Source organism: Terracoccus sp. 273MFTsu3.1 (genome assembly GCF_000383675.1).
GTDB lineage: Bacteria > Actinomycetota > Actinomycetes > Actinomycetales > Dermatophilaceae > Terrabacter.
Map to the genome: position 1 here is coordinate 626,754 of NZ_KB911820.1, position 56,292 is coordinate 683,045.

Below are 56,292 nucleotides of genomic sequence, written 5' to 3' on the forward strand. Positions count from 1 at the left end.
ACTCCCCGTTGCATCGCGTGGACCGGGGGCGCCGAGCGCGGATGCCACACTGGCGCCGAGTCTGGAGGTCACGCACCGAACGTTGCAGTCCCACCCCCAACGGCGGACCGGCCCAGGCGGAACGTCAGTCGAACAGAGAGAGAAGTTTGTGGTGAACACGCGGCAGCGAGTGCTGTCCGACCTCGACCGGGCTCGGAGTGCAGCAGTGCGGGCGGCCCGGGATCCCCAAGCGCGACAGGCCCTTCCGCGCAAGGTGCGCACGGAGATCGAGCGGCGACTACCCCGGGTGAGGTCGGCGCGGTTGCGCGTCGACCTGCCGCGGCCCGAGCTCCCTCGTGGTCCGGTGGCACGTCCTGAGGTCGTCGCAGCGGTCGTCCTCGACGACTTCTCCCAGCTCGCCCTGGGCTACGAGTGGACCCAGGTCTGCGTCACGCCGCAGGACTGGCGCGCCCAGCTCGCGGCACGGTCGGTCGACCTCCTGTTCGTCGAGTCGGCGTGGGCGGGCAACGGTGGCACGTGGCGCCTCGCCATGACGACCGAGGCCGGCCCGTCCGCCGAGCTGCGCGCGCTCGTCGAGCACTGCCGGGCGACAGGGATCCCGACGGTCTTCTGGAACAAGGAGGATCCGCCCAACTACGACCTCTTCGTCGAGACGGCCCGCCCCTTCGACCACGTCTTCACCGTCGACGCGGGGCGCATCCCGGACTACGAACGCGACCTCGGCCACACCCGGATCGGCCTGCTGCCCTTCGGTGCCCAGCCCCGCATCCACACGCCGGTGCGGCACGGCGCCGGCCGCACCCGCGAGGTCGCCTTCGCCGGGAGCTACTTCGCCGACAAGCACGACGAGCGCCGCGAGCAGATGGCCTACGTCCTCGAGCCCGCCCTGCCGCTCGGGCTCGAGGTCTTCTCCCGCCTCGCCGGGCGGGACCCGCGCTACCAGTTCCCGAGGGCGTATGCCGGAGCCCTCGTCGGGAGCCTGCCGTACCGTCGCATGCTCGGCGCCTACACGGCCTACAAGGTCTTCCTCAACGTCAACTCCGTCACCGAGTCGCCGACGATGTGCGCCCGCCGGCTCTTCGAGCTGTCCGCCGCGCAGACGCCGGTGCTCTCCGGGCCGGCCGCCTCGGTCGAGCCGTTCTTCGGTGACACGGTCCGCGTCTCCCGCAGCGCCGAGGAGACGACGCGCGAGCTGCGGGCGCTCCTCCAGCACGAGGACTACCGCGACCGGCTCGGACTGCGTGCCCACCGCCGGGTGCTCGACGCCCACACCTACGGGCACCGCGTCGACACCGTGCTGGCCGCCGTCGGCCTCGAGACGCCGGCCCGCGACCGCGGCATCTCGGCGGTCGTCCCGACGATGCGTTCCGGCCAGGTCGACCACGTGCTGGGTTTCGTCGCGGCCCAGGCCCATGCGGAGACCGAGCTCGTCCTCGTGACGCACGGTTTCGAGCTGGGTGGCGACGACGTGCGTCGTCGGGTCGAGGCCGCCGGGCTCGACCCGAGCCGTGTGGTCGTCGTCGCGCGGCCCTCCACCGACACCCTCGGGGCGTGCATGAACGCCGGCGTCGAGGCCGCGTCCGGGCGCTACGTCGCCAAGATGGACGACGACAACGTCTACGCCGAGCACTACCTCCGCGACCTCGTCCGCGCCTTCGACTACACCGACGCCGCCGTCGTCGGGAAGTGGGCGCACTACGCGCACCTCACCGCCACGGGGGCGACGCTGCTGCGCTTCCCCGACGCGGAGCACCGCTACGTCGACCTCGTCCAGGGCGGCACCCTGCTCCTCGAGCGCGACGTCGCCGCGCGGCTGCGGTTCGAGGACCTGCCGCGCCGGGTCGACACGACGTTCCTCGACAAGGTGCGCGCCGAGGGCGGCCGCGTCTACTCGACGGACCGCTTCAACTTCGTGTCGGTGCGCGCGTCGACACCGGACGGCCACACGTGGCCGATCTCGGACGTCGAGCTGCTCTCTCGCCGTGGGGTCCTCGCGTTCCACGGCGACCCCACCGTCCACGTCACCGTCTGAGGGACCCACCATGAACGCACCCGCCCGTCGCCTCGTCGCGTCGTACTGCTTCCCGCCCTACAGCGACACCGCGGCGGTCGTCGCGGCCAAGCGCGTCCACGACCGCGGCGAGCCCGTCGACGTCATCTGCAACGCCATGGACTCGATCCGTCACCGGGACCCGGACCTCGTCCAGCTGTGCGGCGGTCTCGTCCGCCGTTTCGCGGCCGTGCCCTCGCGCACGGCCTTCAGCTCGTGGGGCTCGATCGTCGACTACCAGGAGCTCGGTCTCGAGACCTTCCTCCGCTGGGAGTCGCTGCAGGGCGAGTACGAGTCCGTCTACAGCAGAGCGCAGTTCGCCGCGTCGCACTTCCTCGCGGTCGCGCTCAAGTCCGCGCGCCCGGGGCTCCGGTGGGACGCCGAGTTCTCGGACCCGCTGTCGCACGACGTCCTCGGGCAGGTGCGGGCGGCGCCGGCCCACGACGACCGCACCCTCGCGAGACTGCGGTCGGCCGTCGAGGCGGCCGGCTTCCGCCCGCCGGCCGGTCTCAACGCGTTCGAGTGGTGCGAGGTCGCAGCCTTCGCCCTCGCCGACTCGGTGATGTTCACGAACTCGCGCCAACGCGACTTCATGCTCGAGGGCTGCCACGACCGCGAGCTCGCGGCCCGGGTGGAGCAGGTCGCCGTCGTGTCACCGCACCCGACCCCACCAGCCGAGCTCTACGACGCGAAACCGTCCACGCACCAGCTGGACCCGGGCCGGAGGCATATCGGCTACTTCGGCAACTTCTACGCCAACCGCGGCGTCTCGGGGGTGCTCGACGCCCTGACGCTGCTCCCTCGCGAGGCGCGTGACCGCGTCGTGCTCCACGTCTTCACCTCGAAGCCCGAGGAGCTGCACGACGTCGTCGTCGGTCGCGGACTCGCCGACTGCGTCCGCGTCGGGCCCTTCGTCGGCTACCTCGAGTTCCTCGCCCTGTCGCGCCGGATGGACTGCCTCCTCGTCAACGACGCCGTGAGCCCGCCGGGGGCGCCGAACCCCTTCCTGCCGTCGAAGTGGAGCGACTACCGAGGCAGCGGCACCCAGGTGTGGGGTGTCGTCGAGGAGGGCAGCGCGTTGGACGAGCAGCCGCTGGACCACCGATCGCCCATCGAGCACGTCAGTGCGGCGGTGCAGGTGCTCCGTCGGATCAGCGCTCTCCCAGCACGATCCGGCGCAGCCGCTCTGCCGAGTCCGTCCCGCTGAAGCGGTCGCGCACCGTGTCGACGGTGCGCCCGCTCGCGTCGTCCCAGGTGCCGGAGCCGCTGACCCGCAGGATGCGCTCGGCGGCCTCGGCCGGAGTGGTCGAGACCCAGTCGGCGGGGAAGAGGCCCGTCGCACCGCCGATGCCGGCATACACCGGCCAGTCGCGCACGACGGGGACGGCGCCGCTCGCGGCCATCTCGACGAGGCCGATGTGGAAGCCCTCGCGGCGGCTCGAGCTGACGGCCCACCCGACCTCGCGAAGGTGCTCGGGCAGCCGCGTCGTGTAGCCGACGAAGTCGACGCCGTCGGCGACGAGCGGGTCGGAGAGCCTGGCGTGGAAGGCGCGCGCAGCCTCGCGCTCGACGGGGTTGGGGTCGTCGACGGCGAAGTCCTTGCCGATGAGCCGCAGCCGCCAGCGCGGATCCTGCCGCCGCAGCGCGGCGAGCACGTCGAGGGTCCACAGCGGGTCCTTGACCTGCTGCGCCCAGCCGACCATGCCGAGCGTCGTGCGGGCGGCCTCGGTCTTGGGCAGGACGTAACGCTCGACGTCGACGGGGTTGGCGACGACGTGCTGGCGTATGCCGTCCAGACGTCCTCCCAGCGCCGCCGCGGCCGCACGCCGCAGGTGGTCGCTCGGGAAGATCACGTCGTCGACCTTGTCCCACTCGGCCGTGTGCAGCCAGGCGCTCAGGGTGTCGACACCGTGGAGGCGCACGACGACGCGCGTCCCCTCCGGCACGACCTGCGTGAGCCACGTCAGCCCCTTGTCGGCCCAGTCGACGAAGACGACGTCGGCCGAGAGCGCCTCCGCGGTGGCGAGGTCGAGCGCCGGAGGGTGGCCTGTCGCGGCGAGCAGCCGCTCGCGCACCGTCACCGGGTCGACGCCGGTGTTGGCGAAGCGCTTCTGCCGGGCCGAGAGGTCGAGCACCTCGACGTCGGCCCGGTCGCCGAGGCCGGCGACGACGGCCCCCGCGAACTTCGGGTAGGCGCCGGGCAGCACGGTGACGCGTGGGCGGTCCACGTCGGTCGGGTGCTGTCGCGACAGCCGCTGCGTCGGGCTGGTCGTGCGCCGGCCGAGCAGACGGCCGACCTCGGTCTCGCGGAGGGGAGCGAGGAAGGTGTCGGGCTCGGACACGATGGCCGAGCGCGTCTCGGCGGTGTGGAGCCGGCGTGTGAAGAGCAGGTCGAGAGCGACGGTCGTGAGGAAGGCGGCGCGGTCGAGGTCGCCGTCGGCGAGCGCGTCGTCGGTGTGACGCAGCGTCACACGGGCGGCGTCGACGACGTCGACGGTCGACGGGTCGACTCCGGTGAGGACGGCGTGCAGCGCCCCGAGAGCCGGGTGGGGGAGCGAGCCGAAGAGGGCCTCCCGGTCATCGAGGAGGGCCGTGGCGGCCTCGAGACGTCCGGCCCGCAGCAGCCGGTAGATCACCATCGTCCACAGCTCGGGGTCGAGCTCGACCCGGGTGCGGACGGCCTCGCCGCGCAGGAGGCGCGATGCCGCGCGGGCAGCGTGCGCGTCGGCGAGAGACCCCCGCAGCTGGCTGGCCGCCGTGCTCAGCACGAGCCCGGCGAGCTCGTGCGCGCCGACGGCGGGGCTGTCGTCTCCCCACGCGCGCAGCAGGGTCGAGCCGGCGCGGTCGAGGACGACCCGCGTCCCCGGCTCGGCGAGCAGCGCGCCGGCGCGGGTGTCGACCCGGCCGAAGGCGGGTGCCGCGAGCCGTGCGGGCACGAGCTCGGGGATCGCACGCCGACCGAGGCGCAGGCCCTCCTGCGAGGCCCGGAGCGCAATCCGGCGGCGGCGTGGCGCGCCGGCGGTGACCCTGGCCTCGATCCAGCCGAGGGAGGCGGGCAGCACCTCGACGCGGTGCGTCTCGGGGAGCTTGCGCAGGCCGTGCTGGAGCCGCCCGCGGTAGTGCAGGACGCGGATGCCGTGGCCGCTCCGGGCGAGGAAGCCGAGCATCCGCGCGTGCTCGTTGACGGACCCGGCGCTGCCCGCGACGACGACGAGCGAGCGGGCGCCGGACGGGGGCGTGTGGAAGAGGCCGAAGCCGTCGGCGGTCCCGTCGACGTGAGTCGGCCCGAGCGAGGTGATGCCGGGGATGCCGGCCCCACGGAGCGCGGCCTCGACGTGGGCTGGTCCGCCGGGATGGAGCTCGCCGACCTGCCGGAGGTCGGCGAGCTCGGCGGTCGTGAGGGCGTTGGTGACCGCGGTGCGGTCGGCCGGGTCGGCCTGGGTGCCGGTCGTCAGGGCGGTGAGGACGGACAGGTGGGCCCGGACGGCGGTGTCGGGGTCGATGGCGAGAGCGGCAGCGGGCGGATCCGCCTGTGCGGCGGGGGGACCGGGCGTCAGGTCGAGCTCGGTGAACTGGCGGTCGAACCGGCTGAGCAGCTGTCCGTGGAGCACCGTGTCCTCACTGCCGCACAGGTCCTCGACGAACGGGGTGTCGACGAGCCACCGGGTCGGGTAGAGCCTCCCGCCCCGCCCGCGCAACGCCGCGGGCGCGAGGTGCGGCGCGACGTGCCGCGAGGCGTCGTCGCCCGCCGACGTCGTGCTGACGACGATGCGTTCGGGGTGGCGGACGGCATACAACCTCTCGAGGTGCGTCGGCGCGACGACGTCCGTCCCGTCGACGAAGGTCGTCCACGGTGCCCGCGCGAGCCCGACGCCGCCGTTGCGGGCGGCGCCGGGTGAGTGGGCCACGGCGTCGACGAGCTCCACCTCGTGACCTGCCAGTGGTCCCCGGGCCACCCGCTCGACGGCGTCCCGGGCGCTCGACCCCGGCCCGTGCAGCACGACGACGACCTCGAACGCCTCGGCCGGGAGGGTCTGGGCCGCCAGCGCACCGAGGCACGCGGCCACCCGGTCGCAGGAGGCGTGGGCGGACACGACGACGGAGAGGTCACGCACCCGGCGAAGGTAGTCGCGCGATGTGAATAGGCTGGACGGGCGCGCGACCGCGCAGGTGAACGACCGGTGATCAGGAGGTGGCGTGCCCGAGGGAGACACCGTGTGGCGCACCGCCACCCGCCTCGACCAGGCCCTCGCCGGCCGCGAGATCGTCGAGTCCGACCTGCGCTGGCCGGGTGAGATCGCCACGGCCGACCTCACGGGCCGCACGACGCTCGAGGTCGTCAGCCGCGGCAAGCACGTGCTGCACCGCATCGAGGGTGGCCTCACCCTCCATTCGCACCTGCGGATGGAGGGTCAGTGGCGCGTCGAGGCGACGCCCGGGCTGCCCGCCCGGTGGCGGCGCAACCCGCAGCTGCGCGCCCTCGTCGCGGCCCCGGACTGGACCGCGCTCGGGCTGCGACTCGGCATGCTCGACCTCGTGCCGACCGCGCGCGAGGGCGACCTCGTGGGCCACCTCGGGCCCGACGTGCTCGGTCCCGACTGGGACCTCGGGCGAGCGGTCGCCAACGTGGCCGGTGCCCCCGTCCCCGTCGGTCAGGCGCTCCTGGACCAGCGCAACCTCGCGGGCGTCGGCACGATGTGGTGCGCCGAGACGCTCTTCCTCGAGCGGGTGCCGCCGTGGAGCCGGGCCGACGAGCTCGGGCGCGAGACCGTCGAGCGGGTCGTGGCCCGGGCGCACCGCCTCATCGACAACGGCCGGCGCCACGCGGTGCAGTCGAGCACCGGCAGCCAGCGCCTCGACGAGGCCCACTACGTCCACGCGCGCAGCGGTCGGCCCTGCCGGCGCTGTGGTGCCACGGTGCGCGTCGCGATGATCGGCGAGCCCACCCGCGAGCGCACGATGTTCTACTGCCCGGGCTGCCAGGGCGGTCTGGGACCGACCGACGACGGCCGGCCCCAGGTGCCCCTCGGCTCGAACCGGGGAGCAGCCCGGTCGCGACGCTCGTACTGACCGTCACCAGCCCCGAGCCGCCCCGGGGTAGTCGGTGATGATGACGTTGGCGTGCAGGTCGTCGCGGAAGCGCGCGAAGGTCGACGCGCTGTTGACGGTCCAGACCGCGACCTGCATGCCCTTGCCGTGGATCGTCGCGTCGAGGCCGTCGCGCCAGTTCGCGTAGCTGTAGGACACGTCGTAGCAGCCCTTGGAGTCGGCGGTCGCGACCTCGGCGTCGGTGACCGAGGACTCGAGGCACGAGACCCGCATCGCCGACCGGGCGGCGTGGATCGTCGCGGCCGTGGTGCGCCAGTCGAAGTCCTGGATGATGCTGCGGCCGGCGATCCCGCGGTCGACGAGACGCGAGACGAGCAGTCGCGCGTCGGCCTGCGCCGCCGCGGCCGTCTGGGAGGCGGGGTGCTTGAGCTCGACGCGCAGGACCGCGTTCGTGTTGGGCGAGGCGCGGAAGGCTGCCGCGACGTCGGTGAGCCGGGCGAGGGGCTCGCCGCTGCAGCGCACCTGGTCGATCTGCGCCCATGACGAGCCGGTGATCGTCCGGTTCAGGCCGCAGGCCGACAGCGAGTTGTCGTGGCGGAAGACGCCGACGTCGTCGGTGGTGAAGTAGACGTCGCCCTCGATGTCGTCGATGTTGGCCGCGAGCGCGCCCTTGAACGCCTTGAGCGAGTTGTCGGGACCCCAGCCGCCTCCGCGGTGGGCCGAGATCTTGCCGTACGTCGCTGCTTGCGCCGGCGCGGCGGTCGTCGTCACGACGGTCGCCGCGGTGGCTGCAGCCACGGCGAGAGTGGCGCCGACGGCGAGGACGCGTCGCCGCGACCTCGGCGATCGGGTGCGGACGTGCTGCTGCTGGGTCATGAAGACCATCCCCTGACGGTGTGTGCGGGCGGACCCGCTCTTCGTGGTGGGCGTCGGTGCCCACCGAAACGCAACCTACGTGTCGGTGCGCGGTCCTAGGGTGTTTGGGACCGCAGCAATCGAGAGGAGCACGGCCATGGCATCCCGCCTCAACCCCTACATCGGTTTCAAGGACGACGCCCGAGCGGCGATGGAGTTCTACAGGTCCGTCTTCGGCGGCGAGCTGACGGTGTCGACGTTCGGCGAGTTCGGCGACAGCGGCCCCAACGCCGAGGGGGTCATGCACGCCCAGCTCGAGACCCCGAGCGGCTACACGATCATGGCGTCCGACACCCCCGAGGGGATGACCTACACGCCCGGCTCGGCCATCACGGTCAGCCTCAGCGGCGACGACACCGACGAGCTCAAGCGCTACTGGGCCGGCCTCGCCGAGGGCGGCACCGTCTCGATGCCGCTCGAGAAGCAGGCGTGGGGCGACGAGTTCGGCATGCTGACCGACCGGTTCGGCATCGCCTGGATGGTCAACATCGGCAGCGGCACGTCGAGCGACGCGCCCACGGGGTGAGCGCCGAGGCGGTCCGGTCGGGCCTCAGTCCCGACCGGCGCCGCCGTAGTGGCTCGCCAGCTGACGGGTGAGCTCGTCCGGGCCGATGAGGCTCGAGTGCGTGCCCGCGGTGCCGCACGCCCACGACCCCGCGACGGTCCCGGCCCGCGCTGCCGCGCGTGCGTCACCGCCGGCGAGCCACGCGTGCAGGAACGCCGAGACGTACGCGTCGCCGGCGCCGTTCGAGTCCACGGCCGGGCGGCCGTCGATGTCGACGGCGGCCACCGCGAACGACCCGCCTTCGCGCACCGTCACCCGGCTGCCGCGGGCGCCGTCCATGACGACGACGAGCCGGGCCCGCCCGCGGTCGAGCACGTCGGCAACGACGTCGTCCTCGACCCCGGTCAGCCGCGAGCCAGACACGAAGACGAGGTCGGCGGCATACGCGAACGGACGGTGGTGGGGGTTGCGCCCGTCCCAGTCGTGCAGGTCCGTCGACGTCGTGGCGCCGGCGGCCGCGGCGTCCTCGAGGGCGCCGACGGTCCACGGCATGATCGAGGCGTGCACGTGCCGCGCCTGCTCGAGCGGGCCGCGCCAGAGCGTCGGGTCGGGGGCGAGGTCGTAGGGGTGGCGGGGGTCGTAGAACGACATCCGACGGCCCGTCGCGTCGACGAGGTTGACGGCGCGACGGGTGCCGCTGGCGTCGACGACATGGTCGAAGACGAGACCCTCGGCCGCGAACCGGTCGAGGAGCATCCGGCCCTCGTGGTCGTCGCCGATGACGTCGACGAAACGCGTGGCGAGACCGAGGCGGTGGCAGCCGAGCGCGACGCCGCTGCCCGTGTGCCCGACGACCGTGTCGATGGGCGGGACGACGTGGGAGTCGGCGAAGGGGACGGGCAGGACCTCGACACGCACGATGGTGTCGACGCCGGCACCGCCGACGACGAGGACGTCAGTCTTCACGGCCTCATTGTGCACGGCCCCGCGCGGTCAGGGACGCGTGACGCTGAGCAGGCCGAGGCACATCTCGTCGGTCGTGCCCTCGCCCCAGACGACGTAGCGCTCGGGAAGCCCCTGGAGGTCGGGCAGCTTGTCGCGCCAGGCCTGGTCGTGGGTGCAGCTGACCCGGATCGAGTCGCCGGGGCGGATCGGCGTCGGCGGGATCGGGACCGAGCCCTGGTTGTCGAAGTCCCAGACCTTGATGTCGAGCAGCGTCCTGGCGCGCGCCGTGTCGGGGTTGAGGTCGATGCGCAGCGACGAACCGAGCAGGTGCATGTGGCCGGCCACGGCGCGGATCGTCGCGGCCTGCTCGACGCTGCGCGTGCAGGACTGGGTGGGGCCGGGGGTCGGGATGAGCGTCCCGTCGCAGACGAGGAGCAGGCCGTTGACGATGCGCGACGACATGGCGCCGAAGCGCTCGGTGACGTCGGCGACTGCCGCGTTGCGGTCGCACAGCGGTCCTGACTTACCTGCGCGACAAGGCAGCTCGACGGGCGCTGGGTAGAGCATCGTCTCGAGGGGCGTGAGCTTCGACGAGGACGAGAGGCGCAGCTTCACCGAGGTGCGGTCGGGCGTCACGCCGTGCCGGAGGTTGTAGTGCACCTGCATGACGAGCAGGGATCCGCGCTCCATGGGGATGCCGACGTCGGCCGGCAGGACGTTCTCGCGCCCGCCCGGTGCCCAGGCTCCGACCCACGGGGCGTCGTCGAGGCTCGCGCCGCGCGACCCGAGCCCGGTGCCGCCGAAGCAGGTCCAGCCGTTGCCGCCGGACTCGGCGTCGCGGGCGCGGGCCGCGGCGGCCGCCGACGGTGGCACGCGGAAGAGGATGACGTGGTGCACCTCCTGTGGCTGGCCCGGTGCGATGTCGAAGCCGGTGACGAACGCGTCGCGTGTCACCTGCGGGTCGAGGACGAAGCACCGGTAGTCGTCGGTGCCGGTCGTCGGCGCCTTCGGCGTGTAGGAGACCGGGGACGTCACCGTCCGCATCGACTCGCCGGCCCGCAGCGCAGCCGGCTTGGCGGGAGCGACGGGCTTCGCCGCGTGACCGGTGGCGGCCGCCGTGCCCGCCGGCTCGCTCGTACCGTGACCCGCGGTGTGCGCGGTCGCGTGGCCCTCGAGCCGGGCCTGGGCGGTCGGGTCGGGCGTGCCGCAGCCCGCGACGAGCAGGGCGACCGCGGCGACGGCCGCCGCGACGGCAGCCCGCATCGCGGTCCGGCCGCGTCGAGTCCTCATCCCGTCAGTCTAGGAACGAGGCCGTCCCGCGGAGCCGTTGTCGAGCGTTTGGTCGTCAGGACTGCTCGGGCGCGCGGCTCACCGGGATGCGGCGCACGTCCGGGGCGCTGAGGCGCTCGGCGTTGGCCTCGGAGTCGGCGAGCTCCTTCTGCGACTCGAGCTCGGCCTCGACCCGGGCGATGTAGCCGGAGACCTCGGCCTCGACCCGCTCGGGATCCCACCCGAGCACCGGCGCGACGATCTCGGCCACGGCGCGGGCGCTGTCGGCGCCACGGCTCGAGGTCTCGATGGAGATGCGGGTGCGTCGCGCCAGCACGTCGTCGAGGTGCAGCGCGCCCTCGTGCGTGGCGGCGTACAACGCCTCGACCCGGAGGTACTCCTCCGCCCCGGGGAGCGGCTCGTAGAGCGAGCGGTCGTCCTCGGCGAGGGCGAAGAGCTCGTGGACGAGCGAGCCGTAGCGCTCGAGCAGGTGCGTGATGCGCCAGACCGGGAGGTCCTGGTGGCGCGCGAGGCGGTCGATCTGGTTGACGAGAGCGACGTAGCCCTCGGCGCCCGACAGCGGGATGAACTCGGTGACGCTGTCGGAGACGTCGCCGCCGATGTCCTCGCGTGCGGCGTCGACGGCGTCTGCGGCCATGACGCGGTAGGTCGTGTACTTGCCCCCGGCGATGGAGATGAGCCCGGGCTGCGGACGGGCCACGGCGTGCTCGCGGGAGAGCTGGCTCGTGTCCTCGCTCTCGCCGGAGAGGAGCGGGCGCAGGCCGGCGTAGACACCCTGGATGTCCTCGTGGGTCAACGGCACCTTGAGCACGGTGTTGATGTGCTCGAGGATGTAGTCGATGTCGGCCCGCGTCGCTGCCGGGTGGGCGAGGTCGAGGTCCCAGTCGGTGTCGGTCGTGCCGATGATCCAGTGCGTGCCCCACGGGATGACGAAGAGGACCGACTTCTCCGTGCGCAGGATGAGGCCGGTCTCGGAGTTGATCCGGTCGCGGGCGACGACGATGTGCACCCCCTTGCTCGCGCGCACGTGGAAGCGCCCGCGGCCACCCGCCATCGTCTGGATGTCGTCGGTCCACACGCCGGTGCAGTTGATGACCACGGAGGCCCGGACCTCGGTGCGCTCGCCCGTCTCGACGTCCTCGACGACGGCGCCGACGACCCGCTCGCCCGCGCGGAGCAGCTCGACGACGCGGGCCGAGGCGACGACGGTGGCGCCGTAGGCGGCGGCCGTGCGGACCGTCGTCAGCGTGTGGCGGGCGTCGTCGGCCTGGGCGTCGTAGTAGAGCAGCCCACCGGTGAGGGCGTCGCGCTTGAGCGCCGGGGCCAGCTTGAGCGCTCCGGTGCGGGTCAGCTGCTTGTGGCGCGGGACCGAGCGTGCGCCGCCCATCGAGTCGTAGAGGGTCAGGCCCGCGGTGACGTAGGGACGCTCCCAGCCGCGGCTCGTGAGCGGGTAGAGGAAGGAGACCGGCTTGACGAGGTGGGGCGCGATGCGGCTCAGCATGAGCTCGCGCTCCTTGAGCGCCTCGCGGACGAGGTCGAAGTTCATCTGCTCGAGGTAGCGCAGGCCGCCGTGGAAGAGCTTGGACGACCGCGACGAGGTGCCGGAGGCGAAGTCGCGCTGCTCGACGAGGGCGGTGGACAGGCCGCGGGTGGCCGCGTCGAGGGCCACCCCACCGCCGGTCACGCCACCGCCGACGACGAGCACGTCGAACTGCTTGGTGGCGAGGCGCTTCCACGCCCGTGCCCGGTAGTCCGTGTCCAGCCGCACTGGGCTCGTCATCGGTTCCCCTTCACGTCGGTGCCGAGAACGACACTCTAACGAGCCCGATCCGTGTCGAATGCGGCTGTTCGCGGGGCGGTCAGCCCGTACCCTCGGCGGCATGGGCATGACGGTGGTGGCACGGGAACTGGACTCCGAGCAGCTCGCGAGTCTCCTCGCGGACCCTTCGGTCGCGAACGACCTGATCCTCGACGAGGACGAGGACGAGGACGAGGGCGAGGGCGAGGGCGAGGGCGAGGGCGAAGGCGTGGACGGAGGTGACGGCTGGCTCGATCTCGACAAGGCGTGGCACGGCGTCCATTTCCTGCTGACGGGTGCGGCGTGGGGCACGGACAACCCCCTCGGCGGAGCCGTCCTCGGCGGCCGTGAGGTCGGCGAGGACGACGGCTACGGGCCGCCGCGGCTCCTCGAGCCCGACCTCGTCCGTGAGGTGGCCGAGGCGCTGGGCGCCGTCACCGACGACGAGCTCCGCGCGCGTTTCGACCCCGAGGAGATGCAGCGCCTCGACATCTACCCTCAGGTCTGGGACGAGAGCGACATCCTCGACGAGTACCTCATGCCGAACGTCCGGGAGCTGCGCGACTTCTACGCCCGCGCCGCGGCTCATGACGCTGCGGTTCTCATCGGGGTGCAGTAGACGCCGGGCTGGGACGACACTGGGCTGGTGAGACTCATGTGGATCATCTGCCTGTTCGCCGGTCATGCGTGGCGCCGTGAGAGCCGCGGCGAGGAGACGATCATCGTGTGCGGACGGTGCGACGCGATCAGTGCCGTGGCCGAGGCGCGCGAGCGACACCGCCAGCTCGGACGAGACCGCGGCGAGATGTAGGCGCGCGACGGTACGGTCTGGACATGCCGACGGAGCAGCGCAGCCATGTCGTGTCGATCGACCAGGGGACGACGAGCACCCGGGCCATGGTCTTCGACCGGAGGGGCCGCGTCGTGGCCGTCGACCAGATGGAGCACCGCCAGATCTTCCCGCGCGCCGGGTGGGTCGAGCACGACCCGATGGAGATCTGGCAGAACACCCGCGTCGTCGTCGGCGGCGTGCTCGGCAAGGCCAACCTCAACGCCACCCACGTCGCCGCGGTCGGCATCACGAACCAGCGCGAGACGACCGTCGTCTGGGAGCGGGCCACCGGCCGGCCGATCCACAACGCCATCGTCTGGCAGGACACCCGCACCCAGGCGATCTGCGACGAGCTGGCCCGCGACGGCGGCATCGAGCGCTTCAAGGACGTCACGGGCCTGCCGCTCGCGACCTACTTCGCCGGACCCAAGGCGCGCTGGGTACTCGACCACGTCGACGGCGCCCGCGAGCGGGCCGAGGCGGGGGAGCTGCTCTTCGGCACCATCGACACGTGGCTGCTCTGGAACCTCACGGGCGGCGCCGACGACGGTGGGGTGCACCTCACCGACGTCACGAACGCCTCGCGCACCCTCCTGATGGACCTGCGCACCCTCGACTGGGACGCGTCGGCCGCCGAGGCGATCGGGGTCCCGCTCGCGATGCTCCCCGAGATCCGCTCGTCGTCCGAGGTCTACGGCTCGTGCAAGCCGGGCATCCTCATCGACGTGCCGGTCGCCGGCATCCTCGGCGACCAGCAGGCGGCGACGTTCGGCCAGGCGTGCCTCGACGTCGGCACGGCCAAGAACACCTACGGCACCGGCAACTTCATGCTCCTCAACACGGGCGAGGAGATCGTCGCGTCGAAGAACGGCCTGCTGACGACGGTCTGCTACCAGCTCGGTGACGACCAGCCCGTCTACGCCCTCGAGGGCTCCATCGCCGTCACGGGGTCGCTCGTGCAGTGGCTGCGCGACAATCTCGGCCTCATCAAGGACGCCAAGGAGGTCGAGACGCTGGCCGCGAGCGTCGACGACAACGGTGGTGCCTACTTCGTCCCGGCCTTCTCGGGCCTCTTCGCCCCGCACTGGCGCCCCGACGCCCGCGGTGCGCTCGTCGGTCTGACCCGCTTCGTCAACAAGGGGCACATCGCCCGAGCAGCTTTGGAGGCCACGGCTTTCCAGACGCGCGAGGTGCTCGAGGCGATGAACGCCGACTCCGGAGTGCCGCTCACCGAGCTGCGGGTCGACGGCGGCATGGTCGTCAACGAGACGCTCATGCAGTTCCAGGCCGACCTCCTCGGGGCCGACGTCGTGCGACCCGTCGTCGCCGAGACGACCGCTCTCGGCGCCGCGTATGCCGCCGGGCTCGCCGTCGGCTACTGGCAGAGCACCGACGAGATCCGTGAGAACTGGGGCGAGGACCGCCGGTGGACCCCCGCGATGGACGAGTCGGAGAGGGAGCGACTCTTCCGCACGTGGAAGAAGGCCGTCGAGCGCACCCTCGACTGGGTCGACGCCGACACGCCCTGACGGCTCAGTCCTCGCCCTCGAGGTGGAGGACGACCTTGCGCAGCAGGCCGTTGAGGGCGACGAGCTCCTTGGCGGTCAGCCCCGAGAAGGCCTCCTGCTCGCGAGCCATGCCGGCCTCGATCCCCTTCTCCCACAGCGCCCGTCCCGACGGCGTCGGTCGGATGAGGATGCGACGCCGGTCGATGGGGTCGACCTCCCGCGTCACGTGCCCGCGCTGGACGAGCCGGTCGACGCGCGACGTCATCGCGGCGCGGGTCACGCCGCACGCGTCGGCGAGCTGGGCGGGGGTCGCCTCCTCGGGGAACGGCTGGATCATCAGCGCGTGGAGCGTGTGGTAGTCCTCGATCGTGTCGTCCGTCCCGGCGTAGCTCGCGTGGTCGGCGGCCTTGAGCCGCTTGGTGATCGCCTGCATGCGCGTGACGGCGCCCTCGACCTCGGGGTCCATGTCCTCGAGGAGGCCGCTCCAGCGTGCGACGTGCCGGTCGACCGAGTCCTGCCGTGCTCTCGCCATGGCGCCAGTCTCGCAGAGGTGTCGGACCCAGAGCGCTGATCCTTGACTATTCGTTGACAGATAGTCAGACGTCTAACTAATCTCGATGCATGACCATGCGCGACCTGTTGCACCTCCGCGACGTCCGGCTCCTGCTCGCCGGTCAGGGACTCTCGTGGGTCGGTGACGCCTTCAACCCCATCGCCCTGTCCGTGGCCGTCGTCCTCGGTGGCGGCGGAGCGGGCGAGCTCGGTGTCGTCCTCGCGAGCGCCGTGGTGGCCCGCCTCCTGTGCAGCCTCGTCGGCGGCGTCTGGGCCGACCGCGTCACGCCGCACCGGATCATGGTCGGCGCCGACCTCACGCGGGCCGGTTCCGTCGCCGCCATGGCCCTCGCCTTCGCGCTCGGCGACCCACCGGTCGCCGTGCTCGCCGGTCTGGCCGCGGTCACAGCGGGTGCGGGCGCGTTCTTCTACCCGGCCTTCGTCTCGCTGAGGCCCCTCATCGTGCCGGTCTCGGCCCTGCAGACCGCCAACGGCGCGATCAGCTTCCTCCAGTCGAGCGCGCAGGTCGGCGGCCCGGTCCTCGCCGGCCTCGTCGTCGCCCGGTTCGGCCCGGTGGCCGGCTTCACGGTCAACGCGCTGACGTTCGCCTGGTCGGCGGTCTGCGTCGCACGGCTCCGGGCCCGCGCCGACCGCCTCGCCGAGCGCACCGGCATGCTGACCGAGATCCGCGAGGGCCTCGCCGAGATCCGCAGCCGGGACTGGCTCTGGTCCAGCCTCCTCGCGGCGGCGATGTTCCACGTCGCCAGCGGGGTCTTCATCGTCCTCGTCGAGGTGACGGCCGTGCGCGACCTCGGCGGCGCCCACGCCCTCGGCCTCATCACGGCGGCGCTCGGTGTGGGCGGCCTCGTCGGAGGGCTCGTCGGGATGCGGCTCCAGCCGCGCCGGATGCTGCTCTGGGCCTTCGCCGCCCTCGGGCTCTTCCCGCTCTTCCCGCTCGCGTTCGCCTGGCCCGGCGGCCTCGTGGCGATCATGGCGCTCGCCCTCGTCGGCCAGGCCGGCCTGCTCTACTTCGACGTCGGGTGGCAGACCGCCGTCCAGCAGGGCGTGCCCCACGACCGGCTGGCCCGTGTCGTCTCGTGGGACGTGCTCATCTCGTTCGTCGCACTGCCCCTCGGCAACGTCCTCGCCGGCCCGCTCAGCGCGCACGTCGAGACGCCCGACCTCATGGTCGGCATCGCCGTCTGGATGCTCGTCGCCGGCTGCTGGCCGCTGCTGGTGCGCAGCGTCCGCGGCTTCACCCGCGCGTCAGCCCAGGGCGGCGATGGCGGCGTCGTAGTCGGGCTCCTGGCCGATGGCCGGGACGAGCTCGGTGTGGGCGACGGTGCCGTCCGCATCGATGACGACCACCGCACGCGCGAGGAGGCCGGCGAAGCCGCCGTTCTCCATCCGCACGCCGTAGTCGTAGCCGAAGCCGGAGCGGAACGACGACGCCACGACGACGTTCTCGATGCCCTCGGCGCCGCAGAACCGGTTCAACGCGAACGGTAGGTCGGCCGACACGCAGACGACCGCCGCGTTGTCGAGGCCGGCGGCGATCTCGTTGAAGCGGCGCACGCTCGCCGCGCAGACGCCGGTGTCGACGCTCGGGAAGATGTTGAGGACGACGCGGCTGCCGTCGGGCAGCGTCACGTCGTCGCGAAGGTTCGTGCCGGTCAGCGTGTACGCCGGGGCGGGGGCGCCCACGGCCGGCAGGTCGCCGACGGTGTGGACGGTGGTGTCTCCGAGGGAGGTGGTGGCCATGGACGTATCTAACACGGGCAGCCTGGGGCTACCGTCGCGGCATGCCCGCTGACGGCGCGACGTGCCTCGCGACCCGCTGCTTCTGCGAGCTCGCCCGCCCCGACGGCATCGCCCAGCCGGCCGACGCGTGGTCGTCCCTGGCCTTCGTCGTGGCAGGGGTCGCCGCAGCCGCGGTCCTGCGTCCCGCCGCGCGTCCGGAGCGCGTCCTCGTCCCGCTCCTCGCGGTCGCGCTCGTCGCCGTCGGGATCGGCAGCTTCGCCTTCCACGCGACCCTGACGCTCTGGGGGCAGTTCGTCGACGTCCTCCCGATGTATGCCGTGGGGTGCGTCCTGCTCGCCGGTGCCCTGGTGCGCCTGCGCCGCGTCACGCCGCGCGTGGCCGTCCTCGGCGGGGTCGCCCTCCTCGCGGCCCTCGGCGTCCTGCTCTGGCTGTGGCCCGAGTCGCGACGGGTGCTCTTCGCCGCGGTCCTGCTCCCCGGCATCGTCCTCGAGCTGGTGGCCGCCCCGGGCCGTGACGGCGGAGCGCGCTGGCTGCGCGTCGGGCTGGGACTGCTCGTGACGGCATACGCGCTCTGGCTCCTCGACCAGGCGGGTCTGCTCTGCGACCCGACGAGTCCGCTGCAGGGGCACGCGGCGTGGCACGTCCTCGGCGCCGGCGCCGGGTGGTGCCTCGCGCGGCACTGGGCGACCCGTAGGTTGGTGGCATGACGGAGTCGCCGCTCATGCCGGAGCAGCAGGGGCAGATCGTGGCGGTCGCGATGGACATGGCACGCGACGGGCGCACGGCCGACCTCGTCGAGTTCCTCGACCACGGCTTCCCGCTCGACCAGCAGGACCCCGCCGGCAACACGCTCGTCATGCTCGCGGCCTACCACGGTCACCTCGACACGGTCACGACCCTCGTGGACCGCGGCGCCGACGTCGACCGCCGCAACGACCGGGACCAGTCCCCGGTGGCCGGTGCGATGTTCAAGGGCGAGGACGAGGTCGTCAAGGTCCTCGTCGCGGCGGGCGCCGACCTCGACGCCGGCTCGCCGACCGCGCGTGCCACGGCCCAGCTGTTCGGGCAGCAGCACCTCATCGACGGAGAGGACCGACCGTGACCGACCCGCAGGACACCGGGGCGCGCTCGCGCTTCGTCATCAACCTCGTCGGCGTCATCGGCATCGTCTTCGGCGTGCTCCCGATCGTGCGCTACCTGCTCGACCTGTCGCTCTTCGAGTTCACCGTCGCGCCGTACGAGTGGCTCCAGCTCGAGGGGGCGGCACGGTTCATCCCGCCCGGGATGGTCCTCGTCGCGTGCATCGTCCTGGCCTACGTCCTCGAGCAGCGGCTCTCCCGCGACTGACCCCGGCCAACCCTCGACGGTCGGTGACCGTTCAACGACCAGCCCGTGATGTGATGTGGTCATGTCGGTCCGGGCCTCCCTCCTCGCCGCGCTCGTCCTCGGGTCGAGCCTGGCGATCGCGCCCGCGCCGACCGCCCGCGCCGATCCGGTGGCTCCCGAGGTCACGACGGTGCCCGTCGGCGCCGAGCCCGACGGCACGGCCGTGCGCCTCGACGTCTCCGTGTGGCCGCAGTCGAGCGGCAAGCACCCGGTCGTGCTGCTCGCCCACGGCTTCGGCGGCACCAAGGACTCGGTGACGAGCCAGGCCAACGACCTGCACGACCGCGGCTACGTCGTCATCGCGTGGAGCGCTCGTGGACACGGCGCGTCCGGCGGTCGCATCCACCTCAACGACCCGGCCTACGAGATCGCTGACGCGAGAACGCTGCTCGACCTCGCGGCCAAGCGATCCGACGTCGAGCTCGACGGCCCGGGAGACCCCCGCGCCGGGGTCATGGGGGCCTCCTACGGCGGCGCCCTCGCCCTCATGCTGGCAGGCTCCGACCGGCGGGTCGACGGCGTCGTCTCGGCCATCACGTGGAACGACCTCGCCGACGCCTTCTTCCCGCAGGCCGCCGTGACGAAGCCGGCGACCACCGCTGCCGGGCGCTCGCCGATCGACGTCGCCGGACCCTTCAAGCAGGTCTGGGCGACGAACTTCTTCCTCTCGGCGCTCCGGGGAGGCCAGGGTGCGGGTGCCGGCTCCTCCGACTGCGGCCGCTTCGACCCGACGATCTGCCGCCTCTTCGTCCAGGCCTCCGAGACCGGCACCGCCTCGCCCCAGCTGACGACGCTGCTGCGTGCCCACAGCCCCAAGCCGACGATGAACGCCGTCACCGCGCCGACCTTCCTCGTCCAGGGGGTCGGCGACTCGCTCTTCGGGCTCGACCAGGCCGACGCCACGGCGTCGGCGCTCGCCGCCTCCGGCACGCCGTATGCCGTCCGCTGGAGCGACGGCGGCCACGACGCCCCGAGCACGCACGAGGCGGAGGAGGTCGAGGCCTCCTACACGTGGCTCGACCACTACGTCCGCGACAAGGGCGCGCGCGGACCGGCCCTGCCCACAGCGGCCTTCACGTACGGCACTCCCGCCGGGCGGCCGGGTCAGCCGACGACGCTCCACACCCTCACGGCATACCCGGGGCTGTCGGGCGCGGCGCTCCGGACGCGCGAGCTGCCACTGACGACGACCTCCGGGACGCTGCTGCACCCGCCCGGAGGGCAGCCCGCGTCCCTCATCGCCGTACCCGGCCTCGCGGCGCTCGGCATCAGCCTCTCGACCTACCAGATCGCGGCGCTGCCCGGTCAGTCGACGGCCCTCGACACCCAGCCCGTCGCCGAGGCCGCGACCGTGGTCGGGTCGCCGTCGATGCGACTGACCGTCACGTCCGACGCTCCCGACGTCACGCTCTTCGCGTCGGTGTGGCGCGTCACCGGTGGCTCGGTGACGCTGACCAACCCGCTCGTCGCACCCGTGCGCCTCGCCGTGACGCCCGGCCGGCCCACCCCCGTGACGATCTCGCTCCCGGCCGCGACCTACGACCTGCCGGCCGGCACCCGGTGGCGCGTCCTGCTGACGAGCACCGAGTCGACGTACTCCAACTCGCGGACCCCGAGCGGCATCCGCATCTCGGGGGCCTCGGCGCTCACCCTCCCGGTCGCGGCCGGTGCCGCGGTCGACGGGGCCGTGGCCGGCGGCGTCGACACCGAGACCCTGCTCGCGTCCGGCGCCCTGGCCGTCCTGCTCCTCGCGGCGCTCGTCGGCTGGGTCGTGCGCCGTCGCCGCCGGATGCACCGCCCGGCGCGGCCCGACCTCGCCGACGTCCCACTCGTCATCGAGGGACTCGTCAAGACGTACGCCGACGGCCACCGCGCCGTCGACGACGTGTCGTGGCGGGCCGAGAAGGGTCAGGTCGTCGGTCTGCTCGGGCCCAACGGGGCCGGCAAGACGACGACCATGCGGATGGTCATGGGACTCATCTCCTCCGACGCCGGCAGCGTCCACGTGCTCGGCGAGCCCGTCTCCGCCGGCTCGCGGGTGCTCGCCCGGGTCGGCGCGCTCATCGAGGGTCCCGGCTTCCTGCCGCACCTCACCGGGCGCCAGAACCTCGAGGCCTACTGGTCCGCCACGGGCCGGGACCCGGAGGACGCCCACATCGCCGAGGCGCTCGACGTCGCGGCCCTCGGCGGCGCCGTCGACCGGCCGGTCAAGTCCTACAGCCACGGCATGAAGCAGCGGCTCGGCATCGCCCAGGCCATGCTCGGGCTGCCCGAGCTGCTCATCCTCGACGAGCCGACCAACGGCCTCGACCCGCCCCAGATCGCGGCGATGCGTCCGATCCTGCGCCGCTACGCCGAGACCGGGCGCACCGTCGTCGTGTCGAGCCACCTCCTCGCCGAGGTCGAGATGACGTGCACCCACGTCGTCGTCATGCACGCCGGTCGGGTCATCACGCAGGGGCCCGTCGCCGAGCTCGTCGACAGCGACGACACGACGATCCTCGACCTGCCCGAGCACGTCGCCCACGACGTCGTCAGCGCCGGCGTGCACGCGCTCGAGGCCGCGGGTGGGGTCACCGAGGTGCGGGTCGACACGCCCACGAGGATCGTCGTCGTGGGCGACCGCGGCCGGGCCGAGGTCGTCGCGGCCGCCGTGTCGGCGGGGCTGCCCGTCGTCGGCGTCAGCAGCCGCCGGCACCTCGAGGAGGTCTTCCTCGGCGCCATCTCGTCGGCGTCCGCACCGGGTGCGGCCGGCGAGCCCGGAGACGAGGGCGCGTCCCTCGTCGAGCGATTGAGGCAGGTGAGGGCGCGATGAGCGAGACCCGTCCAGAGAGCCCGGACGTGAGCCCCGGGGACGCGCTGCTCGACGTCATCGAGCCGGCTCCGACAGCAGGGAGCGGCGAGATCCACCAGGTGCGCGACCCGCTCTCGTGGCGGTCCGAGCTGCGCCGGCAGTGGGGCCGGCGACGCACCATCTGGGCCTTCGGGCTGCTCCTCGCGCTGCCGCTCGTCCTCGTCGGGTCCTTCGCCTTCGGCCAACGGTCGAGCAACAGCCGCGGCGGCGCCTCGACCAGGATCTTCGACCTCGCCCAGAGCGGGGCCGCCAACTTCAGCCTCGTGCTCGTCTTCCTCGCCTCGGAGCTGCTCCTCGTCCTCCTCGCCGCCCTCTTCTGCGGCGACGCCGTGCCGTCCGAGGCGTCGTGGTCGTCGTTGCGCTACCTGCTCATCGCGCCGGTCCAGCGGGCTCGTCTGCTCACGAGCAAGCTCGCGATCGGGATCGCCTCCACGCTCGTCGCGACGGTCCTGCTGCCGGCGTGGGGCCTGCTCGTCGGCGGCGTCGCCTACGGCTGGGACCCGCTGACCAACCCGCTCGGCGAGAACCTCTCGTGGAGCCAGTTCCTGCCCCGCCTGGCCCTCGCGATGGCCTACATCTTCGTGACGCTGCTGCCCATCGCCGCCATCGCCTTCTGGCTCGGGACCCGCTCCGACGCGCCGCTCGCGGCGGTCGGCGGCGCCGTGCTCGTCAGCATCCTGCTCAACATCCTCGACCAGCTCGACGCGCTCGACCCCTACCGCAACGCCTTCCCCGGCCACTACTCGCGGGCCTGGCAGGACGCCCTAGCCGTGTCTCCGGACTACACCGACATGGTGCACGGCGCCCTGTGGGCGCTCGTGTGGGCCGTCGCCTTCACGATGCTCGCCTACCGTCGCTTCCGGCGCAGCGACATCCTCAGCTGACGCCGCGCAGCCTTGCTCAGAACCGCGCGGCCTCGGGGATGATGCGCTCGCCGATGAGCTCGAGCACGTCGGTCCTGGAGCCGTCACCGATGCCGAGCTGCACATGCGTCACGCCCAGCCCGGCGAGGTCGCGCAGGTGCTCGAGCGTGGCGTCGACGTTCGCGCCGTCGGGGCCGGGGTCGACCGGTCCCATGACGGTCTTCTCGATCTCGTCGTAGTCGCGGCCGAGAGCCTCGCAGTGGCCGCGGAGGACCTCCAGCTTGTGGGCGAGGTCGGGGCTGTCGAAGAGGTTGCAGGCCTGGGCGTACTGCGCCACCATCCGCAGCGTCTTCTTCTCGCCACCGCCGCCGATGAGGATCGGCGGGCGCGGGCGCTGCACGGACTGCGGGGAGTTGAGGGTGCTCCCGAGCCGGTAGTGCTTGCCGGTGTACGGCTCGACGCTGTCACCCCACATCTGGAGGCAGATCTGCAGCGTCTCCTCGAGGCGCTCGAAGCGCTCGGCAGTGGCGGGGAACGGCAGGCCGAGTCCGACGCACTCCTCCTCGTTCCAGGCCGCGCCGATGCCGAGCATGGCGCGACCCTTCGACAGCACGTCGAGGGTCGTCACCGCCTTGGCGAGCAGCCCGGGCTCCCGGTAGACGGCGGCCGTGACCCACGCGAGCAGCTGGACCTTCTCGGTGACGGCGGCGAGGAAGCCGAGCGCCGTGTAGGCCTCGAGCATCTCGTGCTCCTTGGGCCCGACCATGCCGATCTGCCAGACGTGGTCCATGACCGAGAGCCTGGTGAAACCGACGTCCTCGGCGGTCCGCGCCGTGCGGACGAGGTCGTCGACGAAGGTGGAGGAGCCACCGCTCCACGTGAAGTTGGCCAGGTGCAGTCCGAGATGCATCCTCCGACACTACGTCCGCTCGCTGGGAGCGGACCCTCCGTGGACGTCCGGATCTGCGGTGACCTCGGAGCCGGAGACGGGCGGCTCGGCCGACCACGGGAAGACGATCCACTGGTCGGTCTGGCGCCAGACGTAGTCGGGCGTCACGACCGATCCGGGCTTGCCGTAGAGGACCGCGCTGCGTGCCTCGGCGCCGTGCTCCTGGAGCAGGTCGAGCACCAGGGAGAGGGTGCGGCCCGAGTCGGCGACGTCGTCGACGACGAGGATCCGGCGGCCCGCGAGGCTCTCGGTGTCGAGGTGCGGGGCCAGCAGCACCGGGTCGGGCAGCGTCTGCTCGACGTCGGTGTAGAACTCGACGTTGATGGCATCGGTCAGCTTGATGCCGAGCGCGTAGGAGAGTCCGCCACCGGGGATGAGCCCACCTCGCGCCACCGCCACGAGCACCTCCGGGCGGAAGCCGAGTCGGCGACGAGGGTCGCCAGCTCGCGGATCGCGACGCCGAACCGCTCCCACGTCAGCACCTCCTTGTCGACGAGCGTGGAGGCGTCTGCGTGGTGGGCGATCGTCATGCGAGGAAGGCTAGTCACGTCAGGTGAACGGCGTGTTTCGGGTGTCGAGGGTTCGGGCAGACTGGCCGGGTGACCCCCGACCCGACCAGCCTGACCCGACCGCTCCAGCCCTCCCGGCGCTCGCAGGTGCCCCCGTTCGAGGTCATGGACGTGCTCGACCGGGTGGCCGTGCTCCGGGCCGAGGGCCGCGACATCGTGTCCCTCTGTGCCGGTGAGCCGTCGGGAGGTGCGCCGAGCCTGGTCTCGGAAGCCGCGGCGCGGATCCACGGCTCGGGGCGTGCCCTGACCTACACCTCGGCGCTCGGCATCCGTGAGCTGCGGTCCGAGATCGCCGCCCACTACGGGCGGTGGTACGGCCTCGACGTCGACCCCGCCCGCGTCGCGATCACGACGGGCTCGTCCGGTGGCTTCGTCCTCGCCTTCCTCGCCGCCTTCGAGGCGGGTGACCGCGTCGCCCTCGCCCGCCCCGGCTACCCGGCCTACCGCAACATCCTCGCCTCGCTCGGGTGCGAGGTGGTCGAGATCGACTGCGGCCCGGAGACGCGCTACCAGCCGACGCCCGAGCTGCTCGACGCCGCACAGGCCGACGGTGAGCTCGCGGGACTCATCGTCGCCTCGCCCGCCAACCCGACCGGCACGATGGTCGACCGCGCCGAGCTCGCGGCCATCACCGACTGGTGCGCCGCCCACCGCGTGCGCCTGGTCAGCGACGAGATCTACCACGGCGTCACCTACCCGGACCCCGGCGCCGCCGACCCCCGTGGTGTCTGCGCGTGGGAGACCGACGACACGTCGCTCGTCATCTCCTCCTTCAGCAAGTACTGGGGGATGACGGGCTGGCGCCTGGGCTGGATGCTGCTCCCCGACGACCTCGTGCGCCCCGTCGACGCGCTGGCCGGCAACGTCGCGCTCTGCCCCCCGGCGCCGGCGCAGTATGCCGCCGTGTCGGCCTTCGCGGAGGAGTCCTACCGCGAGTGCGACGCTGCCGTGGCCGAGTTCGCCCGGACGCGAAAGCTCTTGCTGGACAACGCCTCCCGGCTCGGCTGGGGCGAGTCCGCGCCGCCGGACGGCGCGTTCTACTACTGGGCCGACCTCGGGCCGCAGCTCGCCCGATGGGGCGGCGCGGCGGCATACGCGCGCGCCCTGCTCGAGGAGGTCGGCGTCGCGATCACCCCGGGCGGCGACTTCGACGACCGGGCCGGCCGGCGCTCCGTGCGGCTCAGCTTCGCCGCGGGCGCGACCGCGGTCGGGGAGGCGATCGAGCGGATCGAGGCGTTCAACGCACGCTGATCGGCCGGCCCACCGCGCTGACTCGCCGGACCCGCATCGAAGCCCCCACCTCTGCGGGGGCTTCGACCCTGCTTCACCTCTTCCCAGGTCGTCAGAGGATGAGCACCACTGCAGCGGCGACCGCCCCGGCCAGAGCCAGAGCGCCGAGCACGAAGCTCATGACGGAGTCGTAGGTCCAGTGACCTTCACGGTCACGGACACTGGCGCCGAGCATGCCGAAGCCTGCGGTGAGCAGGACTCCACCAGCGATCCAGCTGCCGAGGTACCAGGCCTCGCTCAGGCCCGCCAGGATCCAGCCGGCCGGCACGAAGTATGCATACGCGCCGAAGGCTGCGACCAGGAGACCGATGGTGATGAGCGTGTAGTCCAACGTGCGGTTGCGGAACAACCGCGGAAGACGTTCGGTCCCCACACGTTCCTTCTCAAGGAGCTGTGACATTGTCCTCACCTCCTCTCCATGCCTCACCTCCAGCGTCGCTCGTCTGCCGCGTGAGCGTCAGAGGCCTTGGTCCTGTCCTTGCCGACCCGGGTCGTTCGGCGAGGACGATCGCGCGGATCGAGGACCTCGACGCGCGCCGAGCGCTAGCGTCGGCCCATGGGGTGGTTCACCGACGCAGTGGCGTGGGTCCGCTCGCGGATCGGAGGTGCGCCGCGACCGGACCCCCCGGCGCCCGTCCAACCGGCGCCCGGCCAACCGGCGACGGTCGACGCGCTCGTCGAGCGGATGCACGAGATCGACCGCGCCCTGCCGGGCAACGACGGTGTCGCGGCCTTCAACCGGATGTACCTCCGCGTCACCGGGCTCGTCCGGGACCGGCTCGTCGAGGGATGGTTCGGCAGCCCGGCGTTCGTGACCCGGCTCGACCTCGTCTTCGCCGGGCTCTACCTCGACGCGGTCGGAGCGGGCTCGCCCGACCCGTCCTGGCAGCCGCTCTTCACGTGCCGGCTCGAGCCGGGTCGCGTGCCGATCCAGTTCGCGCTCGCCGGGATGAACGCCCATATCAACCACGACCTGCCGCTGGCCGTCGTGACGACGTGCCGCCAGCTCGGCCTGACGCCGGACAGCCCAGGGGTCGAGGCCGACTACCACCGGGTCAACGACCTGCTCGCCGCCGTGCAGGAGGACGTGCGCCGATCCTTCCTCGACGGCATCGCCCTCGCCGTCGACGAGCAGTACGCCGGCCCGGTCGCCAACCTCGTGAGCGGCTGGAGCATCGCGCGCGCCCGCGACGCCGCGTGGACGAACGCCCGCGTGCTGTGGTCGCTCGAGGGCGTCGAGCCGCTGCGCACCGACTTCCTCGCCACCCTCTCCCGCAGCGTCGGGATGGCCGGGCGCTACCTGTTGACGCCGGTCGCCGACCTCGCCCCCTGAGGAGCGAGGCCGGAGAGGTCAGGCGGCGACCGGCGCCGGGGCCGCCTCGAGCGGCCGCTCGGCGACGGCCCGCTCCGCGGCGACGCGGTCCGCGGCGGCGCGACGCTCGTCGACCCGACGGTCGCGGAGCGCGGCGCGCAGACGCCACGCGCCGTAGACGGCGACGAGGCTGATGACGAGGTGCAGGCCGAGGAAGCCGTTCGCCAGCCCCATCCCGAGCAGGGCGCCGGCGACGAGCGGCCCGACGGCCGAGAAGGTCGTCTGGATCGCCGTGAAGGTGCCGAGCGTCGTGCCGACGAGCCCGCGGGGAGCGAGGCTCGCGGTGAGCGGGTTGAGGACGGGGGCGTACATCGTCTCGCCGACGGCGAAGATGCCGAACGTCGTGACGAAGAGAGCCGAGGCGACCTCCGGCGTGAGCTGCGCGACCGAGAGGACGACCCACGACAGGGTCCAGATGGCACCGACGACCATGAGCAGGCTCGCCGCGTTGCGTCGCGCGGTGACGCGCACGACGACGACCTGCAGGGCCACGATGACGACGCAGTTGACGGCAGCCGCGAGGCCGATGGCGGACTCGTCGACGTCGAGGACCGTGAGGGCGTACGCCGGCAGGCCGGACTCGAACTGGGCGTAGAAGCCGAGGGCCAGGGCCACCGCGACGACCGCGGTCCAGCGCAGGGCGGGCACGGCGAAGATGCGGCGCAGGGCCTCCATCGTGCCGAGCTGCGTCTCCGCCTCGCCGGCGGCGAGGTCCGGGGCGACCTCGCTCGGGGCGCCGATGCCCGCGACGTGGATGAGGACGGCCGAGATCGCGAAGCCCGCACCCGCCGCGATGAACGCGAACGTCATGCCGTCGGCGCGCGAGAGGTCGACGAACTGGCCGGCGACGAAGGCGCCGAGGGCCATGCCGATGGCCTCGGCCGTGAACTTGTAGGCGAAGACCTTGCGGCGGTCGTCGCTCCCGGCCCAGCGCAGCACGAGCACCGAGGCGGCCGGACCTGCCGCGGTCAGGCCGAACCCGAAGACGAACATGCCGACGAGGAAGGCCGGGGCCGACCCGGCCCAGACGAGGCTGCCGACGCCGACGGCGGCGAGCAGCTTGGCCACGACGGCGACGGCGACCGGGTTGTAGCGGTCGCTGAGGCGCCCGGCGAAGGGTGCGGCGACGAGCGCGCCGACCGAGAAGAGCGTGCTGGCCAGGGCGGCGGCGAGCGCTCCCCAGCCGCGGGTGTTGGCCGCATACGCGTACTGGTAGGGCAGCACGGTGCCCCATCCGAGCATGCCGATGGACGACGCGAGGATGAGCAGCTTGGTGCGCATGGGTTTCACACCCTTTCGGGGACGGGGGAGGCGGACTTCGGGAGTCAACGCAGCTTCGGCATCGAATATTTCGTCATCGAAGTTCGACTTCGAAAGAGTAGCACCAGCTCCCACGGGTGCGACAATGCGTTTCCATGGCAGCGAAGCGACGACAGACCGCCCAGCAGGAGCACGCCGCGGACGTCGCGACCTACGTGGCGGCTGGTGGCGAGGAGTCCGTGCAGCGGGTCATCACCGCGGTGTTCTCGGTGACGAAGAAGCTCGACCAGTGGTACGTCCGCCAGTTCGCCGACCTCGACCTGACCCAGGGTGAGTGGTCGGTCCTCGCGTCCCTGGCCCGCGCGGGCGACACGTGCCTCACCCCGAGCCAGCTCGCCGACCTCTCCAACGTCGCCCCCTCCTCGATGACGCACCGCCTCGACAAGATGGCCGGCCGCGGCCTGCTCCAGCGCCGCCCCGACGAGTCCAACCGCACCCGCACCCTCGTCTCCCTGACGAAGGACGGGTGGGCCCTGTTCAGCGCCGCGGTCCGCGAGTCCAACGTCGTCGAGAGCGACACCCTGCGCGGCCTGTCCGACTCGGAGCGGCACGAGCTGGCCCGGCTCCTCGAGATCGTCATCGCGGGCCTCGACGACATCGACGCGTAGCCCGGGCCGGCGTCGCGGGCGTAGCGTCGCCCGCATGAACGCCAACGGGCAGCCGGTCGCCCTCGTCACCGGAACCTCCTCGGGCATGGGCCTGCACACCGCCGTCGAGCTGGCCCGCCGCGGCCTCACCGTCGTCGCGACGATGCGCGACACGAGCCGGTCCGCGGCGCTGACCGATGCCGCGACCGAGGCCGGCGTCGAGGTCGACGTGCGAGCCCTCGACGTCACCGACCACGAGGCCGCCCGCGCCTGCGTCGACGGGGTGCTCGCCGACCATGGCCGCCTCGACGTCCTCGTCAACAACGCCGGCCGGGGCGCCGTCGCCACCGCCGAACAGCTGAGCCTCGACGAGATCCGCGACCAGCTCGAGGTCAACTACCTCGGACCCGTCGCCCTGACCAAGCTCGTGCTGCCCCACATGCGGTCGGCCGGGTCCGGCACGGTGCTCACCGTGACGAGCGTGGGCGGCGCCGTCGGGCAGCCGTTCGCCGACGCCTACTGCGGCGCGAAGTTCGCCGTCGAGGGCTTCATGCAGTCGCTCGCCGTCGTCATGCTCGCCCACGGCGTGCACGTCTCGGTCATCGAGCCCGCGGCCGTCGCGAGCGACTTCGTCGGCAACGTGGCCCGTCCCGAGGGCGACCCCGCCGACCCGTATGCCGCCCAGCTCGACGCCTATCTCGCGCGGTCCGCGGGCGCCTTCGCCAGTGCGCAGTCCTCCCGGGACGCCGCGGTCGCCATCGCCGACGCCGCGACGTCGGCCGAGCACCGCTTCCGCTGGCAGACCTCGGAGGGTGCGACCGCCTTCGTCGGGATGTCGCTCGCCGACACCGACGGCAGCCGCGTGCTCGGCGTGACCCGGTCCTGGATCGAGTCGGCTCCTCGTTAGAGTCGGCCCGTGAGCTACCGCAGGCCCGTCCCGACGATCGGCGACCCGTCGTCGGCCGCCGAGCGGGCCCAGGCGCCCGACGCGTGGGCCCTGCGCGACGACCTCGCCTCGCTCGAGCGGGTCGTCGGCGCTCGCCGCGACATCCGCCGCTTCCGCCCCGACCCGGTGCCCGACGACGTGCTCACCGCGGTGCTCACGGCCGGTCACCGAGGTCCGTCGGTCGGGCACAGCCAGCCGTGGCGCTTCGTGGTCGTCACCGAGGCCGCGACCCGTGACGCCGCCGCCCTCATGGCCGACCGGTGCCGCCTGCGCCAGGCCACCGCGATGACGGAGGAGTCGGCCCGCGGCCTGCTCGACCTGCGCCTCGAGGGCATCCGCGAGGCACCTGTCGGGGTCGTCGTCGCGTGCGACCGCCGCACCCCCGCCGCCGGGGTGCTCGGTCGGGCCACGTTCCCCGACGCCGACCTCTGGTCGTGCGCCGCGGCCATCGAGAACATCTGGCTGACGGCCCGTGCCCACGGTCTCGGCCTCGGCTGGGTCACCCTCTTCGAGCCGGCCGAGCTCGCCGACCTCCTCGGTCTGCCCGACGGCGTCGAGACCCTCGGCTGGCTCTGCCTCGGCTGGCCCGACGAGCGCCCGCCCGAGCCCGGCCTCGAGCGCGCCGGGTGGTCCCGCCGGCTGCCGCTCGAGCAGGTCGTCATGCGTGAGCGCTGGACCGAGCGCGACGCCCCGCCCTCCCACCTGCGTGCGCCCGAGCCGGCCGACGTCGTGGCCGCCCGCGACCGCTCCGACGACCTCCTCACGGTGCCGGGCTCGCTCGGGGTCCTCGACACGGTGCTCGACCGCGTCACCGCGCTCGCGGCCGTCGACGGTCGGGGCACTCTGGTCGTCGCGGCCGCCGACCATGCCGTGACGGCATACGGCATCTCGGCCTTCGACCCCACGGTGACGGCCGACGTCGCCCGCGCGACCCGCGAGGGCACGTCGATGGGAGCCGTGGCGGCGCGCGCTGCGGGCCTCGACGTCGAGCTCATCGATGCCGGGATCGGTTGCAGCAGAGGTGATCTCGTCACCTCTGACGCGCTCGACGAGACGGTGTATGCCGCCTTGCTCACTCTCGGTCGGGACCGCGGTCGCGTGCTCGCGGGTTCCGGTCCCGTGGCGCTCGGCGAGGTCGGCGTCGGCAACACGACCGTGGCGGCCGCACTCGCCGCGGCCCTGCTCGACGTGCCGGCCGACGACGTCGTCGGCCGCGGGTCGTCCGCCGACGCCGCGATGCTCGACCGGAAGCGCGACGTCGTGGCGCAGGCGCTCGCCCGGGTGGGGAGCGTCGGTCCCGACGAGGCCGTCCGTCGCCTCGGTGGGGGAGAGCTCGCCGTCCTCACCGGGATCGTGCTCGGAGTGGCCGAGTCCGGAGGGGTCGTGGTGCTCGACGGCCTCGCGACGTCGGTGTGTGCGCTCGCCGCCGTGCGTCTCGAGCCGGCGGTCGCGGCGCACCTCGTCGCCGGCCAGCGGTCACGTGAGAAGGCCCACGCCCTCGTGCTCCGCGAGCTGGGTCTCGAGCCCCTCCTCGACCTGCGGATCCGTGCGGGCGAGGGCGTCGGCGCGGCCCTCGCGACCGGCCTCGTCAAGGACGCGCTGGCCCTGCGGACGGGCGTCGCGCGCACCTCCACGGTTTGAGTCCGACGGCGGGACCCCTCTAGTTTTGTGTGGTTGTCCAACCATCGAACTGCCCTCACGAGGGGCTGGGAGACTCGCATGACCACACAGACCCAGGACCGACCACCGACTCCCGAGTCGGGCGCCAGCGCCGACGACCGGGCCTTCCTCGGGCACCCCAAGGGACTGTCGACCCTCTTCTTCGTCGAGCTGTGGGAGCGCTTCTCCTACTACGGGATGCGCGCCATCCTGCTCTACTTCCTCATCGACACCGTGGCCAACGGCGGCCTCGGCATCGACGAGACCACCGGCACCGCCGTCGTCGCGATCTACGGAGCGTCCGTCTACCTCCTGTCGATCATCGGCGGCTTCACCGCCGACCGGCTCTTCGGCGCCCGCCGCTCGACGCTCTACGGCGCCGTCGTCATCATGGCCGGCCACGTCTGCCTCGCCGTCCCGGCCGCGGCGACCGCCTGGCTCGGCATCGCGCTCGTCGCCCTCGGCACCGGCCTGCTCAAGCCCAACGTCTCCGCCATGGTGGGCACGCTCTACAAGCCCGAGGACGCGCGTCGCGACGGCGGCTTCTCGATCTTCTACATGTCGATCAACATCGGCTCGTTCTTCTCGCCGCTCGTCGTCGGCTGGCTGCGTGAGCACTACGGCTACCACGCCGGGTTCTCGGCCGCCGCGGTCGGCATGGCCATCGCCATCGCCTGGTTCGTCCTCGGTCGCAAGGCCCTCGGCCCCGCCGTCGACGACGTGCCCAACCCGCTCTCGCCCGAGGAGCGCGGTCGCGTGTCGGCCCTCGCCGTCGGAGCGGTCGTCGCCTTCGCGGTCATCGTCGTGCTCGCCGGCCTGTGGCGCGACACGGTCCTCGACCAGGTCATCGACGCGATCTCGATCGTCGCGGTCCTGACGCCCATCGCCTACTTCACGATGATGTTCCGCAGCCCCAAGGTCGAGCGCGAGGAGAGGTCGCACCTCGCCGCCTACCTCCCGCTGTGGATCGGCGCGATGCTCTTCTGGATGATCTTCGAGCAGGCCGCCGGCAAGATGGCGATCTTCGCTGCCGAGAACACCGTCACGGAGACGGCGGGCATCAGCATCAACCCCGAGTGGTTCCAGTCGATCAACCCGCTCGCCATCGTCCTGCTCGCGCCGATCTTCGGCTGGATCTGGACCAAGCGTGCCGGGCGCTTCCCGTCGACCCCGATGAAGTTCGTCCTCGGTGTCACGATCATCGGCCTGTCGGCCCTCGCCATGTCGTGGGCCTTCGCGACGTTCCAGGGCAACACGGCGCCGGTCTACATCCTCGGTGGCATCTTCGTCATGCAGACCGTCGCCGAGCTGTGCCTCTCGCCGGTCGGCCTGTCGGCCACGACCCGTCTCGCCCCCCGCGCCTTCGCGAGCCAGGCCATGGCGCTGTGGTTCCTCGGCAGCGCAGCGGGCCAGGCGATCGCCGCCCAGCTCATCCAGGCGATGGGCGGCCTCAGCGACGCGGTGTACTACCTCGTCAACGGCGTCATCACCCTCGTCGTCGCCGGGGTGCTCCTCGCGCTCGTGCCGTGGATCCGTCGCAAGATGTCGACGGCCGAGCTGCACGCCACCGGCCGCCCCGAGAGCACCGGCAGCACCGACCGCACCGCCGGCGTCTCGGCGCACTGACGTGATCGTCAGCCTCGACGGCGTCACCCCGGTGGTCCACGAGACCGCCTGGGTGGCGCCGAGCGCCGACCTCGTCGGGGCCGTCGACCTCCGGGCGGGCTCGAGCGTCTGGTACACCGCCGTGCTCCGCGCCGACGTCGACCCCATCGTCCTCGGTGAGGGCAGCAACCTGCAGGACGGCGTCGTCGTGCACACCGACGCCGGGCACCCGACGAGCATCGGCGCGGGCGTGTCCGTCGGCCACCGCGCCGTCCTCCACGGCTGCACCGTCGAGGACGACTGCCTCGTCGGGATGGGTGCGATCGTGCTCAACGGGGCCCGCATCGGGGCGGGAAGCCTCATCGCCGCCGGCGCGGTCGTGCCCGAGGGAGCCGTCATCCCGCCCCGGTCGCTCGTCGCCGGGGTCCCCGGCAGGATCCGTCGCGAGATCGACGAGCCGGGTCTCGCGCGCATCCGCGCCAACGCCGAGGTCTACGTCGCGCTCGCCCGCCGGCACCGTGAGGCCACGGCGCACTGAGACCCGGCCACCCGGCATACGCCGGCTCGTCTCAGCGGAGCAGCAGGACCGCGGCGACGATGCCTGCGACGACGACGAGCACGCGGAAGAGCGTCGGCGGCAGGCGGCGGCCGACGCGCGCACCCACGTAGCCGCCGACGACCGAGCCGGCCGCGAGCAGCCCGATGGCCTGCCAGTCGAGGTCCGCGACGGCGACGAAGATGAGCCCGGCGACGACGTTGCCGGCGAAGATCGCGAGGGTCTTCAGGGCGTTGACGACCCGCAGGTCGATGTCGAGCCCGAGTCCGAGGACGGCGACCATCATGACGCCCGACCCGGCGCCGAAGTAGCCGCCGTAGACGCCGGTCAGCAGGGCGAAGAAGGTCGTCACCGGCCCCATCCGGGTGCGTGGCCCGACGTCCTCGCCGCCGCGCGACCGGAGCCAGCGCGCGACCCAGGGCTGCACGCCGACGAGCAGGCAGGTGAAGAGGATGAGCCACGGCACGACGGCCTCGAAGACGCTGGACGGCAGGGCCAGCAGCAGCACCGCGCCGCCGACCGCGCCGAGCGCGCACGTGACGACGACGGTCCACGTGATGCGCGGGTGCTCGCGCAGCTCGGCCCGGTAGCCGAACGACCCGCTGACGCCTGCGGGGACGAGGCCGACGGTGTTCGAGGCGTTGGCCACGACGGGTGGCAGCCCGACGGCGAGCAGGACCGGGAAGCTGAGGAGCGAGGCCACCCCGACCGTCGAGGTGAGGACGCCGGCGCCGAGACCTGCGCCGAGGACGGCGAGCATCTCGAGCGGGGTCACGACCCGTCTCGCAGCACCGCCACGTCACTGACCATGACGACGTGTGCGTGCATGGCGTCGGCTGCCGCCTCGGGGTCGCCGGAGCGGATGGCGTCGGCGATGGCGCGGTGCCCGACGAGCGAGTCGGCAGGGCGGCCCGGCTGGCTCAGCGACTCGATGCGGGTCTCGCGGACGAGGTCGCGGATCTCGTCCATCAGCCTGGCGAGCAGCAGCGAGTGGGCGGCGGCGGTCACGGCGCCGTGGAAGCGCTCGTCGCCCTCGACCCCACGCCCGCCGGCCTCGACGTCGCGGGCCATCTCGGCGATGGCCTCGTCGATGCGGGCGAGGTCGTCGGCCGTGCGCCGGGCCGCCGCGAGGGCGGCGATCTTCGTCTCGAGGGCGTCGCGGGTGTCGATGATCTCGGGCAGCCGGTGGGCGTGCGCGCGGATCGCCTCGACGATCCGGCGCGGGCCGGGGGCGTCCGACAGGACCGTGCCGTCGCCGTGCCGGACCGTCACGACACCGATGACCTCGAGCGCGACGAGGGCCTGGCTGAGCGTGGCGCGGCTGACGCCGAGACGCTGCGCGAGCTCGCGCTCGGGAGGCAGGCGGTCACCCGTCGTGAGACCGTTCGACTCGATCCACCCGGTGATCTGCTCGGCCACCTGCTCGTAGAGCCGCGTGCGCGTGAGGCGGGACATGCCCGATGTCGACATGGGGTCACTCTATTGACAGTCGGCCCACTGACCTATTGGCTAGGCCACTGAGCCAGCCATGAGCCTCGTCACAAGGGCGTGGAACCAGGCGCGCTGGCCGCGACCGACGGAGGACACGCATGGGACCGGAATGGGTCTCGATCATCGCGCTCGTCGCACTCTTCGTGATCGGCACGCTGCTGCCGATCAACATGGGAGCCCTCGCCTACGTGGCGGCCTGGCTCGTCGGGGTCTACTCGCTCGGCCTCAGCGAGAAGGAGATCCTCGGCGGCGTCAGCGGTGACCTCATCCTCACCCTGATCGGGGTCACGTACCTCTTCGCCATCGCCAAGAACAACGGCACCGTCGACCTCATCGTCAGATCCGCGGTCAAGGCGGTCGGGGGACGGGTGGCGCTCATCCCGTGGGTGATGTTCTTCGTGACGGCGCTGCTCACCGCCATCGGCGCGGCCAGCCCCGCCGCGTGCGCCATCATCGGCCCGATCGCCCTCGGTTTCGCCGGGCGCTACAAGATCAACCCGCTCCTCATGGGCATGTTCGTCGTGCACGGCGCCCAGGGCGGCGGCTTCTCCCCGATCAGCATCTACGGCACCATCACGAACTCCGTCATGAAGGACAACGGCCTCCCGTCGAGCGAGATGACCGTCTTCCTCGCGAGCCTCGCGGTCAACCTCCTCATGGCCGTCATCCTCTTCCTCGTCCTCGGCGGCCGCCGACTCATGAACCAGCGCGCCGACGACCTCGGCGACGTCGACGGGCCGATGGGCGGCGACTCGATCGCCGAGGACCTCCACCGCGGCGGCGTCGGCGTCGCCACGCGCGGTACCGGCACGATGACCGCGACCCGCACCCAGGCGCTCGGCGTCAAGCGCGACCAGGTGCTGACGCTCGTCGCCTTCACGCTCGTGGCCGTCATCGCGCTGGCCTTCGACAAGAACATCGGCTTCGTCTCGATCACGGCCGCCGTCGTCCTCGCGATGTTCGCGCCGACCCAGCACAAGGACGCCATCAAGCAGGTCGCGTGGCCGACCGTCCTCCTCGTGGCGGGCGTGAGCACGTATGCCGCCGTGCTGACCGAGGCGAAGGCCCCCGAGTTCGTCGGCAACTGGGCGGCCGGCCTCGGCGCCGCGGTCATCGGGGCGCTCGTGCTCTGCTACGTCGGCGGTGTCGTCTCGGCGTTCGCGTCCTCGACGGCCCTGCTGCCCGTCATCATCCCGATCGCCGTGCCGCTCATCGCCAACGGCGGCATCGGCGCCGCGGCGTTCGTCGCGGCGCTCGCGATCAGCTCGACGATCGTCGACGTGAGCCCGTTCTCGACGAACGGCGCCCTGATGCTGGCCAACCGGCCCGACACCATCAGCGAACCGGTGTACTACAAGCAGATCCTCACCTACAGCGTCATCGTGGTCGTCGCCGGCCCGTTGCTCGTGTGGGCCGCCCTGATCCTCCCCGGATGGTGACCGAATGACCGCTCATGGACCCCTCTCCGACATCGTCGTCGTCGACCTCTCCCGTGCCCTCGCGGGACCGCACGCGACGATGATGCTGGCCGACCAGGGCGCGCGCGTCATCAAGGTCGAGGCCCCCGGCCGCGGGGACGACACCCGCGGCTGGGGCCCGCCCTTCGTCGGCGAGGAGGGTCGGCGCGAGTCGACGTACTTCCTGTCGGCCAACCGCAACAAGGAGTCGATCACCCTCGACCTCAAGGACGAGGCGGACCGCGACGTGCTGCTCGCGCTCGTCGACCGGGCCGACGTGCTCGTCGAGAACTTCCGCACCGGGGTGCTCGAGCGCCTCGGCCTCGGCATCGACTCGCTCATGGAGCGCAACCCGCGGCTCGTCGTGCTGTCGATCACCGGCTTCGGCCATGACGGGCCCGAGGGCGGCCGCGCCGGCTACGACCAGATCGCCCAGGGCGAGGCCGGCGTCATGTCGCTGACCGGCTCCGGACCGGACGACCCACAGCGCGTCGGCGTGCCCATCGCCGACCTGTTGTCCGGGATGTACGGCGCCTACGGCGTCGTCGCCGCCCTCAACGAGCGGCACCGCACCGGCCGCGGCTCCGTCGTGCGCACCTCGCTGCTCGCAGCGGTCGTCGGCGTGCACGCCTTCCAGGGCACGCGCTGGACGGTGGCCGGAGAGGTCGGCAGGTCGGCCGGGAACCACCACCCGTCGATCAGCCCCTACGGCCTCTTCCACTGCCGCGACGGCTTCGTGCAGATCGCCGTCGGCAGCGAGGGCCTCTGGCAGCGGCTGTGCGCCGCGTTCGGCCTCGACCCGGCCGCCGAGGGGCTCGCGACGAACGCCGAGCGCGTCGCCGAGCGCGAGCGGGTCATCGAGGTCGTCGAGGCGGCCTTCGCCGACTGGGACGCCGAGCCGCTGCTCGCCCGGCTCGCCGAGGTGGGCGTGCCCGCCGGCAAGGTGCGCAGCCTCGACGAGGTGTACGCGTGGGACCAGACCGCGAGCCAGGGCCTGCTCGTCGAGGTCGAGCACCCGACCCTCGGGCCGCTGACCCTGCCGGGTCCGCCGCTGCGGTTCTTCGACGGCGACGGCACCGAGGTGACGCGCCGTGACCACGACGCGCCGCCGACGCTCGACGAGGACGGCGCGGCCATCCGCGCCTGGCTGAAGGAGGAGTGATGGCGCGCCGACCGTGGACCGCGCACGAGCTGCTCGACCTCGTGCTCGACTCCGGCTCCTTCGAGTCGTGGGACGAGCCCATCGACATCAGCGGCCAGCCCGAGGACTACCGCCTCCAGCTCGAGGCGGCGGCGGCCAGAGCCGGGACCGACGAGTCCGTGCTCACCGGGCGCGGCCTCGTCCGTGGTCGCCCCGTGGCTGTCGTCGTCAACGAGTTCCGGTTCCTCGCCGGCTCGATCGGCCGGGCCGCGGCCCAGCGGATCACGGCCGCCGTGCGGCGCGCGACCGCCGAGGGGCTGCCCGTGCTCGCCTCGACGGCCTCCGGCGGCACCCGCATGCAGGAGGGGACACCGGCGTTCATCGAGATGGTCGAGATCTCCCGGGCACTCATGGCACACCGCGCCGCCCGGCTGCCCTACCTCGTGCACCTGCGGCACCCGACGACCGGAGGGGTGTACGCGTCGTGGGGGTCCCTCGGGCACGTGACCGTCGCCGAGCCAGGGGCGCTCGTCGGCTTCCTCGGACCCAAGGTCTACGAGGCGCTCAACGGCGTGCCCTTCCCGGCCGGCGTGCAGACCGCCGAGAACCTCGCCGCCAAGGGGGTGCTCGACGCCGTCGTGGCCGCCGAGGACCTGCCGATGCTCGTCGACCGGGCGCTGGGCGTCCTCGTCGACGGACCGACCCTGCCGCGTCTCGACCCCCGTGCGGGCGAGCCGAGCCGGCACCTGTCCGCCTGGCAGTCCATCGAGGTCACACGCCGTCCGGATCGCGCCGGCGTTCGTGAGCTGCTGCGCTACGGCGCGACCGGCACCTTGCGGCTGCGGGGCACCGACGAGGGGGAGCGGGACTCCACGATGCTCGTCGCGCTGACACGCCTCGACGGCCAGCCCTGCGTCCTCGTCGGCCAGGACCGCGCGCGGCAGTCGCCGACGTCGCCGATGGGGCCGGGCGCGCTGCGTGAGGCGCGGCGCGCCATGCGTCTCGCGGAAGAGCTGGGTATGCCGCTCGTCACCGTCATCGACACCCCCGGCGCCGAGCTGTCGCCGCACGCCGAGGAGGGCGCGATCGCGGGCGAGATCGCCCGGTGCATCGCGACCCTGACGACGATGACCGTGCCGACGGTGTCGGTCGTCCTCGGGCAGGGCTGTGGCGGAGGGGCGCTCGCGCTGCTGCCGGCCCGCGAGGTCATCGCCGCCGAGCATGCCTGGCTCTCGCCGCTCCCGCCCGAGGGTGCGAGCGCCATCGTCCACGGCGACGTGTCGCACGCCGCCGAGATGGCCGAGCTCCAGCAGGTGGGCGTCCTCGATCTCGCCGCGCGGGGGATCGTCAGCCGCATCGTGCCCGAGCCCGTCGACGACACCGCCGCGTCGCTGGCGCTCGCGGTCGTCGCCGAGTGCGCGGCCGCGCTGCGCCGCCAGACCCATGGCGAGGCGCACGTCCTGGCGAGCTAGGGCACCCGGAGCGACGTCGGCGAGAGGAACGGGCGGAGGGGGCTCGCGTCGCCCAGGTCGGGCCACCGTCGGGCGACGCCGGCCAGCAGGTCGGCGACCTGGACCCGCGCGTCGTCGCGGGAGTCGACCGTGACGAGCCCGGCGAGCGGCGAGACGCCGTGGTCGGCCTCGCCGTCGGTGCCATGGCCGGTGCCGTCCGACAGGGCCTGCTGGAGGCGGCGGAGCCGGTCGGCGGTCAGGGCGCTCTGCTCGTCGTGGACGACGAGCACCTGCCGTCGACCCTCGCTCCACGTGAGCACGGTCTCGGCGAGAGCCGTCAGCAGGGGCTCGAGCGGTGGCGGGATCGTCCGGTCGTCGTGGACGAGGCGCGTCACGACGCCGCGGACCCTGGTCCGGGTCAGTGCCGCGAGCACGTCCCGGGCCTCGGGGTCCACCCCGAGCGCGAGAGCGTCCCTGGCGTGGAAGAACGTCTCGAGCACCCGGCGGTCGACATGGTGTCGGCGCTTGGTGCGGACGAGGTCGACGAAGGCCGAGAGAAAGGCCAGCCGCTCCGGCGCCCGTGACCGGCCGCACCGGTGGAGCGCGATGGCGGCGGGTCGTTGGTCCGCCGTCAGCCGGGTGCCGGCCGCCCACGAGGGCTCCGAGATGAAGAGGTCGACGACGCGGGTCGCGAGGAAGTACTCCTTGTCGACGACCTCGACGTGGGCACGGCCCTCGAGCCGCGACAGCAACCACACGAGGGCCTCGTCCGCGTGCCGGCCGCGCAGCAGCTGTCCGGACTTGAGCTCGTCGAGGGACCAGCGTGAGTCGCTCCTGAGCGCCTCGACGAGCTCGGTCGCCTCGGTGAGGCTGAGGTCGGTGCTGGCGTGCGTGAACACCGGGGTGGCGGGGTCGAGCAGGTTGCTCCCCGAGAAGCCCGACTCGTCGCAGCCGATCTCGACGACGGCGCCGGCGACATCGCCCGAGGGCGGCAGGCCGCCCTGCAGGGGAGGTCTCGATGCGCCGGCCACGCGGCCCATGCTCGTCCGGATGGGCCGGCCGCACCAGTGAATAGAACCGGGGCCCTCACCCGGGACGTGGCTCGGCTCGCCTACGGTGGAAGGGCCCGTCGGATCGACGGGTCCCGTGGGCGGGCTGCGACACGTCGCCGGGAGCGGGAGAGACCAGGAGGTGACGGTGCGCGGCGACAGGGAGCGGCAGCCGTCGGCCGACGCCGGGCTCGACCTCTACGCGGCGGCTGCCGATCTCGCCCAGCTCGTGAGCGGCCACGTCGTCGAGCTGCTGGCCGGCCGTCCGACTCCCGGCTTCCGCCGGCTCGGCGTCGGCATCGACCAGATCGACAAGGGGCTCAGGGCCCTCGAGCCTGCGGCACAGCGCAGCGTCTGGACGATGCACCCGATCCTCAGCTACGACCGGGCGAACGAGATGACGCGGCTCGACGACCGCACCCGAAGCCGTGGCGTCGACATGCGGTGCATCACGACCGAACGCAGCCTGAACCTCTACCCCCTGCTCACCTCGGAGATCCCGCACGTCCACTTCGGCCCGGCCCGATCGCAGTTCATCCTCGTCGACGAGTCCGTCGCTGTCGTCGGTGGGCCGCACAGCGAGGAGGGCTACCCGACGGCGTGGCTCACGACCCGGACCGACGTGCTCACGCTGGTCCGCGCCATCTGGGACCTGACCTGGCAGCTGTCGCACCCCGGTGTCCCCGACGGCCGGAAGCCGCCCTTCACCGCCCGCCAGTGCGAGGTCGCCCGGAGGCTCGTCCTCGGAGTCAAGGACTCGGCGATCGCCCGCGACCTCGACGTGTCGCTGCGGACCGTCGCCGCCGAGGTCGCGGTGCTCATGCACACGCTCGGTGCCGTGTCCCGAGCCGAGACGGCGCACCTGCTCGCGGGTGGGAGCCATCGTCTCGACGCGGCCCGACTCCGACCGAAGGTGGAATAACCGAGCGGCACGCGCTGGAGGCCTTCAGGTCGGGGTGAAGTCGACGAGGTGCAGGTGCAGGGTACCGCCGGTGGGGGCGGGGTAGCGCCGGCCGAGTCGGGCGGGTGGTCTGCGCCGGTCCGGCTGTTCTGGCGGCTTCTGCTCGTCGGGGTCGGGGGCCGGGGCGAGTCGGGGTGCTTGTCGGGGTGGTCTCTGGGGTGGGCCGATGAGCAGGCCGGTGTCGGTGTGGAAGGTCAGCCCGTCGGGGCGGGTGGGGTCGCCGGTGAGGGTGAACTCGCCGCGGTGGTGTCCGTCGTGGTGGAACGGGCAGAGGGCGAGCAGGTTGTCGGTGTCGGTGGGTCCGCCGTCGCGCCAGTGGGTCACGTGGTGGATCTCGAGGTGGTGGGTCGATCCGCAGCCGGGGAAGCGGCAGCCGCGGTCGCGGTCGAGGACCAGGACGCGGGTGCGGTGCGGGACGACGCGCTGGGTGCGGCCCACGTTGACGGGGTGCCCGTCGGTCTCCCAGACGGGGGTCAGGGTGCCGTCGCAGGTCAGGCCGTTCACGATCGTCTGGGGGAGGCGGGGTCGTCCGGTGAGCCAGCCGCCGTCGGTGTCGAGGTGGACCTGAACCCGGTATCTGGCGGCCCTTGCCCGACCTGCCGAGCCACCCACTGCGACAGCACGACCAGCATCACCACCGCCGCCAGCCCCTTCTGCGCCGTGGGCATCCGTCGTGGTGGCGGCGTCGAGGGAGCGGGTGGCGAGCACGACCATGGCGTCGGCCCAGGTGATGCGGGGCCGGCCGCCGTCGGTCTCGGTCCACGTCGGGTGCAGCACGTCGCCGTTGAGCAGCTGACGGTCGGGCTCCTGCCCGTCGGGGGTCAGGGTGTGGAAGAGGTGGTCCCTGGCCTCGGCGAGCGCGGCCTCGACGAGGGCGCCGACCTCGGCCGGGGCGTCGTAGCGCAGCCGGAACCGTCCGTCGGCGTCGAGGCCCATGCTCAGGTGCGCCGGCTCGACCGGCACCCGCTCGCACCCGACCACGACCCTGCCCGCAGCATCCTCACCGCCCGCAGCTTCCTGCGCACCCGGACCGTCCGCGCTGCCGCCACTGCTTTCGTCGGCAGGCATCTCGCCGGGCAGGCCGCGGCCGCGGTCGTCGACGCTGTCGGTCTGCAGGGTGAAGTCGTAGCGGGTGACGGTGCGCTGCAGCTGGGTCACCGTCGCGTGCTCGGCGAACTGGGCCACGCTGGTGTCGAACGCGGCCGGGGTGTGCCGGGCCACGACCGCGGCCTGGTCCAGGCTGATCCGCCCCTCCCGCAACGCCGCGACGGTGTCGGGCAGCTCCTGGGCCCGGCGGGCGAGCAGCACGATGGAGGCCGCCTGGCCCCGCGACAGCCCCGCCCGGAGCATCAGCCAGTGCTCCGGCGAGCGCAGCCCCGCCGCCTGCCACGACCCGTCGGCCAGGACCGCGACGAGGAGGTCGACGAGCCGGGCGTGCGCGTCGTGCAGGTCGGCGCCCAGGGACGCGACGTGGTCCCAGTCCCGCTCGATCTGCTGCACGCTCCGGCTCTGCTCCATACCCTCAATCGTACACGTGTTCGAATGGAGCAGCCAGTGTTGTCCACACCGAAAGCTCTGTGCTGCAGACGAATTGGGCCAGCGTCACCTGAAGCGCGAGGCGAACTCGCCGGGCGTCATGCCGGTCGCCTTGCGGAAGTCGCGGGTGAAGTGGGCCTGGTCGGCGTAGCCGAGCTCGGCCGCGATGCCGGCCAGCTCCGCGTCGGAGTCCCGCAGCCGGTCGGCCGCCTCCTGGAGCCTCCGGCGGCGGATGAGCCACTTGGGTCCGAGCCCGATCCGCTTGTGCAGCAGGCGTTGCAACGTCCGCTCGCTGATGTCGAAGCGCGCACACAGGTCATCGACCCGCAGCAGCTCGGGAGAGGTCTCGACGTCCTCGATGATGGCGTTGACGAGCAGCCCCTCGTCGTCGACCGGGAGGAGCGGCCGCAGCGCGTCCTCGACCACCTCGCGCGCCTCGGCCTGCGCCTCCGCCGAGGTCGGGTCGGGTCGCATCGCCGAACGCACCCGCCGGCTCAGACCGATGCCGTCGAGGGTCGTCAGCGTCGACAGGTCGACGTAGCGGTCGGTCATCCGGCGCACCGGCTCGCGCGTCACGAGATGGCCCGCGGCCGGCTGCAACATGACGCCGACGGCCCAGCCGCGCCCCGTGAGCATCTGGTGCGAGAGTCCGGACACGACGCCGTAGAAACGCGCGTAGCTGTCGGACACGACGACGAGGCAGACGGGGTACTGCAGGACCCGCTGCACCGAGTCGCGCCCCGCGGGCACGTCCCACACCGGGATCCAGAACCGTCGGGCGAGGTCTGCGAGGTCCGGCGAGACGGAGCTGCGGGCGATCGACCACGTGTGGTCCGTGGGGTCGACGAGATGGGCCCGTTCGATGTCGTCGCGGGCCGCTGTCCGTCCTGCCCCGGCAGGCGTCGTCACGTGTCGGAAAGTATCAAGACCCACCGACGCCCGGCTTCCTACGGTGACGGCATGACCTCACCGAGCCCCGACGTCCTCGCCTCCTACCTCCGTCTCGCCGAACCCTTCGCCTCCGTCGTCGACCGCGTGCCGAACGATGCCTGGGACAGCTCGAGTCCCTGCAAGGGCTGGAGCGCCCGCGACGTGCTCACCCACGTCGTCACGACCCAGCGTGACTTCCTCGAGCAGCGCGGCGTCGATGCCGCGACCGCGGCCGACGGGAGCGACCCCCGCGCGGTCTGGCAGGCCCACGACGAGCGAATGCGCGAGCTGCTCGCCGACCCGGACGTCGCCGGCCAGGAGTACGACGGTGTCTTCGGCCGCACGACCGTGGGCGCGTCGATCGTCACGTTCTACGGGTTCGACCTCGTCGTCCACCGCTGGGACATCGCCGTGGCCGCCGGCCTCGACGAGCACCTGTCGGACGAGGAGCTCGAGATGCTCGACCGTTCGGCCGACGGGTTCGGCGACCACCTCTACGACGACGGCGTCTGCAAGCCGGCCGTGCCCGTCCGGGACGGCGCCGACCGTCAGGAGCGCGTGCTCGCCCGGCTCGGCCGACCGACACCGGCGCACGCCTGAGCCGTCACCGCGCCCAGAGGTACTCGACCTCGGGACGCCCGGCGCCGGCATACCTCGACCGTCGCACGACGACCTTTGTCTCGCAGAGGTACTCGGCGTACCGACGCGCGGTGACCCGACTGACGCCGAGCTCGTCGCCGAGCTCGGACGCGGAGCGTCCGCCGTCCGCCTCGCGGAGCAGTCGTGAGACGCGGGCGAGCAGCTCCTCGCCCATCCCCTTCGGGAGCCGCGCCTCGGCTGCGACCCGTGCGCCGGCAAAGACCTCGTCGACCTCGGCCTGGGTGCCGACCTCGGCCCCGGTCGTCACCTGGTCGCGGTAGGCGCGGTAGGCGAGCAGCCGCTCCCGCAGCGTCGCGAAGACGAAGGGCTTGAGGACGTACTGCACGATCCCGAGCGACACGGCGGCGCGGACGACGTCGAGGTCGCGCGCGGACGTGACGGCGATGACGTCGGCGCGGTGGCCGGCCGCCCGCATGGCGCGCACGACATCGAGCCCGTGCCGGTCGGGCAGGTTCATGTCGAGCAGCACGACGTCGATCTCCCTGTCGTGCAACGTCTTCAGCGCCGCCTGCGACGTGCCCACCGTCGCCACGACCTCGAACCCGTCGACCCGGCCGACGTAGGCCGTGTGGGCCTCCGCCGCGATCGGCTCGTCCTCGACGACGAGCACGCGCAGGACCTCAGTCATCGTCGCTCCCGCCACCGTCGACCGCTCCACCGGCGGGCAGACGCACGGTGAACGTCGCGCCCGGTGGCCCCGACACCGCCAGCGTCCCGCCGAGCCGGTCGACCGTCTGGGCCACGAGGGCCAGCCCGATGCCGCGGCGACCCGCACTGCCCTGGTCCTTCGTCGACCACCCACGCCGGAAGGCGTCCTCGACGGCACCCGGCGGCAGACCGGGCCCGTCGTCGGCGACCTCGAGGACGGCATACGCCTCCTCGACCCTCGAGTCGAAGCGCACGTGCCGCTCGGGGCGGGGCGTACCGGGCTCGCCGGCCACGGCATCGAGGGCGTTGTCGATGAGGTTGCCGACGATCGTCACGACGTCACGGGTGGGCGCGACATCGCGCGGCCAGTGCGCGCCCGGTTCGATCTCGAAGGCGATGCCGCGCTCGTGCGCCTCGGCCGCCTTGCCGAGCAGCAGCGCCGTCAGGGCCGGCTCGTCGACCGAGCCGACGACGCGGTCGGTGAGCAGCTGTGAGACCTGCAGCTCGTCGGTGGCGAAGTCCAGCGCCCGGTCGCTGTGCCCGAGCTCGATGAGGCTGACGATCGTGTGGAGCCGGTTGGCCGACTCGTGGGCCTGCGAGCGGAGCGCCTCGGTCAGGCCCCGGGCCGAGTCGAGCTCTCCCGTCAGGGCTTCCAGGTCGGTGCGGTCGCGCAGCGTCGCGACGTGGCCGAGCAGGCGTCCCTGCCAGCGGGCCGGCCCGCGGTTGAGCACGAGGACCCTCGCGGACGTCACGTGCAGCTCGTCCTCGTGCACGGCGTCGTCGGTGAGCGCGGCAGTCAGGGACGGGGTGAGCCCCAGCTCGGCGACCGGGCGTCCCACGGCGTCGGCGGGCAGGGCGAGCAGCCGGGTGGCCTCGTCGTTCGCGAGCCGGAGGTGACCGTCGAGGTCGGTGATGACGAGGCCCTCGGTGACGGCGTGCAGGACGGCGTCGTAGTACTCGTACATCTCGCGCAGCTGCTGCTCCCCGAGGCCGTGGGTCTGTCGCCGGATCCGGCGCGACACGAGTCCCGTCCCGAGGCCCGACAGCAGCGCGGCCACGAGCCCGGCGAGGAGCAGCCCCGGCAGTTGGGCGCGCACCCGCTCGCCGACGGCCGACTTCCGGATGCCGACCGAGACGAGCGCGACGACCTTCCCCCGGTCGGTGACGGGCACGACGACGCGGGACGACGGCCCGAGCGTGCCCGTGTAGTCCTCCTCGACGACGCCACCCGCAAGCGCGTCCTCCGTGTGCCCGAGGAACTTCTTCCCGATCTGCGTCGGGTCCGGATGGGTGTAGCGGATCGCGTCGCGGCTCATGACGACGACGAAGTCGGTCCCGGACTCGACCCGCACGCGCTCGGCGTACGGCTGGAGCACCGTCGACGGGTCGGGACCCTGGACGCCGGCGACGACGTCGGGCGTCGCCGCCATCGTCTCGGCGACCGCGAGGGCCCGGGCGATCGCCTCCTGGTCCCCGGCGCGCTGCGCCTGGCCGTACGCCCCGGCGAGCCCGGCGGCGACGACGAGCACCGCGATGAGCACCTGGAGCGCGAAGGTCTGACCCGCCACGCTCCATCGCCCCGGGGCCGTCAGCACCCGACGCGAGAACTCAATGAACACAACCGTGACCCTAGTCACTGGCCGCGGGAGCCTCGTCACATTCACCGGTCCCGCGCCCAGCACGGGACCCAGCCAACGGAGGTCACCGTGAGTTCCACCGCCGACAGCGCCGTCGACGCCCAGCCAGGCTCGGCCCCGAAGCGCGACCGCACCCACTATCTCTACATCGCCGTCATCGTCGCCATGGTGGCGGGCATCCTCGTGGGATGGGCCTTCCCCGAGGTGGGCAAGAGCCTCAAGCCCCTCGGCACCGGCTTCGTCAACCTCATCAAGATGATGATCACGCCCATCATCTTCTGCACGATCGTGCTCGGCATCGGCTCGGTCCGGAAGGCCGCCCAGGTCGGCAAGGTCGGCGGTCTCGCCCTCGGCTACTTCGTCACGATGTCCACCGTCGCCCTCGGCATCGGGCTCGTCGTCGGCAACATCATCAAGCCCGGTGACAGCCTCAACCTCACCGCCGCCGTCGCCGAGACGGGCGCGTCGCAGGTCGACGCCAAGGCGGAGGGGTCGGTCGAGTTCCTGCTCGGGCTCATCCCGGACACGCTCGTCTCCGCGCTGACCTCGGGATCGGTGCTCCAGGCCCTGCTCATCGCGCTCCTCGTCGGCTTCGCGATCCAGAAGATGGGCAAGCAGGGCGAGCCGATCCTTGGCGCGATCAAGCACCTCGAGCGCCTCGTCTTCCGCCTCATGGCGATGATCATGTGGGCCGCCCCGATCGGCGCCTTCGGCGCGATGGCCGCCCTCGTCGGTGCGACCGGCATCGGTTCCCTCAAGAGCCTCGGCCTGCTCATGCTCGCCTTCTACGCGACGTGCGCGATCTTCGTCTTCGCCTTCCTCGGCAGCATCCTCAAGGTCGTCACCGGGATCAACGTCTTCTCGCTCTTCCGCTACCTCGGCCGCGAGTTCCTCCTCATCCTCTCGACGTCGTCGTCGGAGTCCGCCCTGCCGCGCCTCATCGCCAAGATGGAGCACCTCGGGGTCTCCCGCCCGGTCGTCGGCATCACCGTGCCGACGGGCTACTCCTTCAACCTCGACGGCACCGCGATCTACCTGACGATGGCGAGCCTCTTCATCGCCGAGGCGATGGACAAGCCGTTCAGCATCGGCGAGCAGATCAGCCTCCTCGTCTTCATGATCATCGCGAGCAAGGGCGCCGCGGGCGTCAGCGGTGCGGGTCTCGCGACCCTGGCCGGCGGCCTGCAGTCGCACCGCCCCGACCTCGTGCCGGGCGTCGGCTTCATCGTCGGCATCGACCGGCTCATGAGCGAGGCCCGCGCGCTGACGAACTTCGCCGGCAACGCCATCGCGACCGTCCTCATCGGCACGTGGGTCGGCGAGATCGACCGCGACAAGGCGACGCGCGTCCTCGCCGGCCAGGACCGCTTCGACGAGGCGAGCATGCTCGACCACGACGACGAGGTCGTCCCGGACGACCACGCCCCCGGCGCCCGTGGCCACGAGCCGGAGCTCGTCGGCTCGAGCCGCTGACCCACCCATCGACGGGGCCGCGAACCACCGGGTTCGCGGCCCCTTCGCCGTCGTCGTGGCCCATCTCACTCCGCACGGTCGGCGCCTCGGGAACCTTTGGCAATCAAAAGGATTCACGCCTGCGTATGCCGTCCGCAGCCTCCCTGCGACACCCTCGTTTGCGCTCGTCCCCCCATCTTCGACACAGTGGTCGCTTCATCGAGACATCTGTGACACGTAACTGTGAGGAGACAGACGGCACCTCGTCGGGGTGCCGTCCATGACGTATGAGTGAACTGACCAAGAGTCCCGACGACGCGCTGCACCCGGCGCTCGAGCCACCACCGGTGAACCACGAGGAGGCCGCGCCCTCCCGGGTCGACAAGGTCGTCTTCGGCGTCGCCGCCGCCGTGGCGATCGCCTTCGTCCTCTGGGGCGCGCTCAGCACCGAGAGCCTCAGCACGAGCGCCTCCGCCGGCCTCGACTTCGTCGTCCACAACACCGGCTGGCTCTTCTCGCTCGTCGCCTCCGGCTTCGTCGTCTTCGTCATCTGGCTGGCCGCGAGCAAGTTCGGCAACATCCCGCTCGGCGGTGACGGCGAGGCTCCCGAGTTCCGCACGTCGTCGTGGGTGGCGATGATGTTCTCCGCCGGCATGGGCATCGGCCTGATGTTCTACGGCGTGACCGAGCCGCTGACCCACCTCGTGACCCCGCCGCCCGGCACGGGGGCCAAGGGCAACCCCGAGGCCGTCCAGACGGCGATGGCGACGACGATGTTCCACTGGTCGCTGCACCCCTGGGCCATCTACGCGGTCGTCGGCCTGGCCGTCGCGTACGGCGTCTTCCGCAAGGGTCGCTCGCTGCTCATCAGCTCGGCCTTCGCCCCGCTCTTCGGTGAGAAGCGCGCCAACGGGCCGGCCGGCAAGGTCATCGACATCTTCGCGATCTTCGCGACGCTCTTCGGCTCCGCCACGTCGCTCGGCCTCGGTGCCCTGCAGATCGGCTCCGGCCTCGAGATCGTCGGCGGCATCGGCAAGGTCGGCAACGGCGTGCTCATCGGCATCATCGCCGTCCTGACCGTCTGCTTCATCCTCTCGGCCGTCTCCGGCATCGAGAAGGGCATCCAGTGGCTCTCGAACATCAACATGGTGCTCGCGCTCGCCCTGGCGTTCTTCGTCTTCGTCGTCGGCCCGACGGTCTTCATCCTCAACCTCGTCCCGACGACCATCGGCTCCTACTTCAAGGACCTCGCGATGATGTCCGCCCGCACCGACGCCGCGGGCGGCGACGGCATGAAGGACTGGCTCGCCGGCTGGACGATCTTCTACTGGGCCTGGTGGGTCAGCTGGACGCCGTTCGTCGGCATGTTCATCGCCCGCATCTCGCGCGGCCGCACGATCCGCCAGTTCGTCTCGGGCGTCCTGCTCGTGCCGTCGGTCGTCTCGCTCATCTGGTTCGCCATCTTCGGCGGCGCCGGCATCGACCAGCAGCAGCACGGCCAGGACATCGCCGGCCAGTCGACTCCCGAGGGATCGCTCTTCGCGATGCTCGGCAACCTGCCGTGGCCGACCGTGACCGCGATCGTCGTCATGCTCCTCGTCGCGATCTTCTTCGTGTCGGGCGCCGATGCCGCGTCGATCGTCATGGGCACGCTCTCCGAGAAGGGCACGCTCGAGCCGTCGAAGAAGACCGTGGTCTTCTGGGGCGCGGCCACCGGCGCCGTCGCCGCGATCATGCTGCTCATCGGCGGTGAGGACGCCTTGTCGGGCCTCCAGAACGTCACGATCGTCGCGGCCCTGCCCTTCCTCGTCATCATGATCGGGCTGGCCGTCGCGCTCGTGAAGGACCTGTCGCGCGACCCGCAGGTGGTCCGCCGGCAGTATGCGGTCGCGGCCGTCGAGCATGCGGTCGTCGCCGGCGTCAGCGAGCACGGCGACGACTTCTCGCTGACGGTCCAGGAGACCGCGCCCGGCGAGGGCGTCGGCGAGATGGTCCAGACCGACCCCGTCGCGGAGCCCGTCGGGGCGAAGGACGTCGAGGTCGAGGACGGGCTCGGCGGTCACGTCGACGAGCAGACCGACAAGGTCGGCGCCTCGATGCGCCTCTGACCGAGGTCGAGTCGACCCGTCACGGCAGTCACCTCGAGCGCCGCATCACCCGCCTGGGCGGATGATGCGGCGCTCGATCGCTGCCGCGACCGCTCCGGCCCGGGTGTCGACGCCGAGCTTGGTGTAGACGTGCGAGAGGTGCGACTTCACGGTCGCCTCGGAGACGAGCAGCTCGCGTGCCATCTCGCGGTTGCCGAGCCCGCGCGACAGCAGCTCGAGCACCTCCACCTCGCGCTCGGTGACGACCGGGCCGGGTGACGCCGCCCGCCGCACGAGACGCGCTGCGACCGACGGGGCGAGCACCGTCTCGCCCCGCGCCGTGGCCCGGATGCCGGCGAAGAGCTGCTCGGCCGGGGCGTCCTTGAGCAGGTAGCCGAGCGCGCCCGCGTCGAGTGCCCGCAGGATGTCGGCCTCGGTGTCGTAGGTCGTCAGGACGAGGACGTGCGGCGGCTCCGGCAGGGCGCGCAGCCGCGCCGTGACCTCGGCCCCGCCCGGTCCGTCACCGAGGTTGAGGTCCATGAGCACCACGTCCGGCCGTTCGCTGGCGACGACCCGCTCGGCTCCCGCGAGGTCGCTCGCCTCACCGACGACCTCGATGCCGTCCTGCCCGTCGACGAGGGCGCGCAGCCCCGCGCGGACGACGGGGTGGTCGTCGACGAGGACGACGCGCACGGCGCGGGGTCCGTCAGCCACGGGGTACCCCCGCGGTGATCGGGAAGCGGACCGACACGGTCGTGCCCTCGCCCGGCGCGCTCTCGACGTCGGCGCTGCCGCCGAGCGCGTCGGCCCGATGGCGTATGCCGTCCAGTCCGCGCCCGCGGTCACCGCGCACGTCCGGCCGGTCGGGTCGCGTCGGGTCGAAGCCGCGGCCGTCGTCCCGGACGTCGAGCAGCACCTCGTCGGAGAGGTACGTCAGGCTGACGTCGGCACGGGTGGCGTGGGCGTGCTCGACGACGTTGGCCAGGGCTCCTCGGGTGGACCGGACGAGAGCGCTCGCCACGTCGGCCGGCACGGCGACGGGGTCGCCGTGGACGCGGACCCTGACGTCGAGGCCGTGGGAGGCGGCCGTGGCGCCCGCGCGCTCGAGCGCGGCCGGGAGCGCGTCGCCCGTCGTGTCGTCCGCGAGGTCAGCCGGGGCGAGGTCGCGCACGACGCGGCGTACCTCGTCGAGACCCTCGCGGGCGGCCGACCCTGCGGCCACGACGTGCTGGCGGGCGACGAGCGGCCTGCGGTCCCAGTCCTGCTCTGCCGCGCCGAGGAGCAGGGTGATGCTCGAGAGGCCCTGGCCGACGGAGTCGTGGATCTCGCGCGACAGGCGGGTCCGCTCGGCGAGGGCACCGGCGCGGTGCTGGGCGGCGGCGAGGTCGGCCTGCGCCTCGGTCAGCTCGTCGATGAGGGCCTGCCGGGTCCGGGACTCCCGCTCCAGCGCTCGGTAGGACAGCACGGTGACGAGGGCGATGCCGACCGGCCCCACGAGCACCGTCGGGTCGAGGTCGTCGGTGAGGCGGCTCCACGCCACGCTGACGACCGCGGTCATGACGACGACGACCGTGACGGCATACGCGAAGGGGAGGACCTGGAGCACGGCGAAGGCCACGGGCACGGCCGTCCACGCGAAGGACGGGGCGACGAGCGTCAGCGTCACCCAGAGCACGACGACGACCGCGATCCACACGGAGGACCATGCGGCGCGGTCGGCGACGAGGTGGCGCGTGAGGTAGGCGGCGCCGAGGACCGCAGCACCCGCGAGGACGATGAGTGCGGTGCCGTCGAGGTCGTGGCGCAGCAGGTAACGCGCCGAGCACGTCACGAGGAGCACGACGAGGACGGCGTCGAGCCAGCGGTCGAGTCGCGCCACCGGCGCGAGGATGCCCTCCTCCATGACCGGCAGCCTAGGGACGTCGGCGGGCCGCCGGCATCATCCGATCGGCTAGTCCGGTGTGGCCGGTTGCCCGACGCGGCGGGTGGGTCGGAGCAGCGACGGTGGTGGGGACCGCACCGACCACCCTCGTCCTCACCTCGGGAGCCCCACCATGAAGCGCACGCTCGCCGCCGTCCTCGCCCTCGCCGCCGCACCCCTGCTGGTCGCCGCCCCGGCGCAGGCCAAGCCGTCCGACCACGGTCGCCCCGACACCTACGTGCTGACCGGCGATGCCGGCGGCTCGAAGTTCGAGGGCATCGGCGCCGACGAGCGGCGTGGCGTCTTCTACGTCAGCGAGGTGACGGGCGGGGAGATCCACCGCGGATCGGCCGGGACGGCAGAGGCCGAGCAGTGGCTCGGCGGCGACGGCACCGACGGACGGTTCACGGCACGTGGGATCACGACCGACGCGGCCGGTCGGGTCTACGTGGCGGGTGGGCCGAACGGCATCGGCACCGGCCGTCCCGACCTCTGGGTCTACGCGCCGGACGGCCGCCTGCTGGCCGCGCTGCGAGCGCCGGGAGAGAACGTCTTCCTCAACGACGTGGCCATCGGTCCGGACGGCGCGGCCTACTTCACGAACTCGAACGCGCCGCAGGTCTACCGCGTCGCCCTCGACGACGGCCGGTGGGGCGTCACGCGGTGGGCGGACGCGACCGGGACCGTCGAGCAGCGGGCCGGCTTCAACCTCGGGGGCGTCGTCGTCAGCGCCGACCGCTCCGCCCTCGTCGTCGCACAGGGCAACGCCGGTCTGCTGTGGCGCTTCGACCTGGGCACGGCCGCGGTGTCGCTCGTGGAGACCGGCCTGGTGCCGCTCGCCGACGCCGACGGCCTCGTGCGACAGGGCTCGCGCCTGACCGTCGTGCGCAACTTCGCCCGGATGATCGCAACGCTCGAGCTCACGGCCGACGGCAGGCGCGCGCGGCTCGTGTCCGAGGTCGCCACCGACCCGACGCGCGTGCTGACGACGGCGAAGGTGCTCCGGGGCCGGATGCTCTTCGTCGACAGCAAGTTCGACGAGACCGTCGCCTCCGGGCCCTACGAGGTCGTCACCGACCCGCTGGCACGATGAGGACCATGCGACGGGGCAGCAGGACGAGGGCCGTGGTCGCGGCGGCCGCCTTGGCCGCGGCGACCGTCCTCGCCGCCTGCACCTCGAGTGGCCCCGCAGCCACTCGGACCACTCCGGCCGCTCCTGTGGTCACGACGCGTGGGACGACGGGGCCACTCGACGGGGGAACGAGCCGAACGGGAGGGGCTGCCGTGACGACGAGGCCAGTCGAAGGGACGACGCCGACGGCGGCGGAGCAGGCACGGCTCGACGCCGCGCTGCGCGACGCGGCGTGGAAGGACGACCTGCCGCGCGCGACGGCTCTCGTCGGCCGGGGCGCGGACGTCAACGCCAAGGACGAGACCCAGCAGTCGGCATACCTCGTCGCCGCGAGCGAGGGCCGGCTCGGCCTGCTGCGCCTCGCGCTCGCCCACGGCGCCCGCGTCGACGACAAGGACAGCTGGAACGGCACCGCCCTCATCCGGGCGGCCGAGCGCGGACACGCGCTCGTCGTCGGCGAGCTGCTGCAGGCCGGCATCGCCCGCGACCACGTCAACCGGATCGGCTACCAGGCGATCCACGAGGCCGTGTGGCTCGGCCGCGACACGTCCACCTACGTCGACACCGTGCGCGTCCTCGTCGCCGGCGGTGTCCAGCTGACCCGACCCTCTCGCGATGAGGGACTCACCCCGCTGCGCATGGCCCGTGAGCGCGAATTCGACCGACTGACAGGAGTTCTCGTGACCGCAACCACGGCCGACCGTGTGGACGACCCTGACGTGGCACTGCTCTCGGCCGCTGAGCGGGGCGACGCCGACGCCGTGGCGCTGGCCCTGCGCGCCGGAGCCGACATCGAGGCCCGCGACGCCAAGCGGCGCACGTCCCTGCTGCTCGCCGTCACCGGCGACCACGTCGACGCCGCAAGGGTGCTCGTCGCGATGGGCGCCGACCCCGACGCCCTCGACGACCGCCACGACACCCCGTGGCTGGTCACCGGGGTGACTGGCAGCGTCGCGATGCTCGAGACGCTGCTGCCCGCCGGTCCCGACCTCACGATCCGCAACCGGTTCGGCGGGGTCTCGGTCATCCCGGCCAGCGAGCGCGGGCACGTCGACTACGTGCGTCGCGTCGCCCAGACCGGCATCGACGTGAACCACGTCAACGACCTCGGCTGGACGGCCCTGCTCGAAGCCGTGGTCCTCGGCGACGGCGGCGACCGTCACCAGCAGATCGTGCGCCTTCTCCTCGATGCCGGCGCCGACCGGTCGATCGCCGACAAGGAGGGCGTCACCGCGCTCGAGCACGCCCGCGAGAAGGGCTATGCCGCCATCGCCCGGATCCTCGAGCAGTCCTAGGCGCTGCCCGGGGTGTCGCGGAGGGCGACGACCATGCCGCGCAGGATGCGGAAGGCGGCCTTCTGCTCGGCATCGCTCAAGCCGGCCAGCATCCTGACCTCGACGCCCCGCACCGCCGCGCTCGCCGTCTCCAGGCTCCGTCGGCCGCGAGGCGTGAGGCGGGTCGGAAGGGCCTTGCCGACCGGTGCCTCTGCTGGGCGCGTGACGAAGCCGTCCCGTTCGAGGGCCTGGAGCAGCACGTTCATCGACTGTCGGGTCACGAAGGCCCCGCGCGCCAGCTCGGAGTTCGACAGTCCCGGTCGCTGCGCGAGCAGCTCGAGGCACGAGTAGTGCGTGACCGTCATCCCGAGCGGTCGCAGCACGTCCTCCATGGCGGCGCGCAGAGCGCTCGACGCCTCCTTGAGCAGGTAACCCAGGGACGTCTCGAGATCGACGCCGGCATCGTCTTGACTCATGTCAGTATTCTGACATATGGTCAGTCGTGTCAGATAACTGACACGAACCAAGGAGGCCACCGTGCCCGTCACCGGTCCCGACTTCATCTCGCTCCAGGCAACCGACCTCGACGCCTCACGGGTGTTCTACGAGCAGTACCTCGGTCTCGTGCGATCCCAGGCCGGGCCACCGCACGCCGTCGTCTTCGAGACGACGCCGATCGCCTTCGCGCTGCGCGACGTGGTGCCCGGCACCGATCTCGCGTCGGCCGCCCGTCCGGGCATCGGCGCCGCGATCTGGCTCCATGCCACCGACGTCCAGTCCATCCACGACGCCCTGCTCGCAGACGGTCACACCATCGTCTCCGCGCCGGTCGACGGTCCGTTCGGTCGGACGTTCACCTTCGCGGATCCCGACGGCTACCACGTCACCCTCCACGACCGCTCCTGAGTCGGCCGAGGCTCCGGTCCGCGGCCGTGTGGCAGGATCTCCGGGTGCTACGACTGACCGATGTCATCATCGACTGCCCGGACACGATGCAGCTGGCAGCCTTCTACTCGGACGTGACGGGTCTTCCCGTCAAGGCCGGCAGCCACGCGAACTGGGCCGGCATCCAGGTGGGTGAGATCGAGGTGGCCTTCACGCCGGTCGAGGACTACCGCGCCCCGCAGTGGCCCGACAGTGAACACCCCAAGCAGTTCCACCTCGACTTCGAGGTCGACGACATCGAGGCCGAGCACCGCCGCGTCGTGGCCCTGGGCGCGACCCTGCACCAGGACTCCACCCGCCCCGACGGCTTCGGCTGGCGCGTCTACACCGACCCCGTCGGTCACCCGTTCTGCCTCTGCCGCAACAAGGGCGTCACGTGGACCGACGACGGCCCCACCTGGCCGACGAGCGACTAGAGCGCGAGCCGGCCCCGCCCTCGAACCGGTGGCTTCATCCGACGGGGCCACGTGACGACCGTTGCGTGTCAGGCGAACTCGGCGATGAGGTCGGGGCTGACCTCCGCCAGCACGGCATACGCCATCTCGACGGGGACGTCGACGACGTCGTAGTGCTGGGCTCCGCCAGCCGTGGTGGCGACGAGCGTCGCGACGCCGACGCGTCGCTGGAAGAAGGACTGCTCGACCTTCCAACCGATGATGCCGTCGCGGTCGAGGACGACGCGCTGCCGGTCGAGCGAGCCGTGTCGCGTCACGAGGTGGTCGGGGGTCACGCTGTGCCCCAGCGCGCGGTAACGGTCGCGGCCCAGGGCGACGGCACCGACGAGCAGGAGCGGTACGAGGACGAGCAGTGAGCCGTGCCAGCCCCAGAGCAGCCGGGCCACGACGAGGAGTGCCGCCACGATCACCGCCGGCACGACGGCGCGCGTGAGCCGACGGCGCCGGGCTGCGGGGCCGTGTGGCGTGAGCGGCCCTGAGACCGCGGTCTCGTCGGGGCGGATGCGGAGCGCGAGGGGCGTCACGACGCCGGACGGTGCGGGCGGGCACAGCCAGTCGGAGCCGCCCTGCTCGCGGAGCAGCCCCGAGGTGACGACCTTGAGCCGGCTGGCACCGGCGAGACGGAGCCCGAGAGGCTCGTCGAGCCGGATGCCACGCACCCGGGCAGCGTCGATGCTCGTCTCCCGGTTCGTCAGCAGGCCACGGCGCGTGTGCAGGGTGCCGAGCCGGTTGCGGGTCAGTCGGAAGCCCCAGAAGGTCAGCACGTAGGCGCCGACCGCGAGGAGCGACACGACACCGAGCAGGAGCAGCACGTCGACCCACCAGGCCAGCCGCGAGACGAAGGTGGCGCCGTCGCGGAAGACCGACCGCTCCTGCGAGAAGCGCGAGAAGCCCTGCGACGCGA

At 72.5% G+C, this 56,292-nt stretch carries 52 protein-coding genes and 2 pseudogenes (1 of these 54 cut by a window edge); 31 read left to right on the plus strand and 23 right to left on the minus strand.

Annotated features, from left to right (window positions below; translation table 11 throughout):
• Positions 1-343 precede the first annotated feature (343 nt).
• Complete coding sequence (locus H283_RS0102885) at positions 344-2,032, plus strand: glycosyltransferase (protein ID WP_231372213.1); 1,689 nt, start codon at positions 344-346, stop codon at positions 2,030-2,032.
• Between the two features lie 10 nt (positions 2,033-2,042).
• Complete coding sequence (locus H283_RS0102890; protein WP_020142013.1) at positions 2,043-3,257, plus strand: hypothetical protein; 1,215 nt, start codon at positions 2,043-2,045, stop codon at positions 3,255-3,257.
• Here the strand turns inward: H283_RS0102890 and H283_RS26440 are convergent.
• Positions 3,202-6,165 carry a glycosyltransferase gene (locus H283_RS26440; RefSeq protein WP_020142014.1) on the minus strand — a complete coding sequence of 988 codons (2,964 nt, stop codon included), beginning with the start codon at positions 6,163-6,165 and terminating at the stop codon, positions 3,202-3,204. The two genes, H283_RS0102890 and H283_RS26440, sit on opposite strands and share 56 nt — an antisense overlap.
• A gap of 82 nt (positions 6,166-6,247) precedes the next feature.
• On the opposite strand from H283_RS26440, the gene H283_RS0102900 reads away from it, so the two are divergent.
• A complete protein-coding gene (locus H283_RS0102900) occupies positions 6,248-7,120 on the plus strand; it encodes a DNA-formamidopyrimidine glycosylase family protein (RefSeq protein ID WP_020142015.1) in 873 nt (290 codons plus the stop codon).
• 3 nt (positions 7,121-7,123) lie between these two features.
• Here the strand turns inward: H283_RS0102900 and H283_RS23845 are convergent, their stop codons facing one another.
• Positions 7,124-7,975, minus strand: coding sequence for a glycerophosphodiester phosphodiesterase family protein (locus tag H283_RS23845; RefSeq protein WP_196805892.1), 852 nt, complete (start codon positions 7,973-7,975; stop codon positions 7,124-7,126).
• A gap of 136 nt (positions 7,976-8,111) precedes the next feature.
• On the opposite strand from H283_RS23845, the gene H283_RS23850 reads away from it, so the two are divergent.
• A complete protein-coding gene (locus H283_RS23850) occupies positions 8,112-8,540 on the plus strand; it encodes a VOC family protein (RefSeq protein ID WP_020142017.1) in 429 nt (142 codons plus the stop codon).
• 24 nt (positions 8,541-8,564) lie between these two features.
• Here H283_RS23850 and H283_RS0102915 read toward each other — a convergent pair whose 3' ends face one another.
• The 3 genes from H283_RS0102915 to H283_RS0102925 are packed head-to-tail and all read right to left on the minus strand — an operon-like array spanning position 8,565 to position 12,534.
• Entirely contained in the window at positions 8,565-9,485 is a 921-nt protein-coding gene (locus H283_RS0102915; protein ID WP_020142018.1) for a carbohydrate kinase family protein, read from the minus strand.
• A gap of 27 nt (positions 9,486-9,512) precedes the next feature.
• Positions 9,513-10,754 (minus strand): hypothetical protein, encoded by a 1,242-nt coding sequence (locus H283_RS0102920; protein ID WP_231372214.1) that lies wholly within the window; start codon positions 10,752-10,754, stop codon positions 9,513-9,515.
• Between the two features lie 55 nt (positions 10,755-10,809).
• Positions 10,810-12,534: a glycerol-3-phosphate dehydrogenase/oxidase gene (locus tag H283_RS0102925; protein WP_043647924.1), complete on the minus strand. Its 1,725-nt coding sequence runs from the start codon at positions 12,532-12,534 to the stop codon at positions 10,810-10,812.
• 100 nt (positions 12,535-12,634) lie between these two features.
• Here H283_RS0102925 and H283_RS0102930 point away from each other — a divergent pair, with 100 nt between their 5' ends.
• The 3 genes from H283_RS0102930 to glpK are packed head-to-tail and all read left to right on the plus strand — an operon-like array spanning position 12,635 to position 14,913.
• On the plus strand, positions 12,635-13,171 hold the full coding sequence (locus H283_RS0102930) for a YfbM family protein (RefSeq protein ID WP_028785290.1): 537 nt from the start codon (positions 12,635-12,637) through the stop codon (positions 13,169-13,171).
• Positions 13,172-13,198: 27 nt separating this feature from the next.
• Positions 13,199-13,363 (plus strand): hypothetical protein, encoded by a 165-nt coding sequence (locus H283_RS27515; RefSeq protein ID WP_156022932.1) that lies wholly within the window; start codon positions 13,199-13,201, stop codon positions 13,361-13,363.
• 23 nt (positions 13,364-13,386) lie between these two features.
• Positions 13,387-14,913 carry a glycerol kinase GlpK gene (glpK, locus tag H283_RS0102940; RefSeq protein WP_020142023.1) on the plus strand — a complete coding sequence of 509 codons (1,527 nt, stop codon included), beginning with the start codon at positions 13,387-13,389 and terminating at the stop codon, positions 14,911-14,913.
• A gap of 4 nt (positions 14,914-14,917) precedes the next feature.
• Here glpK and H283_RS0102945 read toward each other — a convergent pair whose 3' ends face one another.
• Positions 14,918-15,424 (minus strand): MarR family winged helix-turn-helix transcriptional regulator, encoded by a 507-nt coding sequence (locus H283_RS0102945; protein WP_020142024.1) that lies wholly within the window; start codon positions 15,422-15,424, stop codon positions 14,918-14,920.
• Between the two features lie 95 nt (positions 15,425-15,519).
• Between H283_RS0102945 and H283_RS28345 the strand changes: the two are divergent.
• Positions 15,520-16,659 (plus strand): annotated as a pseudogene (locus tag H283_RS28345) (MFS transporter); the annotation flags it as partial.
• A gap of 51 nt (positions 16,660-16,710) precedes the next feature.
• Here H283_RS28345 and tpx read toward each other — a convergent pair.
• Complete coding sequence (gene tpx, locus H283_RS27080; RefSeq protein ID WP_081633758.1) at positions 16,711-17,205, minus strand: thiol peroxidase; 495 nt, start codon at positions 17,203-17,205, stop codon at positions 16,711-16,713.
• Between the two features lie 41 nt (positions 17,206-17,246).
• Between tpx and H283_RS26445 the strand changes: the two genes are divergently transcribed.
• From H283_RS26445 to H283_RS0102980, 5 genes are all read left to right on the plus strand, one after another.
• Complete coding sequence (locus H283_RS26445) at positions 17,247-17,912, plus strand: ceramidase domain-containing protein (RefSeq protein ID WP_020142027.1); 666 nt, start codon at positions 17,247-17,249, stop codon at positions 17,910-17,912.
• Complete coding sequence (locus H283_RS0102965) at positions 17,909-18,307, plus strand: ankyrin repeat domain-containing protein (protein WP_020142028.1); 399 nt, start codon at positions 17,909-17,911, stop codon at positions 18,305-18,307. The genes H283_RS26445 and H283_RS0102965 overlap by 4 nt, the downstream gene beginning before the upstream one ends.
• Positions 18,304-18,552 (plus strand): hypothetical protein, encoded by a 249-nt coding sequence (locus tag H283_RS0102970; RefSeq protein WP_020142029.1) that lies wholly within the window; start codon positions 18,304-18,306, stop codon positions 18,550-18,552. Before H283_RS0102965 ends, H283_RS0102970 begins: the two co-directional genes overlap by 4 nt.
• A gap of 61 nt (positions 18,553-18,613) precedes the next feature.
• The gene (locus H283_RS0102975; RefSeq protein WP_043648282.1) at positions 18,614-21,406 is read left to right on the plus strand and encodes an alpha/beta fold hydrolase; all 2,793 of its coding nucleotides are present in this window, start codon (positions 18,614-18,616) and stop codon (positions 21,404-21,406) included.
• Entirely contained in the window at positions 21,403-22,329 is a 927-nt protein-coding gene (locus tag H283_RS0102980; protein WP_020142031.1) for an ABC transporter permease, read from the plus strand. Before H283_RS0102975 ends, H283_RS0102980 begins: the two co-directional genes overlap by 4 nt.
• A 16-nt stretch (positions 22,330-22,345) precedes the next feature.
• On the opposite strand, the gene H283_RS0102985 is transcribed toward H283_RS0102980, so the two are convergent.
• Together H283_RS0102985 and H283_RS23865 are read right to left on the minus strand one after the other, a co-directional pair.
• Positions 22,346-23,218, minus strand: a complete 873-nt coding sequence (locus H283_RS0102985; protein ID WP_020142032.1) for an LLM class F420-dependent oxidoreductase — start codon at positions 23,216-23,218, stop codon at positions 22,346-22,348.
• A 9-nt stretch (positions 23,219-23,227) separates the two neighbouring features.
• Positions 23,228-23,787: pseudogene (locus tag H283_RS23865) on the minus strand (phosphoribosyltransferase).
• 69 nt (positions 23,788-23,856) lie between these two features.
• Here H283_RS23865 and H283_RS0102995 point away from each other — a divergent pair.
• Complete coding sequence (locus H283_RS0102995; protein ID WP_020142034.1) at positions 23,857-25,077, plus strand: aminotransferase class I/II-fold pyridoxal phosphate-dependent enzyme; 1,221 nt, start codon at positions 23,857-23,859, stop codon at positions 25,075-25,077.
• 91 nt (positions 25,078-25,168) lie between these two features.
• On the opposite strand, the gene H283_RS0103000 is transcribed toward H283_RS0102995, so the two are convergent.
• Complete coding sequence (locus tag H283_RS0103000) at positions 25,169-25,516, minus strand: hypothetical protein (RefSeq protein ID WP_156022933.1); 348 nt, start codon at positions 25,514-25,516, stop codon at positions 25,169-25,171.
• Between the two features lie 156 nt (positions 25,517-25,672).
• Here H283_RS0103000 and H283_RS0103005 point away from each other — a divergent pair, with 156 nt between their 5' ends.
• Complete coding sequence (locus tag H283_RS0103005; RefSeq protein WP_020142036.1) at positions 25,673-26,449, plus strand: DUF5995 family protein; 777 nt, start codon at positions 25,673-25,675, stop codon at positions 26,447-26,449.
• Positions 26,450-26,467: 18 nt separating this feature from the next.
• On the opposite strand, the gene H283_RS0103010 is transcribed toward H283_RS0103005, so the two are convergent.
• On the minus strand, positions 26,468-27,769 hold the full coding sequence (locus tag H283_RS0103010) for an MFS transporter (protein WP_020142037.1): 1,302 nt from the start codon (positions 27,767-27,769) through the stop codon (positions 26,468-26,470).
• Positions 27,770-27,903: 134 nt separating this feature from the next.
• Between H283_RS0103010 and H283_RS0103015 the strand changes: the two genes are divergently transcribed.
• From H283_RS0103015 to H283_RS0103035, 5 genes are all read left to right on the plus strand, one after another.
• The gene (locus tag H283_RS0103015) at positions 27,904-28,416 is read left to right on the plus strand and encodes a MarR family winged helix-turn-helix transcriptional regulator (protein ID WP_020142038.1); all 513 of its coding nucleotides are present in this window, start codon (positions 27,904-27,906) and stop codon (positions 28,414-28,416) included.
• Positions 28,417-28,450: 34 nt separating this feature from the next.
• Positions 28,451-29,302, plus strand: coding sequence for an SDR family NAD(P)-dependent oxidoreductase (locus H283_RS0103020; RefSeq protein ID WP_020142039.1), 852 nt, complete (start codon positions 28,451-28,453; stop codon positions 29,300-29,302).
• A gap of 9 nt (positions 29,303-29,311) precedes the next feature.
• A complete protein-coding gene (bluB, locus tag H283_RS0103025; RefSeq protein WP_020142040.1) occupies positions 29,312-30,982 on the plus strand; it encodes a 5,6-dimethylbenzimidazole synthase in 1,671 nt (556 codons plus the stop codon).
• A 78-nt stretch (positions 30,983-31,060) separates the two neighbouring features.
• On the plus strand, positions 31,061-32,626 hold the full coding sequence (locus tag H283_RS0103030; RefSeq protein WP_020142041.1) for a peptide MFS transporter: 1,566 nt from the start codon (positions 31,061-31,063) through the stop codon (positions 32,624-32,626).
• A 1-nt stretch (position 32,627) separates the two neighbouring features.
• On the plus strand, positions 32,628-33,143 hold the full coding sequence (locus H283_RS0103035) for a gamma carbonic anhydrase family protein (RefSeq protein WP_020142042.1): 516 nt from the start codon (positions 32,628-32,630) through the stop codon (positions 33,141-33,143).
• Between the two features lie 31 nt (positions 33,144-33,174).
• On the opposite strand, the gene H283_RS0103040 is transcribed toward H283_RS0103035, so the two are convergent.
• Together H283_RS0103040 and H283_RS0103045 are read right to left on the minus strand one after the other, a co-directional pair.
• Positions 33,175-33,936 carry a sulfite exporter TauE/SafE family protein gene (locus H283_RS0103040; protein WP_020142043.1) on the minus strand — a complete coding sequence of 254 codons (762 nt, stop codon included), beginning with the start codon at positions 33,934-33,936 and terminating at the stop codon, positions 33,175-33,177.
• Entirely contained in the window at positions 33,933-34,631 is a 699-nt protein-coding gene (locus H283_RS0103045; protein ID WP_043647926.1) for a FadR/GntR family transcriptional regulator, read from the minus strand. The genes H283_RS0103040 and H283_RS0103045 overlap by 4 nt, the downstream gene beginning before the upstream one ends.
• Before the next feature lie 119 nt (positions 34,632-34,750).
• Between H283_RS0103045 and H283_RS0103050 the strand changes: the two genes are divergently transcribed.
• The 3 genes from H283_RS0103050 to H283_RS0103060 are packed head-to-tail and all read left to right on the plus strand — an operon-like array spanning position 34,751 to position 38,722.
• Positions 34,751-36,091 (plus strand): SLC13 family permease, encoded by a 1,341-nt coding sequence (locus H283_RS0103050; RefSeq protein ID WP_020142045.1) that lies wholly within the window; start codon positions 34,751-34,753, stop codon positions 36,089-36,091.
• A gap of 4 nt (positions 36,092-36,095) precedes the next feature.
• Entirely contained in the window at positions 36,096-37,271 is a 1,176-nt protein-coding gene (locus tag H283_RS0103055; RefSeq protein ID WP_020142046.1) for a CaiB/BaiF CoA-transferase family protein, read from the plus strand.
• Positions 37,271-38,722, plus strand: coding sequence for a carboxyl transferase domain-containing protein (locus H283_RS0103060; RefSeq protein WP_020142047.1), 1,452 nt, complete (start codon positions 37,271-37,273; stop codon positions 38,720-38,722). Before H283_RS0103055 ends, H283_RS0103060 begins: the two co-directional genes overlap by 1 nt.
• On the opposite strand, the gene H283_RS0103065 is transcribed toward H283_RS0103060, so the two are convergent.
• The gene (locus tag H283_RS0103065) at positions 38,719-39,741 is read right to left on the minus strand and encodes a DUF3800 domain-containing protein (protein WP_020142048.1); all 1,023 of its coding nucleotides are present in this window, start codon (positions 39,739-39,741) and stop codon (positions 38,719-38,721) included. The genes H283_RS0103060 and H283_RS0103065 overlap by 4 nt on opposite strands.
• 157 nt (positions 39,742-39,898) lie before the next feature.
• Between H283_RS0103065 and H283_RS0103070 the strand changes: the two genes are divergently transcribed.
• The gene (locus H283_RS0103070) at positions 39,899-40,672 is read left to right on the plus strand and encodes a LuxR C-terminal-related transcriptional regulator (protein ID WP_156022935.1); all 774 of its coding nucleotides are present in this window, start codon (positions 39,899-39,901) and stop codon (positions 40,670-40,672) included.
• A 24-nt stretch (positions 40,673-40,696) separates the two neighbouring features.
• On the opposite strand, the gene H283_RS0103075 is transcribed toward H283_RS0103070, so the two are convergent.
• Entirely contained in the window at positions 40,697-42,229 is a 1,533-nt protein-coding gene (locus H283_RS0103075) for an HNH endonuclease signature motif containing protein (protein WP_020142050.1), read from the minus strand.
• An 84-nt stretch (positions 42,230-42,313) separates the two neighbouring features.
• Positions 42,314-43,156, minus strand: a complete 843-nt coding sequence (locus H283_RS0103080) for an AraC family transcriptional regulator (RefSeq protein WP_020142051.1) — start codon at positions 43,154-43,156, stop codon at positions 42,314-42,316.
• 51 nt (positions 43,157-43,207) lie between these two features.
• Here H283_RS0103080 and H283_RS0103085 point away from each other — a divergent pair, with 51 nt between their 5' ends.
• A complete protein-coding gene (locus tag H283_RS0103085) occupies positions 43,208-43,777 on the plus strand; it encodes a TIGR03086 family metal-binding protein (protein ID WP_020142052.1) in 570 nt (189 codons plus the stop codon).
• 4 nt (positions 43,778-43,781) lie between these two features.
• On the opposite strand, the gene H283_RS0103090 is transcribed toward H283_RS0103085, so the two are convergent.
• Both H283_RS0103090 and H283_RS0103095 read right to left on the minus strand, forming a co-directional pair.
• A complete protein-coding gene (locus H283_RS0103090; RefSeq protein WP_028785291.1) occupies positions 43,782-44,465 on the minus strand; it encodes a response regulator in 684 nt (227 codons plus the stop codon).
• Positions 44,458-46,104 carry a sensor histidine kinase gene (locus tag H283_RS0103095; RefSeq protein WP_231372215.1) on the minus strand — a complete coding sequence of 549 codons (1,647 nt, stop codon included), beginning with the start codon at positions 46,102-46,104 and terminating at the stop codon, positions 44,458-44,460. Before H283_RS0103095 ends, H283_RS0103090 begins: the two co-directional genes overlap by 8 nt.
• A gap of 87 nt (positions 46,105-46,191) precedes the next feature.
• Here H283_RS0103095 and H283_RS0103100 point away from each other — a divergent pair, with 87 nt between their 5' ends.
• On the plus strand, positions 46,192-47,595 hold the full coding sequence (locus H283_RS0103100) for a C4-dicarboxylate transporter DctA (RefSeq protein WP_020142055.1): 1,404 nt from the start codon (positions 46,192-46,194) through the stop codon (positions 47,593-47,595).
• 266 nt (positions 47,596-47,861) lie between these two features.
• A complete protein-coding gene (locus tag H283_RS23870) occupies positions 47,862-49,682 on the plus strand; it encodes a BCCT family transporter (protein WP_020142056.1) in 1,821 nt (606 codons plus the stop codon).
• Between the two features lie 45 nt (positions 49,683-49,727).
• Here the strand turns inward: H283_RS23870 and H283_RS0103110 are convergent, their stop codons facing one another.
• A complete protein-coding gene (locus H283_RS0103110) occupies positions 49,728-50,375 on the minus strand; it encodes a response regulator transcription factor (RefSeq protein WP_020142057.1) in 648 nt (215 codons plus the stop codon).
• Positions 50,368-51,564, minus strand: a complete 1,197-nt coding sequence (locus H283_RS0103115) for a sensor histidine kinase (protein ID WP_020142058.1) — start codon at positions 51,562-51,564, stop codon at positions 50,368-50,370. Before H283_RS0103115 ends, H283_RS0103110 begins: the two co-directional genes overlap by 8 nt.
• 151 nt (positions 51,565-51,715) lie before the next feature.
• Between H283_RS0103115 and H283_RS0103120 the strand changes: the two genes are divergently transcribed.
• Positions 51,716-52,675, plus strand: a complete 960-nt coding sequence (locus H283_RS0103120; RefSeq protein ID WP_020142059.1) for an SMP-30/gluconolactonase/LRE family protein — start codon at positions 51,716-51,718, stop codon at positions 52,673-52,675.
• Here the strand turns inward: H283_RS0103120 and H283_RS28580 are convergent.
• Positions 52,653-52,778, minus strand: a complete 126-nt coding sequence (locus H283_RS28580; protein WP_020142060.1) for a hypothetical protein — start codon at positions 52,776-52,778, stop codon at positions 52,653-52,655. The two genes, H283_RS0103120 and H283_RS28580, sit on opposite strands and share 23 nt — an antisense overlap.
• A gap of 88 nt (positions 52,779-52,866) precedes the next feature.
• Here H283_RS28580 and H283_RS0103125 point away from each other — a divergent pair, with 88 nt between their 5' ends.
• Positions 52,867-54,009, plus strand: coding sequence for an ankyrin repeat domain-containing protein (locus H283_RS0103125; protein WP_020142061.1), 1,143 nt, complete (start codon positions 52,867-52,869; stop codon positions 54,007-54,009).
• Here H283_RS0103125 and H283_RS0103130 read toward each other — a convergent pair.
• A complete protein-coding gene (locus H283_RS0103130) occupies positions 54,006-54,464 on the minus strand; it encodes a MarR family winged helix-turn-helix transcriptional regulator (RefSeq protein ID WP_020142062.1) in 459 nt (152 codons plus the stop codon). The two genes, H283_RS0103125 and H283_RS0103130, sit on opposite strands and share 4 nt — an antisense overlap.
• Positions 54,465-54,525: 61 nt before the next feature.
• Between H283_RS0103130 and H283_RS0103135 the strand changes: the two genes are divergently transcribed.
• Together H283_RS0103135 and H283_RS0103140 are read left to right on the plus strand one after the other, a co-directional pair.
• Positions 54,526-54,894, plus strand: coding sequence for a VOC family protein (locus H283_RS0103135; protein ID WP_020142063.1), 369 nt, complete (start codon positions 54,526-54,528; stop codon positions 54,892-54,894).
• 44 nt (positions 54,895-54,938) lie between these two features.
• Positions 54,939-55,349, plus strand: a complete 411-nt coding sequence (locus H283_RS0103140) for a VOC family protein (RefSeq protein ID WP_020142064.1) — start codon at positions 54,939-54,941, stop codon at positions 55,347-55,349.
• 68 nt (positions 55,350-55,417) lie between these two features.
• Here the strand turns inward: H283_RS0103140 and H283_RS0103145 are convergent, their stop codons facing one another.
• Positions 55,418-56,292: the 3' portion of a PH domain-containing protein gene (locus H283_RS0103145; RefSeq protein ID WP_020142065.1), read on the minus strand. The gene runs 616 nt beyond the window's last position; 875 of the gene's 1,491 nt are visible here — the last part of the coding sequence; its start codon lies beyond the right edge, outside the window — the gene reads right to left on this strand; the stop codon is at positions 55,418-55,420.

Bases quoted from the DNA above. Each gene is read 5' to 3' on its own strand.
- H283_RS0102890 (WP_020142013.1), top strand. From the start codon at position 2,043: ATGAACGCACCCGCCCGTCGCCTCGTCGCGTCGTACTGCTTCCCGCCC.
- H283_RS23845 (WP_196805892.1), bottom strand. From the start codon at position 7,975: ATGACCCAGCAGCAGCACGTCCGCACCCGATCGCCGAGGTCGCGGCGA.
- H283_RS23850 (WP_020142017.1), top strand. From the start codon at position 8,112: ATGGCATCCCGCCTCAACCCCTACATCGGTTTCAAGGACGACGCCCGA.
- H283_RS0102920 (WP_231372214.1), bottom strand. From the start codon at position 10,754: ATGAGGACTCGACGCGGCCGGACCGCGATGCGGGCTGCCGTCGCGGCG.
- H283_RS0102925 (WP_043647924.1), bottom strand. From the start codon at position 12,534: ATGACGAGCCCAGTGCGGCTGGACACGGACTACCGGGCACGGGCGTGG.
- H283_RS0102930 (WP_028785290.1), top strand. From the start codon at position 12,635: ATGGGCATGACGGTGGTGGCACGGGAACTGGACTCCGAGCAGCTCGCG.
- glpK (WP_020142023.1), top strand. From the start codon at position 13,387: ATGCCGACGGAGCAGCGCAGCCATGTCGTGTCGATCGACCAGGGGACG.
- H283_RS0102945 (WP_020142024.1), bottom strand. From the start codon at position 15,424: ATGGCGAGAGCACGGCAGGACTCGGTCGACCGGCACGTCGCACGCTGG.
- tpx (WP_081633758.1), bottom strand. From the start codon at position 17,205: ATGGCCACCACCTCCCTCGGAGACACCACCGTCCACACCGTCGGCGAC.
- H283_RS26445 (WP_020142027.1), top strand. From the start codon at position 17,247: ATGCCCGCTGACGGCGCGACGTGCCTCGCGACCCGCTGCTTCTGCGAG.
- H283_RS0102965 (WP_020142028.1), top strand. From the start codon at position 17,909: ATGACGGAGTCGCCGCTCATGCCGGAGCAGCAGGGGCAGATCGTGGCG.
- H283_RS0102975 (WP_043648282.1), top strand. From the start codon at position 18,614: ATGTCGGTCCGGGCCTCCCTCCTCGCCGCGCTCGTCCTCGGGTCGAGC.
- H283_RS0102980 (WP_020142031.1), top strand. From the start codon at position 21,403: ATGAGCGAGACCCGTCCAGAGAGCCCGGACGTGAGCCCCGGGGACGCG.
- H283_RS0102985 (WP_020142032.1), bottom strand. From the start codon at position 23,218: ATGCATCTCGGACTGCACCTGGCCAACTTCACGTGGAGCGGTGGCTCC.
- H283_RS0103000 (WP_156022933.1), bottom strand. From the start codon at position 25,516: ATGTCACAGCTCCTTGAGAAGGAACGTGTGGGGACCGAACGTCTTCCG.
- H283_RS0103005 (WP_020142036.1), top strand. From the start codon at position 25,673: ATGGGGTGGTTCACCGACGCAGTGGCGTGGGTCCGCTCGCGGATCGGA.
- H283_RS0103010 (WP_020142037.1), bottom strand. From the start codon at position 27,769: ATGCGCACCAAGCTGCTCATCCTCGCGTCGTCCATCGGCATGCTCGGA.
- H283_RS0103015 (WP_020142038.1), top strand. From the start codon at position 27,904: ATGGCAGCGAAGCGACGACAGACCGCCCAGCAGGAGCACGCCGCGGAC.
- H283_RS0103020 (WP_020142039.1), top strand. From the start codon at position 28,451: ATGAACGCCAACGGGCAGCCGGTCGCCCTCGTCACCGGAACCTCCTCG.
- H283_RS0103030 (WP_020142041.1), top strand. From the start codon at position 31,061: ATGACCACACAGACCCAGGACCGACCACCGACTCCCGAGTCGGGCGCC.
- H283_RS0103045 (WP_043647926.1), bottom strand. From the start codon at position 34,631: ATGTCGACATCGGGCATGTCCCGCCTCACGCGCACGCGGCTCTACGAG.
- H283_RS0103050 (WP_020142045.1), top strand. From the start codon at position 34,751: ATGGGACCGGAATGGGTCTCGATCATCGCGCTCGTCGCACTCTTCGTG.
- H283_RS0103055 (WP_020142046.1), top strand. From the start codon at position 36,096: ATGACCGCTCATGGACCCCTCTCCGACATCGTCGTCGTCGACCTCTCC.
- H283_RS0103060 (WP_020142047.1), top strand. From the start codon at position 37,271: ATGGCGCGCCGACCGTGGACCGCGCACGAGCTGCTCGACCTCGTGCTC.
- H283_RS0103065 (WP_020142048.1), bottom strand. From the start codon at position 39,741: ATGGGCCGCGTGGCCGGCGCATCGAGACCTCCCCTGCAGGGCGGCCTG.
- H283_RS0103075 (WP_020142050.1), bottom strand. From the start codon at position 42,229: ATGGAGCAGAGCCGGAGCGTGCAGCAGATCGAGCGGGACTGGGACCAC.
- H283_RS0103085 (WP_020142052.1), top strand. From the start codon at position 43,208: ATGACCTCACCGAGCCCCGACGTCCTCGCCTCCTACCTCCGTCTCGCC.
- H283_RS0103090 (WP_028785291.1), bottom strand. From the start codon at position 44,465: ATGACTGAGGTCCTGCGCGTGCTCGTCGTCGAGGACGAGCCGATCGCG.
- H283_RS23870 (WP_020142056.1), top strand. From the start codon at position 47,862: ATGAGTGAACTGACCAAGAGTCCCGACGACGCGCTGCACCCGGCGCTC.
- H283_RS0103115 (WP_020142058.1), bottom strand. From the start codon at position 51,564: ATGGAGGAGGGCATCCTCGCGCCGGTGGCGCGACTCGACCGCTGGCTC.
- H283_RS0103120 (WP_020142059.1), top strand. From the start codon at position 51,716: ATGAAGCGCACGCTCGCCGCCGTCCTCGCCCTCGCCGCCGCACCCCTG.
- H283_RS0103130 (WP_020142062.1), bottom strand. From the start codon at position 54,464: ATGAGTCAAGACGATGCCGGCGTCGATCTCGAGACGTCCCTGGGTTAC.